This window comes from Streptomyces sp. NRRL B-1140, from assembly GCF_001280065.1.
Lineage (GTDB): Bacteria > Actinomycetota > Actinomycetes > Streptomycetales > Streptomycetaceae > Streptomyces.
Map to the genome: position 1 here is coordinate 1 of NZ_LGEA01000104.1, position 55,919 is coordinate 55,919.

The following is a 55,919-nucleotide window of genomic DNA, read 5'->3' on the forward strand; positions in this document are numbered from 1 at the left end:
GACCATCGTCGCCCCCCTGCACACCCCGCCCGGTGGCTCCCCGGTGCCGCCCCCGGCCCCGGCGCCCGCGCCCTACGGTCAGCCCGGCCAGCAGCCGCCGCCATACGGCCAGGTTCCCGGCCAGACGGCTTCGCCGCCGCCCGGTTACGGTCAGCCCCAGGCCCCTCATGCGCCACAGGCGCCCCACGCCCCGGGCCCGCCCCCCGGCTACGGCCAGCCCACGCCGCCCCCGGGCTACGGCCAGCAGCAGCCGCCGGTCGGGCAGGCACCCTACGGAGCCCCGCAGGGTGCCCCGCAAGGCGCTCCCCAGGGCCCCGGTGTGTCCGCCGCGCTCCAGCAGTTCAAGGAGACCCCCACCGGGCAGCGCTGGACGCAGCAGAACAAGAAGCTCGTCCGCGTCGACCTCGGCATCGGCGGACAGCCCGTACTGGCCCGGCAGGGCAGCATGGTGCTCTACCAGGGCAAGGTCGACTTCAGCTACAAGGGCGCCGGCTTCGCCGGCCGGATCGTGGGCAACGCGACCGGCCAGGAGATGCAGCTGATGCGCTGTACCGGCCAGGGGCAGGTGTTCCTCGCCGAGAACTCGACCATGCTGCACCCCCTGGAGCTGCAGGGCGACGCCGTCTGCGTCTCCGCCGAGAACGTCCTCGCCTTCGACGAGAGCCTCACCTACGAGGTCCGCCGCATCGAGGGCCACGGCATCCCCGGTGGCGCGCTGTTCACCATGCAGTTCCAGGGCACCGGCACCATCGTCGTGAAGACGCACGGCACGCCCGTGGTGCTGCCGGTCACCCCCACCACGTTCGCCGACTGCAACGCCGTGGTCGCCTGGTCGGCCGCCGCCCAGGTCGTCGTCTCCAGCCAGGTGCGGATGCGCCGCAACGCCTACCCCGGTGACACGGGGGAGAGCGTCAACCTCCAGTTCCGGGGAGCGCCCGGCAACTTCATCGTCGTCCAGCCGTACGAGGTCTGAGGGAGCCCGTCATGACACAGCAACTCGCGGGCCACGCCCCCGCACCCGTCACCGCCCGCATGGAGAACCACGGCAACCACATGCTGAAGGTGGCCATGCAGACCGGGAACGACCTCTTCGCGCGCGTGGGGTCGATGGTCGCCTACGAGGGGTTCGTGCAGTACGAGCCCAACCCGCCGGCCGTACGCCAGATCGCCAAGGACTGGCTCACCGGTGAGGGCGCGCCCCTGATGAAGTGCTCCGGCGACGGTCTGCTCTACCTCGCCGACTACGGGGCGAACGTCGTCGTCATCAATCTCAACGGCGACGGAATCTCGGTCAACGCCACCAATCTGCTGGCCTTCGACGCCCACCTCACCTGGGGCGTGGAGCGGGTCAAGGGCCTGGCGAAGTTCGCCGGACAGGGCCTGTGGAACACCAAGATCTCCGGGCAGGGCTGGGTCGCGCTGACCTCCCGGGGCAAGCCCATCGTCGTCGACTGCGGAGGCGGCGAGGACGAGACCTACGTCGACCCCGACGCGCTCGTCGCCTGGTCCCCGAACCTCAAGGTGAAGGGCAAGCGCAGCTTCCGCGCGCAGTCGCTGATCGGCCGCGGCAGCGGCGAGGCCTACCAGATGGCCTTCTCCGGTCAGGGCATCGTCGTCGTCCAGCCCAGCGAGGACAGTACCGACCGCCTCCGGGTCCGGGGCTGAGGGGGAGCCACACGTCATGCAGAGCCCGATCTTCGCCTACAACGAGCAGCAGACCCAGGAGCGCTGGAGCCTGCAGAACAAGCAGATGCTGCGCGTCACCCTGGAAGGCCACGACGACGTCCTGGCCCGCAAGGGCACCATGGTCGCCTATCAGGGGCTCGTCGAGTTCGACGCCGAGTTCCAGACCAACCAGCAGTCACGTGCCCGTGCGCAGACCGGTGAGGGTCTCGACCTGATGCGCTGTCACGGGCAGGGCACGGTCTACCTCGCCAACCTCAAGCAGCACGTGCACGTCATGGACGTGGACCAGGACGGCCTCACCGTCGACAGCAGCTACGTGCTGGCGATGGATTCCTCCCTGCACCACGAGGTCATCGCCGTGGACAGCCTGTACGGCATCTCCGGCTCCGGGAAGTACCAGCTCAACATCTCGGGCCGGGGCAAGGTCGCCCTGATGACCTCCGGGATGCCGCTGCTGATGCAGGTGACGCCCGACAAGTACGTCAACTGCGACGCCGACGCGATCGTCGCCTGGTCGACGAGCCTGCGGGTGCAGATGCAGGCCCAGACGCACTCCTCCGGGGTGTGGCGGCGCCGCGGCAGCACCGGTGAGGGCTGGGAGCTGAGCTTCATGGGCACCGGCTACGCGCTGGTCCAGCCCAGCGAGCTGCTGCCGCCGCAGGGCGCGCAGATCGGCTCGGGCCTCGCCGCGCAGTACGGCATGGGCCAGCAGGGGGCGCGGGGGCAGAACCAGGGCAACGTCTGGAGCTGAGCGCTCCGCGGGTTCGGCCGCGGGGTTCAGGGGGCGGGCGGTTTCGCCCCGGCCTCGGGTCGGCTGTGGCTGGTCGCGCAGTTCCCCGCGCCCCTGAACGGGGCCCGACCTCAGGAGCGAATGTAAGGGGCGGCCCGCATGGTGGCCGCCCCTTACACCGTTCAGGTCGCGAGCCTCGCGCGTGTCGCCTCCAGAAGGCGGACCACCGACTCGTCCGCCACGTCCGGCACCTCGTCGTAGCCGAACCAGCGCACGTCGAGCGACTCGTCGCTGATCGCGTGCGTGGCGTCCGGCGGGGCCACCACCGCGTACTGGACGTCGAAGTGCCAGTGGCACGGCGGCGGGATCGGATGCCGGTCCAGGCGCACAGGCCCGCCGGGCAGCAGGGAGAGGCCCGGGACGCCGGACTCCTCCGTCGCCTCCCGCAGGGCCGCGGCCGCGAGGGACGCGTCGCCCGGCTCGCAGTGGCCGCCCATCTGCAGCCACATCCGCAGCTTCTTGTGCAGGGTCAGCAGCACCCGGCCGCCCTCGGGGTCGATCACCAGGGAACTCGCCGTGATGTGGCCCGCGTGGCAGGCCTTCCACAGACCGTCGGGGTGCTCCGACAGATGGTCCAGATAGGCCTGCCGCAGCTCCGGCTGGTCCTCGTACCCCTTCAGTACGAGGACCACGTCGTCGTACAGGCTCACCCGGCGTCGTCGCCCCTGTTCTCGTCCTCGCCGTCGTCCTTCTTCCCGAGGTCGGGCTTGTCCGCCGCCTCGCCGAGCATCTTGTCCAGCTCGGAGAAGTCGATCTGCTCGCGGTGCACGAAGCCGTCCGGGTCGTCCAGGTCGGTCGCCGTCGGGAGCATGTCCGGGTGGTGCCACAGGGCGTCCCGGCCGTCGACCCCGCGCGCGTCGGTGAGCGACGCCCACAGACGGGAGGCGTCCCGCAGTCGGCGCGGGCGCAGCTCCAGGCCGATCAGCGTGGCGAACGTCTGCTCGGCCGGGCCGCCCGAGGCGCGACGGCGGCGCAGCGTCTCGCGCAGGGCGTCGGCGGACGCCAGACGGGGCTTCGCCGCGGCGTGGACCACCGCGTCGACCCAGCCCTCCACGAGCGCCAGAGCCGTCTCCAGACGGGCCAGGGCGGCCTTCTGCTCGGGCGTGTCCTCGGGCTGGAACATGCCCTGCTGCAGGGCCTCCTGCAACTGCTCCGGGTTCTGCGGGTCGAACTGGCCGACCACGTCCTCCAGCTTGGCCGTGTCGACCTTGATCCCGCGGGCGTAGCCGTCGACCGCGCCGAACAGATGCGAGCGCAGCCACGGCACATGTGCGAAGAGGCGCTGGTGGGCGGCCTCGCGCAGGGCGAGATACAGCCGCACCTCCTCCTGGGGGACGCTCAGGTCCTTGCCGAACGTCTCGATGTTCACCGGCAGCAGCGCGGCCTTGCCGGCCGGGCCGAGCGGCAGGCCGATGTCGGACGAGCCGACGACCTCACCGGCGAGCACGCCGACGGCCTGCCCGATCTGCGTGCCGAACATGGCGCCGCCCATCGAGCGCATCATGCCGATCAGCGGGCCGGCCATGGCCTGCATCTCCTCCGGCAGGACGTCGCCCATGGCGGTGCCGACGCGCTCGGCGACCGGGTCGACCAGCTCCTTCCAGGCGGGCAGGGTGGCCTCGACCCACTCCGCGCGGCTCCAGGCCACCGCGGAGGCGGCGCCGGAGGGCAGGGACGTGGCGTCGTCGAGCCACAGGTCGGCCAGGCGGACGGCCTCCTCGACGGACTTGCGCTCGGCGGGGCCGACGCTGGCGTCCTTGGTGCCGTCGGGACTGCCCTGGGAGACCGTCTGGCGGGCGATCTGCTTGGCCATGTCCCAGTTCACCGGGCCGCCCTCGTAGGAGAGCATCTGGCCCAGCTGCTGGAACGCGGCGCCCAGGTCGGTGGGGTTCAGCGACCCGAACATGGCTGCGAACGGATTGTCCGCACCGGGGCCGCCAGGGCCGCCGGGGCCTTGCCCGAAGCCACCGGCTCCGGGCAGGCCGCCGAAACCGAACGGGTTGGCCGGTCCCTGACCACCACCGCTCTGCTGGTCCTTCTTCTTGCCCTCGTCGCCGTCGTCCGGCTCCTCCGGCGGAAGGCCGAATCCGAATGGGGTGTCACTCACGGGATTCCTCGGCTGGTAGGGCCGCCGGTTCTTTCCGGCGGCACGGCTGCCCGACATCACCACCCAGCGTAGACACCCGGGGCGGATCGGGCCTCGGTGCTTCGCCGGCCGGCGGCCTGCGGCAGGATGGATGCCACCTGGTACGCACGCGTCGGACGCGCTCGTACTGAAGACAACCGCTGGAGACGCCCGGTGAGTTCCCCAGATCCGCAGGTTCGCGCAGCGCGAAACCAGTCAACCAGTTCCGCGAGTCCCGCCGCGCGCGGACCCGTCGTCGCGGTCACCGGTGCCGCGTACGGCGTCGGAGCCCTGCTCACGGAGCAGCTGGCCGCATCCGGCGAGGTCAAGCAGGTCGTCGCCATCGACGAGCGGCGCGGCGAGTGCGCGGCGGCCCAGTGGCACATCCTGGACGTGCGGGACCCCGCCATCGCGGACAAGCTGCGCGGGAGCGACGTGGTGGTGCACCTGGCGCTGGATCTCGACCTGGAAACCGACGCGGCCGCCCGAACGGCCTACAACGTACGGGGGACGCAGACCGTCCTGACGGCCGCCGCGGCCGCCGGAGTGCACCGGGTCGTGCTGTGCACCTCGGCGATGGTCTACGGGGCACTGCCCGACAACGAGCTGCCGCTGTCCGAGGACGCCGAGCTGCGCGCCACAGCCGAGGCGACGGGCGTCGGCGACCTGCTGGAGATCGAACGGCTGGCGCGCCGCGCACCCAGGGCGCACCCCGGGCTCAACGTCACCGTGGTACGGCCGGCCGTACTGGTGGGAGGCACCGACACCGCACTGACCAGGTACTTCGAGTCGCCCCGGCTCCTCGTCGTGGCCGGGTCGCGGCCCGCGTGGCAGTTCTGTCACGTCGAGGACCTGTGCAGCGCGCTGGAGTACGCCGTTCTGGAGAAGGTCGACGGGGAACTGACCGTCGGCTGTGACGGCTGGCTGGAGCAGGAGGAGGTCGAGGAGCTCAGCGGGATCCGGCGGATGGAGCTGCCGTCGGCGGTCGCGCTGGGCGCGGCCGCGCGACTGCACCGCATCGGGCTCACGCCCTCCCCGGCCGGGGACCTGGCGTACACGATGTACCCCTGGGTGGTGAGCGGCAGCCGGCTGCACGACGCCGGGTGGCGGCCGCGGTACACCAACGAGGAGGTGCTGGCGGAACTCCTGGAGGAGGTCTCCGGCCGGCACACGGTCGCCGGACGGCGGCTGGGCCGCAAGGACGCGACGGCCGCGGGTGCCGCCGGTGCGACGGTGGCGCTGCTCGGTGCGGCGGCGGTGGTGCGGCGGGCGCGGAAGGCCCGGCGGCGGATCTAGGGACGCCTGCGCGTGGAGTGCCGCGGAAGGCCGCCCTGTAGGAGGCTCCAAACGGGTACGCGCGCGTGCCGGTCGATGGCTCTATTCCGTGCTGTCGGTCGGGTGCGGCACGATGGGAACATGGCAACCACGAACGATCACCCCGGTGAGCAGGCCGCGCAGGACCCGATCAAGCTGATCGGGATCCGGGACTCGGCTCTCTCCCTGGACGAGGTGTTCCGGGCCGTCGGGGACGACGCGGCCGGGGGCACCGCGCTCTTCGTGGGCACCGTGCGGAACCACGACGGGGGCGCCGGCGTCGACGAGCTGGGGTACTCCTGCCACCCCAGCGCCGAGGCCGAGATGCGGCGCGTCGCGGAGAAGGTCACCGCCGAGTTCCCGGTGCGGGCCCTGGCGGCCGTGCACCGCGTGGGCGACCTGCGGGTCGGGGACCTCGCCGTGGTCGTCGCCGTCTCCTGCCCGCATCGCGGAGAGGCTTTCGAGGCCTGCCGGAAGCTGATCGACGATCTCAAGCACGAAGTGCCCATCTGGAAGCACCAGAAGTTCTCCGACGGCACCGAGGAGTGGGTGGGGGCCTGCTGAGCCCGGCAGCCCGCCGCTCCCGGAAGCCGCCTTCCGGTTGCGTAACCGCACCCCTGGCGTGAGCGTTGTCACTGCGGATCGTTAATCTGCTGATCAGTCAGTTGCGGATGCTTTAAGGGGTTGGAGGTCGGCATGGCGGCACTCGCCTGGTTGCTGATTCCGCTTGTGGCTGCGATCGGCGCGGGGCTTTGGGGCAGTTGGGCCCACCGGACACGGAAGGTCCGCAACGACGGCCCGGAGCTCACCGGCTACATCCGCTTCCGCGAAGCCATGGAGAAGCCCCGCCCCGGTGCCTGAGGGGCGAGGAACCAGCAGGTCACAAGCGTTGCAGCGGTCAGGGCCGCCCCGGACGGGCGGCCCTGACGGTGCGCTGACAGGACCGTCCCGTACTGTCGACTCATGCCACGCCGCACCGCGACGATGCTCGCCTCCACCCTGATGCTGATCGCGCTCCTGTGCGCGGGAGTGTTCATCCCCGTGCCCTACTCGGAGATGTCCCCGGGGCCGACGGTGAACACGCTGGGCGATCACGACGGCGAGCCGGTGCTGCAGATTGCGGGCCGGAAGACCTACCCGACCAGTGGCCACCTGAACATGACGACGGTCCGGGTCACGAGCGCCGACTACCGGATGAACCTGGTCGAAGCCGTCTACGGCTGGCTGGCGCACGACAACAAGGTCGTGCCGCACGAGACGCTCTACCCGGACGGCAAGACCGAGGAGCAGTCCACCCAGGAGAACGCCGAGGAGTTCAGCCAGTCCCAGGAGAGCGCCAAGGTCGCCGCCCTGAAGCAGCTGGACGTTCCGGTGAAGTCCTGGGTGATCGTCTCCACGGTCGTCAAGGGGTCCCCCGCCGAGGGCAGGCTGCACGCGGGGGATGTGATCAAGGCCGTCGACGGTACGGCGGGAGCCGGCCGACGTCGCGAAGCTCGTCACGAAGCACAAGCCGGGTCAGGAGGTCCGCTTCACGATCGTGCCGGCCAAGGAGCAGGCCGCCGCGGAGAAGGAGAAGCGGACGCCGACCCGGACGCAGGACATCACCATGACCACCACGACGTCCGACGACACCGGTGAGAAGCGCGCCATCGTGGGGATCTCGGCCGGGACCGACCACACCTTCCCGTTCACCATCGACATCAAGCTCGCGGACGTCGGCGGACCGAGCGCCGGGCTGATGTTCGCGCTCGGCATCTACGACAAGCTCACCCCGGGCAGCCTGACCGGGGGCACGTTCGTGGCCGGCACCGGCACGATCGACGACACCGGCAAGGTCGGGCCGATCGGCGGCATCGAGATGAAGACCGTGGGCGCGCGGGCCAAGGGCGCGAAGTACTTCCTCACGCCCGCCGACAACTGCGCGGCCGCGGCCAAGGACACCCCCGACGGTCTCACCCTGATCAAGGTGGGCACCATCAAGGACGCCCTGGGAGCCCTGAAGGACATCCGCAGCGGCGACACGGCGGACCTGCCGAAGTGCGGTAAGTAGCCGGGGGACCGCGGGGCCCGGAAGGCCGGGCCCCGCGGTCCGCTCCTCGGCGGTCCCTACTCCTCGAACGTCGCCGCCAGCGCCTCCGCCAGTCCCGGGACCAGGTCGGAACCGGTCAGGACCTCGGTCGGGGAGTCCTTCTCGCGCAGCCGCAGGGCCGACTCACGCGTGCCGTCGCGCAGGACCGCGACCGTCATGCGGACCTCCTGGCGGTCCGGGTGTTCCGCCACCCACTTCGTGAGGGCGGCCTCGCTCAGACCCTGCGGAACCTGTGCCTCCGCGGACGGCGGCAGCATCAGGCGCTCCACGGCCAGGGCGCAGCCGGCCACCGCGTCGGGCCAGGCGATGGTGGCGAGGAACTCGTCGAGCGGCTTACCCGTTGGCACTTCGTCCTGCTCGATCGGGGTGAGGCCGGAGTTCTCCGACTCGTCCCCCAGACCGAGCCGGTCCGCGAGCGAGGGCTGTTCGGCCCGCAGCCGTGCGGTGTCGACGAGGGCGAAAAGGCGGGCTGACTGGTCCCAGCCGAGGCCGGAGACGTACTCGTCGATCTCGAGAACGGCCCGGGTGAGCGGGTTCGCAGCCATGGGAGTGTTGGACATGGTCACAATCCTGCCTCGTTCCCGGCCGGAATCGGGAACCGAGTAAACGGTGAGTAAGTTGCATAGGTGGGGGCCCCACGATCACGGGGGCCACGTACGGTCCGTGAAGACGCGGGCCTGACGAATCAACAGCGAACTTCGAGGTGCGCACCTTGGCTTTCCAGATGCCGGACCGCGGCGGAGGCCCGACAGGGCCGCGGATCAGAGTGGGCCGCCCGTCCCGGCGTGTCCGGACCCTGCTCATGACGCTGGGCGTCCTTGCCGTTCTCGGCATGGCGTTCACCATGTTCGCGGGCTTCTGGACGGACTGGCTCTGGTACCGCTCGGTGAACTACTCCTCGGTCTTCACCACCACCCTGTGGACCAAGATCGGGCTCTTCTTCGTCTTCGGCCTGCTCATGGCCCTCGCCGTCGGCTTCAACATCTGGCTGGCGCACCGGCTGCGGCCGCCGCTGAGCGCGATGTCGATGGAGCAGCAGAACCTCGACCGCTACCGGATGGGCATCGCGCCCTACAAGAAGTGGCTGCTGTTCGGGATCACCGCCCTCGTGGGCCTGATCGCCGGCGCCTCCGCATCCGGGCAGTGGCGGACGTGGCTGATGTGGGTCAACGGCGTGCCTTTCGGGCAGAAGGACCCCCAGTTCAAGCTGGACGTCTCCTTCTACGCCTTCGACCTGCCGTGGTACCGGTTCCTGCTCGGCTTCGGCTTCGCCGCGGCGATCCTTTCCGTGATCGCCGCAGCGCTCACGCACTACCTGTACGGCGGGCTGCGCGTCACCAGCCCCGGCGCCCGCGCCACGGCCGCGGCCACCGGGCACCTGTCGGTGCTCATCGGCGTCTTCGTCGCCCTCAAGGCCGTCGCCTACTGGCTCGACCGGTACGGACTCGCGGTCAAGTCCAGCGACTTCAGGGCGACCGACAACTGGACGGGCCTCAGGTACGTCGACGCCAACGCCTACCTGCCGGCCAAGACGATCCTGTTCTGCATCGCCGTCATCTGCGCGCTGCTGTTCTTCGCCACCATCTGGCGGCGCACATGGCAGCTGCCCGTGATCGGCTTCGGCCTGATGGTGCTGTCCGCGATCCTCATCGGCGGCCTGTACCCGGCGATCGTGCAGAAGTTCCAGGTCCAGCCGAACGAGCAGGCCAAGGAAGCGCCGTACGTCGAGAAGAACCTCGAGGCGACGCGCAAGGCCTACGGCATCGACGGCACCAAGGTCACCGACTACTCGGGCACGAGCAAGACCGAGGACAAGACCACCCTGCGCGACGACGTCCCGTCCACGGCGAGTATCCGGATCATGGACCCGAACATCGTCTCGCCGACGTTCCAGCAGCTCCAGCAGATCAGGAACTACTACGCGTTCCCGACCAACCTGGACGTCGACCGCTACGCCAAGGACGGCAAGGACCAGGACACGGTCATCGGCCTGCGTGAGCTGAACCTCGCGGGCATCCCGAAGAAGAACTGGATCAACAACCACTTCCGTTACACGCACGGCTACGGAGTGGTCGCCGCCGAGGGCACCAGCGCCGACGCCCAGGGCCGTCCGAACTTCACTGAGTCCGACCTGCCCTCCGAGGGCGACCTCGGCACATACGAGCAGCGGGTCTACTACGGCGAGAAGACCACCACGTACTCGATCGTCGGCGGTCCCCAGAAGGAGATCGACTACTCCGACGACAACGGCGAGAAGACCACCAGCTACAAGGGCGACAGCGGGGTCAACCTCTCCAACCCGGTCAACCGGGCCGCCTACGCGGTGGCGTTCGGAGAGCCGCAGATCCTGTACTCCGGGGCCATCGGCGACGGTTCGCGGATCCTGTACAACCGCACGCCCAAGGAGCGCGTCGAGGCGGTCGCCCCTTGGCTGACCATCGACGGCGACGCCTATCCGGCGGTCGTGGACGGCCGGATCCAGTGGATCGTCGACGCGTACACGACGACGAACGGCTACCCGTACTCCTCGCGTACGACCCTCGGCGACACCACGGCGGACTCGCTGACCGCCACCAACGACAACCGCGCGGTGGTGGCCCAGCAGAACCAGGTCAACTACATCCGCAACTCGGTGAAGGCGACCGTCGACGCGTACACCGGCAAGGTCAAGCTCTACCAGTGGGACACCAAGGACCCGGTCCTGAAGACCTGGATGAAGGCCTTCCCCGACACGGTGGAGCCGAAGACCGACATCTCCAAGTCACTGATGGACCACCTGCGCTACCCGCAGGACCTGTTCAAGGTCCAGCGGGAGCTGCTCACGCGCTACCACGTGAAGGACGCCACGACGTTCCTCAGCGGCAGCGAGGTGTGGCAGGTGCCGGACGACCCGACGAACCGGTCGGGCAGCGCGGTGCCGCCGTACTACCTGAGCATGAAGATGCCCGACCAGAAGGAACAGGCGTTCTCGCTGACGACCACCTTCACGCCCAACGGCCGGGACAACCTCAGCGCGTTCATGGCGGTCGACGCCGAGGCGGACACCAGTGACTACGGCAAGATCAGAATCCTGAAACTGCCGACCAACACCACGGTCAACGGACCCAAACAGGTCCAGAGCCAGTTCAACTCGCAAGAGGACATCGCCGAGTCGATCAGGCTCCTGAGAGGCGGCGACTCCGAAGTCGAGTACGGCAACCTGCTGACGGTGCCGCTCGACGGAGGACTGCTCTACGTGGAGCCGGTCTATGTACGCGGTGGTGGACTCAAGTACCCCCTGCTGCGCAAGGTGCTGGTCACCTACGGCGGCCAGACCGCCTTCGAGAACACCCTCGACGAGGCCCTCAACAAGGTCTTCGGAGCGGACGGCCCGACCACAGAGCCACCGGACGAGGGCGGCGACACGACCCAGCCACCGCCGAAGTCCGACAACCCGACGGTGCAACAGGCCCTGCAGGACGCCCAGAAGGCGTTCGACGAGGGCCAGGAGGCCCTGAAGAAGAACGACTGGGAGGCGTACGGCAAGGCGCAGAAGGACCTTGAGGACGCCCTGCAGCGGGCCGAGGACGCGCAGTCCGAGGCGAGCCGGTCCGGCGGTTCCGGGGGCGGCGAGAGCAAGCCCGGCGGCAAGCCGAGTAGCAGCCCGAGCGGCAGTCCGAGTCCGAAGCCGAGCAGCTAGCGCCCTGGCCTGGTCAAAGGCCCATCCCGCGCCGTGATACGGTTGTGAACACAACGGCGCGGGGTGGAGCAGCTCGGTAGCTCGCTGGGCTCATAACCCAGAGGTCGCAGGTTCAAATCCTGTCCCCGCTACTGAAGTCGCGATGTCCGAGTGACGGAGCGGCACCGAAGGCCCGGATTCCACAAAGGAATCCGGGCCTTCGTGATGTGTGAACGCATGTGCTGGCGTCGTCTGCGGCCGCGCCGCCGAGGGGAGTTGGCCGATCTGTGTTTGACTTGTCTCTCTGTGGGCATGTCGACAAAACGCTGAAGTGACCTCACTGGCTGCGGTATACCAGGTGTACCCAGGTTGCAGGTGGTGCGACGATGGACGTTATGGGGGACAAGGCAACTCTGTTCGAGACAGGGCGTTTTGTGCAGCCTTCCAGCCGGGAGGACACCGAGACCCCGGACGAGACCGGGGAGATCGCCGACGAGGCGGCCGAGGAGCTGCGCCAGCGGCTCGCAGCCGAGGCCGGCGACGTCGAGGCGATGAGTGTCCTCGGGGCCATGCTGTTGCGCCGTGGTGACCTCGACGGCGCCGAGCCTCATCTGCGTGCCGCCACCGCCGCGGGCGACCGGGCGGCCGCCAACAACCTGGGAGTCCTCCTGCACCAGCGGGGGTACGCCGACGAGGCCGCCGGGTGGTGGCGGATCGCCGCCGTCGCCGGATCCACGCCGGCCGCGCACGCCCTCGGCCGGCACCACCGCGAGCGCGGTGACGAGCCCGCCGCCGAGTACTGGCTGCGCCAGTCCGCCGAACAGGGCCACACGCTGGGCGCGTACGCGCTCGCCGATCTGCTGGAGCACCGCGGTGACGCCGGGGCCGAGCAGTGGATGCGGGTCGCGGCCGAGCGCGGGCACCGGGAGGCGGCGTACCGGCTGGCACGGGCGCTGGACCGCAAGGCGGCGCCGGAAGCCGACGGCGACGACGGTGTCCGGGCGTCCGAGGAGGCCGAGCAGTGGTACCGGCAGGCCGCCGCGCGCGGCCACCGGCGGGCCGCGCTGCACCTCGGGACGATCCTGGAGAGGCGGGGCGAGCTCAAGGAGGCCGGACGCTGGTACCTGACCTCCGCGAAAGACGGCGAGGCACGCGCCGCCTGTGCGCTCGGCTTCCTGCTGCGCGACGCGGGCGACACCGAGAACGCCGCCGTGTGGTGGCTGCGGGCCGCCCAGGACGGCGACGGCAACGCGGCGAACGCGCTGGGGGCGCTGCACGCCGAGCGGGGCGAGACCCAGACCGCCGAGCGGTGGTACCGGGCCGCGATGGACGCGGGCGACGTGAACGGCGCGTACAACCTCGGTCTGCTCTGCGCCGAGCAGGGGCGCACCCCGCAGGCCGAGCAGTGGTACCGGCGTGCGGCCTACGCCGGGCACCGGGAGGCGGCGAACGCGCTGGCGATCCTGCTGCTGCGGGGCGGCGACGAGACGGGTGCGGAGCCGTGGTTCTCCAAGGCCGCCGAGGCCGGGAGCGTCGACGCCGCCTTCAATCTGGGCATCCTGCACGCCGGCCGCGGCGAGGAGCAGGCCGCGTTGCGCTGGTACGAGCGCGCCGCCGCCGCCGGTCACACCGAGGCGGCGCTCCAGGTCGGCATGGCGAGGCTGCGGGACGGCGACGAGCAGGAGGCCGAGCGGCACCTGCGGTGTGCGGCCGGGGGCGGGAGCTCCGAGGCCGCGTACCGGCTGGCGACGGTGCTCGACGCCCGGCGGCCGCCGGAGCCCGCGCACGAGCTCGGGGAGCCGGTGCACCGGCGGAGCGAATGCGAGGAGTGGTATGAGCGGGCGGCCTCTCAGGGGCACCGGCGGGCGCAGGTGCGCGTCGGCATGCTCGCGGCGGCCCGGGGTGATGTCGTCGAGGCGGCTCGGTGGTACCGGGAGGCGGCCGAGGCCGGATCCCGCAACGGCGCGTTCAATCTGGGGCTGCTGCTGGCCAGGGAGGGGAGCGAGCCCGAGGCGGCGGTGTGGTGGACGCGGGCCGCTGACGCCGGGCACGGGCGGGCGGCGTTGCGGCTGGCCTTGGTCTACGCGCGTCGGGGTGAGCTGGCGGAAGGCCAGCGCTGGGCCGACCGGGCCGTGTCCCTGGGGCCGGCCTCCGTCGCCGAGAGGGCGGAGCGGCTGCGGGATGCGCTGCGGCAGGAGCTGTCCGCGTGAGACGGCCTTGCCCGGGCCGGGTGCGGGCAAGGCCCGGGCAATGGATTTGCGTCCGTCCTCTCCGGTGACGTAACGTTGCATTCACCGACGCGGGGTGGAGCAGCTCGGTAGCTCGCTGGGCTCATAACCCAGAGGTCGCAGGTTCAAATCCTGTCCCCGCTACTGAAGGCCGAGGGCCGGAATCGGAATCCGAAAGGATTCCGGCCCTCGGTGCATGTGGCGCCCGTGGTGTGCGCCCGTGCGGTACGGCAGCAGAGAGCCCCGGCACCCATCGATGCCGGGGCTCTGAAGGTCCGTGCGGGGGGAGGCTAGGCGGCGGCGCAGTTCGGACAGACGCCGCGGTACGTCACCTCGACGTCCGAGACCGTGAAGCCGAAGCGTTCGGTGTCGGGGAGGTCCGCCAGCGGGTTGCCGGTGGGGTGGACGTCGCGGATCGCGCCGCACTGGGCGCAGACCAGGTGGTGGTGCGGCTGGTGGGCATTGGGGTCGTACCGCTTGGCACGCTGGTCCGTGGAGACCTCGAGCACCTCGCCGAGGGTCACCAGTTCGCCCAGCGTGTTGTAGACGGTCGCCCGCGAGATCTCGGGCAGTTTGGCGACGGCCCGTGCATGGACCTCGTCGGCCGTCAGATGGACGTGTTCGCCGTCGAGGACCTCAGCCACGACACGCCGCTGCGCGGTCATCCGCCATCCGCGTCCGCGCAGCCGTTCCAGAAGGTCACTCATAGCCACCAGCCTAACAGCAAAGGAGACCAGGTCCCGAACAGGTGTGAGTTTAGATCTGTACCCGTCTTAGACATTATCTATTGCGGGACGAGAGGGACTGTGGTCGGCGTAAGCGGCTGGAGGTCGCCGCCCGGGCGCTGCGCGGCTGAAGTCCGGCGCTGGATCGCTTGCGGTGGCGGACGGGCCGGGCCCTCTCGCGCGGGGCCCGGCCCGTCCGCTTCGTCATACCGGAACCCGCTGCCGTGCCGGTGCCCAGCAGCGGATGATGTCGCGGACCGAGACGATCCCGGCGGGTTCGCCCCCGTCCAGCACGATGAGGTGCCGGAAGCCGCCGTGTGCCATGGCGGCCGCCGCCTCCTCCAGGGTCCAGGCCGGGGCGGCGAAAACGACGTTGTTGGTGGTGTGGGCGTGGGCGCGCTCCGTGTCCGGGTCCTGGCCGAGACCCACGGAGTTGAGGATGTCGCGTTCGGTGAGGATGCCGATGCCGCCGGCGTCGGGGTCGTGGACCACCGCCGCCCCCACCTTGCGCGCGGACATCAGTGATGCGGCCTGGCGAAGGGTGTGGTTCGGGCCGATCGTGAGGACGACGGTGCTCATGGCGTCACGGACGAGCATGGATGGAGCCACCTCCTGGGAGTCTCCCCACCGTTCGTTCAGAATTTCACAAATTCACAAGTGGGGGGACCCTCAGGGTGGCAGGTAAAGGGAGGGTCAACAAGGGGGCGCTCGGTAACAACGGGGGGCTCAGTAGCGCTGGTTGAGGTACCCCAGCAGTTCGTCGTGCAGCAGGCCGTTCGACGCGGCCGCATTGCCGCTGTGAGGGCCCGGGCGGGCGTCGAGGCCGGTGAAGGTGCCGCCGGCCTCCGTGACGACGATGGCCGTGGCGGCCATGTCCCAGAGGGACAGCTCCGGCTCGGCGCACATGTCGACGGCGCCTTCGGCCACCATCATGTACGGCCAGAAGTCGCCGTACGCGCGCGTGCGCCACACCTCGCGCGTCAGGTCCAGGAAGCCGTCCAGGCGGCCTTGTTCCTCCCAGCCGCTGAGCGAGGAGTACGCCAAGGACGCGTCGGAGAGCTTGGAGACGCGGGAGACCTGCAGCCGGGAGGCCTTGGTGAGGCTGCGGCCGGAGAACGCGCCGTGGCCCTTCGCGGCCCACCAGCGGCGGCCGAGGGCGGGAGCGGAGACGACGCCGACAACAGGCTGGAAGCCGCCCTCGCCCGCCTCCATCAGCGAGATGAGCGTGGCCCACACCGGCACGCCGCGTACGTAGTTCTTCGTGCCGTCGATCGGGTCGATCACCCAGCGGCGCGGGCCGGTGCCCTCGACGCCGTACTCCTCGCCGAGGATCGCGTCTCGGGGGCGAGCGCGCTGGAGCTGGCCGCGAATGAGCTCCTCTGCGGCCTTGTCCGCCTCACTCACCGGGGTCATGTCCGGTTTGGTCTCGACCTTGAGGTCGAGGGCCTTGAAGCGGTCCATCGTCGCGGCGTCGGCGGCGTCGGCGAGGACGTGGGCGAGACGCAGGTCGTCGAGGTAGTCGGGCATGCAACGAACCTATCTGCCGAGGTGGGGGTGGGGCTACAGGGGGTTTGTGACGGTGGGGGAGGGGTTTGGGCGAGGCCGGATGCGAGGCGCGCGGTCAGCGATGCGGACCCGGCTCCTCGGTGCCGCCCGGAGAGCCGGCCCGGGCTGGGTGACGTGGACCGGACGTCGTCGTCGACGAGGCGCCGGGCGAGTCCGGACGCGGTGAGGCCGCCCGAGCCGGTCAGGCAGGGCATCACCCGCACCTCGGTGCGATCTGTCGGCGTTCTTCGTGGTGCCGGTCATCCGCACCGCAGCGCTCATCGGCAGTCCATTGCAACGATCTGGGGATCGTGTTGCGTTCGTCCCTAGGGCTGTCGCGGCGATTACCTTCATATGAGCTGGAACTATTGCCTTCACTTGCGGCGTTGCTGTTGCCAATTTTATGAATGCAACGTAGCTTTTCCTCCACTGGAAACGATGTCTCGCGCGAACCCGAGGAGAGCACGATGCAGAAGTTCGACACCCCCGCCACCGTCTCGGCCGTCCTCGACATCCCCGCCGGACGGATCCGCTTCATCGCCGCCGACCGAGCCGACACCACCGTCGAGGTCCTGCCCGCGGACGGGTCCAAGCGCCGCGATGTGAAGGCGGCCGAGCAGATCGTGACCAGCTACGGCGACGGCGTCCTGCGGATCACGGCCCCCGAGGCGAGGAGCCGCCTTCTCGGACACTCCGGATCCGTCGAGATCACCGTGCGGTTGCCCGTCGGCTCCCACGTCGAGGCGAAGGCCGACGCCGCCGAACTCCGCGGCGTCGGACGCCTGGGCGACGTGGTCTTCGAGGCGGCGCAGGGCTCGGTCGAGCTGGACGAGAGCCACAGCGCCCGCCTCACCCTTCTCGTCGGCGACCTCGCCGTCGGGCGCCTGGGCGGCCCGGCGCGGATGAGTACTCAGAAGGGCGATCTCCGCATCGCCGAGGCCGTAGGCGGCGCCGTCGCGCTGCGCACTCAGCAGGGAGACATCTCGGTCGGCGCCGCCCACGGTGTCTCCGCCGCACTGGACGCCGGCACCGGCTACGGGCGCATCCGCAACACCCTCAAGAACACCGACGGCGCCGCCGACCTGACCATCCACGCGACCACCGCCCACGGTGACATCACCGCCCGCAGCCTCTAGCAGCCCGCAGCGTCTCCGAAGAAGCGCCATCATCGCCCGCTTCGACGTTCGGGCTGACCGGTCCCACGCCGACGGCGGCGAACAACAACGCGATGCCGGGCTCGCCCTCGCCTGGTACCCGGGCCTCGTGCTGCTGGGCCACTTCTGGCGACCTCGAAGTCAACGCCCCGCGCACCAAGGCCGAAACGCGCCCCCGTGCACGCCCGCGAACTCTTGACAGTGGTTCCACGCCCGTCAAATCTGGGGCACAGCCGCTCGCCCCAAGGGGAGGCGAAGATGCCTGCAGCGCGGGAATCCCTGCTGGACGCCGCTTACACGGCGCTGGTGCGCCGGCCGTGGTCCGCCGTACGGATGGTGGACGTGGCCGCGGCGGCCGGAGTGTCCCGGCAGACGCTCTACAACGAGTTCGGCAGCAAGGACGGTCTCGCCCGGGCGCTCGTGCGGAGGGAGGCCGACGGATACCTCGCGGGGGTGGAACGCGCCCTCGCCGGGCACAGTGATCCGTGCGAACGGCTCACCGCCACCGCCGAGTGGACCGCCTCGGCGGCCCGGAACAACGTCCTCGTCCGCGCCATGCTCACCGGCTGCTGGAGCGAGCGGCTGCCCGCCCCGGCCCTGACGGCCGTACCGTCCGGCTCCGCCGTACCGGCCCAACGCCGCGCCGACGGACCGCTGCCCTCACCCGGCGACTTCGTCGCGCTCGTCCGCGACCGGGCCGTCACCGTCCTGGCCGGCCCCGCCACGCCCAAGTCCGACACCGCCGACCTGGCCCGCTCCTGCGAACTCGCCGTCCGGCTGGCCCTGTCGTGCGTGGCCGCACCGCCCGGCGAGGGTGGCGTCGCCCGCCTGGTGCGCAGCGCCCTTTCCGGGCAGGCCGGCTGACCGGGCGTCAGTGCGCGGAACCCGACAACTGCAGTCCGACCACACCGGCGATGACGAGACTGATCGACACGATCTTCAATACCGACACGAGGTCACCCAGGAACACCATGCCGTAGATGGCTGTCCCCGCCGCCCCGATGCCGGTCCACACCGCGTACGCGGGGCCCACGTCGAGTCTTCTGAGTGCGAGGGTCAGCAGTCCGAAGCTGCCGAGGGCGAAAACGCAGAACGCGACCGTCGGCCAGAGCCTGGTGAAGCCGTGCGACAGCTTCAGACACACCGCGAAGCCGGTCTCGAGCAACCCGGCCACGATGACCAGCAGCCACGCCATGAGTCGTCCTCCCGTATCCCACGTTCAGTGACCGCTTCATCCGTCTCAGCGCGCTCGTCAGGCCCTGGCCGGGCTCTCGTCCGGCTTGGGTGCGATTATGCACTTACCGCCCGCACGCCAGGACAAACAACGCGGAGGTCAGTCGCCTTCCTTGCGCTCACGCGTGGCCAGCAGCCGCCGCAGCGAGTACAGCCGCGCCGGATCCGCGTGCCCCTCGGCCACCCACGCGTCCAGCGCGCAGTCGGGCTCGTCGTGGCTGCACGCGCGCGGGCAGCCCTCGGTGCCCGGCTCCAGGTCGGGGAAGGCGTGGATGACCCGGGACGGATCCACGTGGTTGAGGCCGAAGGACCGTACGCCCGGGGTGTCCACGACCCAGCCGTCGCCGCCCGACAGCGGCAGCGCCAGCGCCGAGGTGGTGGTGTGCCGGCCGCGCCCCGTCACCGCGTTCACATGCCCGGTCGAGCGCCGCTGCTCCTCGGGCACCAGTGCGTTCACCAGGGTCGTCTTGCCGACACCGGAGTGGCCGACGAACGCGGTGATCTTGCCGTCGAGCTGCTCGCGCACCCGGGCGACGGCGACCCCGCTCTCCAGTTCCGCCCGGCTCGTCACGACGTAGGGGATGTCCAGGTCGCCGTACAGCTCCAGCAGCTTCTCGGGCGGCGCGAGGTCCGACTTGGTCAGTACCAGCAGCGGATCCAGGCCACCGTCGTAGGCCGCGACCAGGCAGCGGTCGATCAGCCGGGGGCGGGGCTCGGGGTCGGCGAGGGCGGTGACGACGGCCAGCTGGTCGGCGTTGGCGACGACCACCCGCTCGAACGGATCGTCGTCGTCCGCGGTGCGCCGCAGGACCGAGGTCCGTTCCTCGATGCGCACGATCCGCGCGAGGGTGTCCTTCTTGCCCGTCAGGTCGCCCACCAGGGCCACGCGGTCGCCGACCACCGCCGCCTTGCGGCCCAGCTCGCGGGCCTTCATCGCCATGACCACGCGGTCCTCGACGAGGCAGGTCAGGCGGCCCCGGTCGACGGTGAGGACGAGCCCCTCGGCGGCGTCCTCGTGCTTGGGGCGGATGTTCGTCCGGGGCCGGGTGTTGCGGCGGCCCGGCCGGGTGCGGATGTCGTCCTCGTCGGTGTGCTTGCCGTAGCGGCGCATGACGTGATCCCTGCGTCCTACGCCCCGAGCATCCCGGTCCACAGGTCGGGGAAGTCGGGCAGGGTCTTGGCCGTCGTCGCCACGTTCTCGATCTGCACGCCCTCCACCGCCAGTCCGAGGATCGCGCCGGCCGTGGCCATGCGGTGGTCGTCGTAGGTGTGGAAGATCCCGCCGTGCAGCCGTCGCGGGCGGATGTGCAGACCGTCGGCGGTCTCTGTGACGTCGCCGCCGAGTTCGTTGATCTCCTTGGTCAGCGCGGCCAGCCGGTCCGTCTCGTGCAGCCGCAGATGAGCCACTCCGCGCAGGGTGGAGGGGGAGTCCGCGAGGGCCGCGACCGCCGCGATGCCCGGCGTCAGTTCACCGACCTCGCCGAGGTCGACGTCGATGCCGTGGATCGAGCCGGAGCCGGTGAACACCAGCCCGTACTCGGTCAGTTCACAGGAGCCGCCCATCTCCGTGAAGATCTCGCGCAACCGGTCACCGGGCTGCGTGGTACGGGAGGGCCAGTCCGGGACGACGACCTTGCCGCCGGTCACCAGCGCCGCCGCCAGGAACGGCTGGGCGTTCGACAGGTCCGGCTCGATGACGAGGTCCCGGCCGAGCAGGGCACCCGGCGAGACCCGCCAGACGTTCGGCTCGCCGCCCGACTCGGGCGTGTCCACCTGGGCGCCGACCGCGCGCAGCATGTCGACCGTCATGCGGATGTGCGGCATGGAGGGCAGCGTGGCGCCGGTGTGGCGGACCTCCACGCCCTGGTTGAAGCGCGGGCCGGACAGCAGCAGGGCGCTCACGAACTGCGACGAGGAGGAGGCGTCGATGGCGACCGTGCCGCCGTCCAGGGCGCCGCTGCCGTGCACGGTCAACGGCAGGGCGCCGCGGCCGTCGTCGTCGATCCGGGCGCCGAGCTGACGCAGCGCGTCGATGACGCCGGTCAGGGGACGCTCGTAGGAACGGGGGTCGCCGTCGAAGCGCACGGGACCGTCGGCGAGCGCGGCCACCGGCGGCAGGAACCGCATGACCGTGCCGGCGTTGCCGACATCGACGGTGGCCGGGCCGCGCAGACCCGTGGGGAGCACCCGCCAGGCCTCGCCGGTGCCGTCGGGGCCCACGCCTTCCTCGATCTCGATGCCCATCGCCCGCAGCGCGCCGGCCATCAGCAGGGTGTCGCGGGAGCGCAGGGGGCGGCGCAGCCAGCCGGGCTCGGAGGCGAGGGAGGCGAGGACCAGGGCGCGGTTGGTGACCGACTTGGACCCGGGCACGTGGACCGTCGCGTCGACGGCTCCGCTCGCGTGCGGGGCGGGCCAGAGGGCGGTGTCTGCGGTGTTCGGGGCCATGGCCCCACTTTATAAGCAGGCCGTCCTTCGAGTGCGGTGCCGTGGGGCCGGTCGCGCCCGTCGGGGGAGCCGCACGTCGCGGCGGCAGCGCGGCCCCTGCGGGCCGGCCGTCACATCTCCAGCAGCCAGCGCCCTCCGCCGATCAGCGAGCACAGCGACACCGCGTGGAACAGGAAGAACCACAGCCCCGCCGGTACGTGCGTCAGCCGCGACAACTGGTCCGCGTCCGAGTCACCGGCTCCGCCCCGGGCCCGCTTCGCCTGGAGCTCGAAGGCCGGGCGGACTCCGCCGATCAGCAGGAACCACACCACCGCGTACGCGAACGCCGCCTGCACCTGGGGCCCGGCCAGCCAGGACACCAGCACGAACAGACCGCCGGTGACGAGCATCGTCAGGGCGCCGTAGGCGTTGCGGATCATCACCAGCATGGCCAGGAGCAGGGCCGTGGCCAGCCACAGCAGCAGCGTGATGCGGCCGCCGCCCAGCAGCGCCGCGCCGCCGAGGCCCAGCAGGGGCGGGGCGGTGTAGCCGGCGGCCGCGGTGAGGATCATGCCGATGCCGTGCGGCTTGCCGCGGCTGACGGTCAGGCCGCTGGTGTCCGAGTGCAGGCGTATGCCGGTGAGGGTGCGGCCGGTCAGCAGGGCCACGAGCCCGTGGCCGCCTTCGTGGGCGATGGTGATGGCGTTGCGGGAGATGCGCCACAGGCCGTGCGGGACCACCACGGCGAGCGCGGCGCCCAGGGTCGCGATCACCACCCACAGGTCGGGGTCGGGCTGCGTGCCGGACACCTCGTCCCAGAGGGAGGCGAGCGAGGCGGTTGCGGTGACGTCCATGTGTGGCGGAGGCTCCCTGCGGTCGGATGGAATCTGGCAGTGTGGCACGTATGTGCGGACGGTATTCAGCGAGTCGTAGGCCAGAGGATCTCGCAGGAATCTTCGAGATCGAGAAGTGGGAGCCCGAGGAGACCCTCGCGCCGGACTACAACGTGGCGCCCACCAAAGAGGTCTACGCCGTCCTGGACCGCCCTCTGAAGGACGCGGACGACCCGCGCCCGGTTCGGCAGCTGCGCACGCTGAAGTGGGGGCTCGTCCCGTCCTGGTCGAAGACCCCCGAGGGCGGCGCCCGGATGATCAACGCCCGCGCGGAGACCGTCCACGAGAAGCCGTCCTACCGCCGCGCCTTCACCTCCCGGCGCTGCATCCTGCCCGCCGACGGCTACTACGAGTGGGTCACCGGCACCCAGGAGCGCGAGCTGGAGGTCGAGGGCAAGAAGAAGCGGCCGCGCAAGCAGCCGTACTTCGTGACACCGGCGGACGGGTCGGTCTTCGCGATGGCCGGACTGTACGAGTTCTGGCGTGACAAGACCCTGCCGGACGACCATCCGCAGGCCTGGTGGGTGACGTGCTCGGTCATCACCACGGAGGCCGAGCGGAGCCCGCTCGCGGTGTCCCCGGCCGACGGGCCCCGGGCGCTCGCCGAGATCCACCCCCGGATGCCGCTGATGCTGACGCCCGACCGCTGGGACGCCTGGCTGGACCCGTCCCGCACGGACGCCGACGACCTGCGCGAGCTGCTCGCCCCGCCGCCCGGGGGCCTGATGCGGGCCTACCCGGTCGCCACGGCCGTCAGCAACGTCCGCAACAACGGGCCGGAGCTGCTGAAGGAGCTGGAAGGGCCCGAAGAGGGCACACTCTTCTGACGTGACGCATGTGACGAAGACGGCCCGCACGACCACCGAGACCGTCGAGACCGACGCCGGAACCGCCCGCATCACCTGGCACGAGGCGAAGAAGGCCCGGCTGGTCCTCGCCGTCAGCCACGGCGCGGGCGGTGGCATCGAAGCCCGCGACCTGATCGCCCTCGCCGAGGCCCTGCCCGCCCACGGTGTGACCGTCGCCCGGGTGGAGCAGCCCTGGCGGGTGGCCGGGAAGAAGCTGGCGCCCGCGCCGAAGACCCTGGACACCGGCTGGCGCGGCATCTGGCCCGCGCTGGAGAAGTCCCGGCTGCCGGTGATCTCCGGCGGGCGCAGCGCGGGGGCCCGGGTCGCCTGCCGGACCGCGACCGAGCTGGGCGCCCACGCCGTGCTCGCGCTCGGCTTCCCGCTGCACCCGCCGGGCAAGCCGGAGAAGTCCCGGGCCGAGGAGCTGCTGGGCTCTGGAGTGCCCACGCTGGTCGTGCAGGGCGGGAACGACCCCTTCGGGAAGCCGGAGGAGTTCCCCGACGGGGCGTACGAGCTCGTGGAGGTCCCGTACGGGGATCACGGCTTCGCCGTGCCGAAGCGTGCGGATCTCTCGCAGGAAGAGGCCGTGGCGGTCATCACGGACGCGGTCGTGGAGTGGACCGGGTCACTCGGGTAAAGCTTCGGGAATGCCGGGGCGGCGGTCGCTGTTGTGCGGGATGTACGTGCTGGAGACCAGCGCCGACGTCGTAGGAGAGGGAGTCCGCCGCATGGGTTCGACCATCTGCCCGACCCGCAGCAGCCGCGCCGACCTGGACTGGACGGTGCTGCACGCGGCCAAGACCGCCTCTATTGGGGCGGCGGGCGGACCGGATCGTCGTCTATCCTCCGATTCGGGTGGGACCGGTCCCGGTCTCACGAGAACACTCGAGGAGGTGGGTCCGGTCACTGGGACCGACGCAGGGACCGAAAACGGCCGGTCGGAGCAGCCCGAGAGCCAGGGCGGCACGGGCGCGGAGACGGCCGCGGAGCGCAGCGCGCGCTTCGAGCGGGACGCGCTCGAGTTCCTCGACCAGATGTACTCGGCCGCGCTGCGCATGACGCGCAACCCGGCCGACGCCGAGGATCTGGTGCAGGAGACGTATGCCAAGGCGTACGCGTCCTTCCACCAGTTCCGCGAGGGCACCAACCTCAAGGCGTGGCTGTACCGGATCCTCACCAACACCTTCATCAACTCCTACCGCAAGAAGCAGCGCGAACCTCAGCGCTCCGCGGCCGAGGAGATCGAGGACTGGCAGCTCGCCCGCGCCGAGTCGCACATGTCGACGGGTCTGCGCTCCGCGGAGTCGCAGGCGCTCGACCACCTGCCCGACTCGGACGTGAAGGAGGCGCTCCAGGCGATCCCCGAGGAGTTCCGCATCGCCGTGTACCTGGCGGACGTCGAGGGGTTTGCCTACAAGGAGATCGCCGACATCATGGGGACACCCATCGGAACGGTGATGTCCCGGCTGCACCGGGGCCGCCGTCAGCTGCGCGGCATGCTGGAGGACTACGCCCGTGACCGCGGGATGGTGCCGGCCGGTGCCGGAGAGTCGAACGAAGCGAAAGGCTCGGGGTCATGAGCTGCGGAGAGCCGCACGAGACGGATTGCAGCGAAATCCTCGATCATCTCTACGAGTTCCTCGACCGTGAGATGCCGGACTCGGACTGCGTGAAGTTCGAGCACCACTTCGAGGAGTGCTCGCCCTGCCTCGAGAAGTACGGGCTCGAGCAGGCCGTGAAGAAGCTCGTCAAGCGCTGCTGCGGGCACGACGACGTGCCGGGCGACCTGCGGGACAAGGTCATGGGGCGGATCGAGCTGATCCGCTCCGGCCAGGCCGTCCCGGACCAGGACGTCACGGCCTCCCCCGCCACGCCGCGGGAGTCCTGACACTCCTGCATCTTTCAACTACCCCACCTCTGCGCGGGTAGTCCCCCTCGAACACGTCACTCGAACGTGCTAATCCCTGGGTGATCGACCCGTGGACCCCCCTGCCGCCGCCCTAGGCTCGCGCCCTGACGGACCTGGTGGCCGGGGGAGGGGCTCATGGAAGCGGTACCGGCACGGGCACGTGTCTACATCGCCTGTGTCACCTTGGCCGCGCTGTTCTGCCTGCTGCCGCAGCCGGGCGCCCGCACCACCTGGTGGGCGGTCGCCCTGCTCGCCGTGCTGTACGCCGGATGCGAGCGCATCGCCCGGTCCCGGTTCGTGGGGATCTCCCACCCTGCCGGGACGTTCTACCCGGTGCTGCTCGCCGGTGCCTTCCTGCTCCCGCCGCCCGCCGCGGCGCTGGTGGCCGTGCCCGGCGCGCTGCTCTCACCGGTCGGCCGGCGGCCCGTGGTACTGCGACGGGTCTGGCGGGCCGCCCAGCTCGTCCTCGGGGTGGGGGCCGCGGCCGGGACGCACCGGCTGCTCGGCGGGCCGGACGCGGTCGCCGCGGGCGACGTCCCGTACGCCCTCGGGCCCGCCGGGGCGGCCGTGCTCGCGTTCTCCCTGGTGCTCGCGCTGCTCGACGGCGGGATCCTGGCCGTTGCGGAACGGGTGCCGGTGCGGCGGGCCTGGCGCGGACTGGTGGCGCGCTCGCTCGCGCCGATCGCCGTGCACGGCCTCGCCGGGCTGATGATGGCCGTCCTGTGGCGCAGTCCGTACGGGCCCGTGGCCGCCCTGCTCGTGCTGCTGCCCATGTGCGTCTCGTGGTGGGCGTTCGCCCAGTACCACCGGGAACACGCCGCCCACCAGGCGACCATCCGGGCGCTGGTGCAGGCCGTCGACATCAAGGACGGGTACACCCGCGGGCACAGCGAGCGGGTCGGGCAGGCCTCCATGATGATCGCGCGGGAGCTGGGCATGGCAGACGAGCGCGTCGAGGTGCTCCGCTTCGCCGGGATCCTGCACGACGTGGGCAAACTGGGCGTGCCCACCCGGCTGCTCCGTAAGGACGGGCCGCTGACGCCCGAAGAGCGGCGGGTGATCGAGCTGCACCCCGAGTACGGACACGAGATGGTGCGCGGCATCGGATTCCTCGGCGAGGCCCGCGCCGCCGTGCTGCACCACCACGAGCGGCTGGACGGCAGCGGTTACCCCTACGGCCTGGTGGGCCGTCAGATCCCCGAGTCGGCGCGGGTCGTGGCGGTCGCGGACGCCTTCGACGCCATGACCTCCACCCGCAGCTACAGCAGGGCCCGGCCCGTCGACGTGGCCCTGGCGGAGCTGGAGCGGTGCGCGGGCAGCCAGTTCGACCCGGTGATGGTCGCCGCTCTCGTGGAAGCCGTCGGGCGGACGGGGTGGCACCCCGCGGTGACCGCAGACGACGAAGAGACCCGACCACTCCGGGTGCCCCCGCCCGGCGCACCCCTGTCCAGCCGACCGGGGGCACACCGATGAGCGCCTGCAGGACACCCCCGCTCCTCACCCTCGTCCACGCCTGCGCCGCCCTCCTCGCCGCCGGCTCCCTCTGCGTCACCCTCTACGACGGTCTCGAGGAACGCCGGGTCGCCCTCGCCTTCGGCGTCCTCGTCACCGTGGGCGAGCTCACCCGCCGCAACGGCGCCCGGGTCCGGGAACCGGCACCGCTCGGAGCCGCCGCGGCCCTGTCCTACGCCCTGCTCGGCGAGGCCGGCGGACGGGCCACCCACCACGGCCCCACCCAGGTCGTCGCCGTGGTGCTCGCCGCCTCGCTGCTCGGCAGCGTCCCGCACGTCGCACGCGGACAGGGGCCCACCCTCGACCACCTGGCGCGCCGCGTGCTCACCGTCGGCTTCGTCGCCCTGTGTTTCCAGCCCCCGTACAACCGGGGCATGTTCGACGACTGGGGCGGCCCCGCCTACGCCCTGCTGCTGCTCGCGCTGCTCTGCCTGACCGCGCTGTGCGACGCGGTGCTCGCCGCCGCCGTCGCCCACACCCGCACCGGCTGGCCGTTCGGGCCGGTGCTGCGCGACGAGCTGCGGGCCGCGTGCGGCATCGGGTCCGCCGTCATCGCCACCGGGGCGGTGATGGCGCTGGCGGTCGCCGTCGTGGGGCTGTGGGCGCTGCCCGTCTTCTCCGTGCCGCTGCTCCTCGCCCAGATGTCGTTCCGTCGCTACGCCGCGGTCCGGGCGACCTACCGGCAGACCATCGCCTCCCTCGCCCGGGCCACCGAGGTCGCCGGATACACGCCCTGCGGTCACGCCCGGCGGGTCGCCGCGGTCAGCAAGGCGGTGGGGCGTGACCTGGGGCTGACCGAGCCCGAGCTGGCCGTGCTGGAGTACGCCGCGCTCATGCACGACATCGGGCAGCTGAGCCTCGTCGACCCGGTGCCGGCCGGCGCCACCGCCGCACTGCCGGCCGCGGAGCAGCGGCGGATCGCCCTGCTCGGCGGGGCCGTCGTACGGCAGACGGGAGTCGACGAGGCGGTGGCCGTGGTCGTGGAGCGGCAGGCCGACCCCTACGCCGAGCAGCCGCTCGCCGCGCGAATCGTCCGGGCCGTGAACGCGTACGAGGAGAAGTCCCGGGAAGGAGGGCCGGGCGGGCCGCTGAAGGCGCTGGAGGAACTCCGGCTCGCCACCGCCGGGACGTACGCCCCGGAGGTGGTGGAATCACTGGCTCGCGTACTGGCAAGGAGCAGTCTGACCCTGCCCGTGGCTGGGTAACCCATGGGTAATGAGCGCCCTCGAGGCCGCACGTGGTTGGATGCGAAGGAGAAGGTGTCCGGGGGCTCGAAACACAGCTACGGCCAGCCCACCGCACGGAACTGGCAGGCGGGAATCGTGAGGATCTTCGGCAAGGGACGGCACCGGCCCTCCGCCTCCTGGCGGCAGGCCACGGACCGGGCGTTCACCCTCATCGGCGACGGCCGGTACGAGGACGCAGGCGCACTGCTGACACGTGCCGCCGATCTGGAGCCCTGGCTTTCCGAGTCCTGGTTCAACCTCGCGCTGCTGCACAAGTTCCGGCACGACTGGGAGCAGGCGCGGGCGGCGGGCCTCAGGGCCGTGGCACTGCTCGACCGGGACACCGGCGCGCCCGACTGGTGGAACGTCGGCATCGCCGCGACCGCGCTGCAGGACTGGCCGCTGGCCCGGCGCGCCTGGCAGGCCTACGGGCTGCGGGTGCCGGGGGCGGCCAACGACTCCGGTGAACCCCTCGGCATGGACCTCGGCAGTGCGGCCGTACGGCTGTCGCCGGAGGGGGAGGCCGAGGTCGTGTGGGGGCGGCGGCTGGATCCCGCGCGGATCGAGGTGCTGTCCATTCCGCTGCCGTCGTCGGGGCGGCGCTGGGGCGAGGTCGTCCTGCACGACGGCGTGCCGCACGGGGAGCGGACGACTGCCGCCGGGCACACGTACCCGGTGTTCGACGAGATCGAGCTGTGGGCGCCCTCGCCGGTGCCGACCTGGGTGGTGCTGCTGGAGGCGGCGACCGAGTCGGACCGGGACGCGCTGGAGCAGCTCGCGGCGGACGCCGGGTTCGCCGCGGAGGACTGGTCCTCTTCCGTGCGGCTGCTGTGCCGGATGTGCTCCGAGTCCCGTATGCCCTCGGACGAGGGTGACGGTGAGCACCTCGACCCGCACGATCACAGTGAGCCGGGGCATCCCGGGCCGCTGGGGCACCGGACGGACGGGCAGTTGTGGGTGCCGGAGCGGGAGTGCGGACTGGCTGCGCCGGCTTCGCTGGTTCGGGGGCTTCTGGACGGGTGGGTCGCCGACAGCCCGGATTCTCGTGACTGGCGGGATTTGGAAGAGGTCTGTTAGGCCGTCGTGCGGGTGCGGGCCCGTCGTGGTCGTTCGCGCAGTTCCCCGCGCCCCTGAGGGGGCGCCCTCCCCGTACCCTGTATCTGCATCCCGGCTCGGATTTGTTCAGGAAGGCGTACGTAACGTCATGGCTCAGCAGGACACCGATCAGCAGCGTGCGGGCGTGCTCCCCGTCGATGACGAGGGGTACGTGATCGACACGGAGGACTGCGAGGAGCGCGAGGCGGCCTGGCGGGAGCGCGGTACCTCGCGGCCGATCACGGTGGTCGGGAACCCGGTGCTGCACAAGGAGTGCAAGGACGTCACCGACTTCGGCGAGGAGTTCCAGCAGCTCGTCGCGGACATGTTCGCCAGCCAGCGCACCGCCGAGGGCGTGGGCCTCGCCGCCAACCAGATCGGCGTCGACGCGAAGGTCTTCGTCTACGACTGCCCCGACGACGAGGGCGTCCGGCACACCGGTGTCGTCTGCAACCCCAAGCTCGTCGAACTGCCCGCCGACAAGCGCCGCCTGGACGACAGCAACGAGGGCTGTCTGTCGGTGCCCACCGCGTACGCCCCGCTCGCCCGGCCCGACTACGCCGAGGTGACCGGGCAGGACGAGAAGGGCAACCCGATCCGCGTGCGCGGCACCGGATACTTCGCTCGGTGTTTGCAGCACGAGACGGACCACCTGTACGGCTACCTGTACATCGACCGGCTCTCCAAGCGCGAGCGCAAGGATGCCCTGCGCCAGATGGCCGAGAACGAGCCTCGCTACCCCGTGGTGGCCAACGACTGAGACCTCGGCCTCACCAGCCGCACGGCGTCTGCTCGGGTTTCCCACCCCGAACAGGCGCCGTTCCTCTGTGCTGTTCGCCTGGCCGTCGCATGCTCGACCGCTGCTGCTCTCCCGTGGACCGCGGGAAGCCACACAACGGGAGGTTCCCGGCGATGTGGGGTGGTGAATGAAGCAAATACGTTCCCAGACCGGTCAGTTGTAGTGCTGAATGGGATGAGCGGGGTATGCAACGGCGCACGCCCGGCACGAAGGGAGGGGCGCCCGCGCCAACTGGCGGCTGAGAGGGGTTAGTTCGTGCATGCTTTGTCACACGGCACCACATCGACACCGGCCACGATCGCAGTTCCACCATCGCTCTCTCTCCCGGTGATCGAGGCGGAGTTTCCCCGGCGACTCCACCCGTATTGGCCGAAGTGCCAGGAGAAGACCCGGGCCTGGCTGCTCGAAAAGCGGCTCATGCCGGCGGACAAGGTGGAGGAATATGCCGACGGCCTTTGCTACACCGACCTCATGGCGGGGTACTACATCGGTTCCCCCGACGAGGTCATGCAGGCGATCGCCGATTACAGCGCGTGGTTCTTCGTCTGGGACGACCGTCACGACCGCGACATCGTGCACGGGCGCCCCGCGGCTTGGCGGCTGCTGCGGGACCGGCTGCACTCGGCCCTCTACTCCCCCCGGGAGCATCTGCACCACGAGGATCCACTGGTCGCCGGGTTCGCGGACAGCGTGCTGCGGCTGTACGCCTTCCTGCCCCAGACGTGGAACCTCCGGTTCGCCCGGCACTTCCACGCGGTGATCGACGCGTACGACCGGGAGTTCCACAATCGCACGCAGGGAATCGTTCCGACGGTCGAGGAATACCTTCGGCTGCGTCGGCTCACCTTCGCGCACTGGATATGGACGGACCTGCTGGAGCCGGCCGCCGGTTGCGAACTGCCCGACCGCGTGCGGAAACACCCGGCGTTCCGTAGGGCTGCGTTACTGAGTCAAGAATTCGCCGCATGGTACAACGATCTGTGCTCGCTGCCGAAAGAGATAGCGGGCGACGAGGTGCACAATCTCGGAATCAGCCTCATCATCCATGAGGGGCTGACCCTGGAACAGGCGGTCGTGGAAGTCCGGCGCCGTGTCGAGAAATGCATCGCCGATTTTCTCGATGTCGAGCAGGAAGCCTTACGGTTCGCCGACGAGCTCGCGGACGGCACCGTGCGGGGGAAGGAACTGAGCGCCGCCGTGCGGGCCTGTCTGGGCAATATGCGGAACTGGTTCAGCTCCGTCTACTGGTTCCACCACGAGTCCGGCCGGTACATGGTCGACAGCTGGGACGACCGGTCCACGCCCCCGTACGTCAACAACGAAGCGGCAGGTGAGTCATGACCGTCGAGTCTGTACAGCCCGAAACCCCGCCGGCCGTGCAGCTGCGGGAACCGCCCCGGGCGGGCGGTGGTGTCCCGGCCCTCGGGCACGGCTGGAAGCTGGCGCGCGACCCGCTGGCGTTCATGTCACGGCTGCGCGACGACGGCGACGTCGTACGGCTCAAGCTCGGGCCCAAGACGGTGTACGCGGTCACCACTCCGGCCCTGACCGGCGCCCTGGCGCTGAGCAACGACTTCATCATCGCCGGGCCGCTGTGGGAGTCCCTGGAGGGCCTGCTCGGCAAGGAGGGTGTGGCCACGGCGAACGGCCCGCGGCACCGGCGTCAGCGGCGCACCATCCAGCCCGCCTTCCGGCTCGACGCCATCCCCGCCTACGGCCCGATCATGGAGGAGGAGGCCCACGCGCTCATCGAGCGCTGGAAGCCCGGCGAGACGATCGACTGCACCTCCGAGTCCTTTCGGGTGGCCGTGCGGGTCGCGGCCCGCTGCCTGCTGCGCGGCGAGTACATGGACGAGCGGGCCGAGCGGCTGTGCGTCGCCCTCGCCACCGTCTTCCGGGGGATGTACCGGCGGATGGTGGTCCCGCTGGGTCCGCTCTACAACCTGCCGCTCCCGGCCAACCGGGAATTCAACCGGGCATTGGCCGATTTGCATCTCCTCGTGGACGAGATCGTCGCCGAGCGCCGGGCATCCGGTCAAAAGCCGGACGATTTGCTGACGGCATTGCTGGAGGCGAAGGACGACAATGGCGAGCCGATCGGGGAACAGGAGATCCACGATCAGGTCGTCGCGATCCTCACCCCCGGCAGTGAAACCATCGCCTCCACGATCATGTGGCTGTTGCATATGCTCGCGGAGCATCCCGAACACGCCGACCGGGTGCGCGACGAAGTCGAAGCCGTCACCGGTGGGAAGCCGGTGGCATTCGCAGACGTCCGAGGACTCAGGCACACCAACAATGTCGTGGTCGAGTGCATACGTTTGAGGCCGGCCGTCTGGATTCTGACGCGCCGGGCGGTGCGGGACACGGAACTCGGTGGATACCGTATTCCGTCCGGGGCGGACATCATCTACAGCCCCTTCGCGATCCAGCGCGACCCGAGGTCGTTCGAGCGAAACCTGGAGTTCGATCCGGACCGCTGGCTTCCGGACCGGGTCAAGGGCATCCCGAAGCACGCCATGAGCCCCTTCAGCGTGGGCAACCGCAAGTGCCCGAGCGACCACTTCTCCATGGCCATGCTGACGCTGATCACGGCGGCGCTGGCCACCAGGTATCGCTTCGAGCAGGTGGCGGGGTCCAAGGGCGATCCGCGGGTGGGTATCACGCTCCGGCCGCACGACCTGCGGGTACGGCCGGTCGCGCGGTGACCGAGGCCGTCTTTCAGGCTGCTTCGGGGCCTCTGAAGGTGCGCCGGTAGGCGTTCGGGGTGGTCCCGATCGTCCGGACGAAGTGGTGGCGCAGTGTGGCCGCGTTGCCGAACCCCGTTCGGCCGGCTATCGCGTCCATGGTCTCGTCCGTCGCCTCCAGCAGCCGCTGGGCCAGCAGCACACGCTGGCGCAGGATCCAGCGGTAGGGAGTCGTGCCCGTCTCCTGCTGGAAGCGGCGGGCGAAGGTCCGCGGGGACATGAGGGCGCGGGCGGCCAGCTGCTCGACGGTGACCTCCTCGTCGAGGTGCCGCTCCATCCACGCCAGCACCTCACCGATCGTGTCGGCGTCGGGGAGCGGCAGCGGGCGCTCGATGTACTGGGCCTGGCCGCCGTCGCGGTGCGGCGGCACCACCATCCGCCGGGCGATCTTGTTGGCGACCTCGGTGCCCTGCTCCTTGCGCACCAGGTGGAGACAGGCGTCGATCCCGGCGGCCGTGCCGGCGGAGGTGATCACGGGGTCCTCGTCGACGTAGAGCACGTCCTGCTCGACCACCACGCGTGGGTACTGCCGGGCGAGGTCCTGGGCGTGCTTCCAGTGCGTGGCACAGCGGCGCCCGTCCAGGAGCCCCGCCGCGGCCAGCACGAAGACGCCGGAGCAGACGCTCAGCACCCGGGCGCCGCGGTCGACCGCGCGGCGCAGGGCGTCCAGCAGTTCCGGCGGGAAGTCCCGGTGCGCGTAGCTCTGCCCGGCCGGCACGGCGATCAGGTCGGCCGTCTCCAGCCGCTCCAGGCCGTGCTCGGCCTGGAGCGAGAAGCCCGAGTTCATCCGCAGCACCGGGCCCTCGGCCGAGGCGACGGCGAAGTCGTACACCGGCAGGCCCTCGTCGCTCCGGTCGGTGCCGAAGACCTCGCACACCACACCCAGTTCGAAGGGGTTCACGCCGTCGAGGAGAGCGACGGCCACGTTCTGCAGCATGCGTCCAGTGTGCCTCGCCCGTGGCAGTAATTCGAGGGTCCACGGCAGTACTGCCACTGACGGTAAGGAGCAATCAGCGCGACAGTGGTGTCCATGAACAGCAACCAGGTAGAAGCACTGATCGGACTGACCGCCACCTTCGGGATCCTGGTCCTCCTGATTCTCCCGTCCGTGATCGGCCTGGTGCGCGAGAGGCGCATCGACCGTCAGATCCGGGAGGCTCAGGAGGCCCGCGAGGAGGTGCCGGCTCAGAAGTCCTCGTCCAGGTCGACGGTGCCCTCCACCGCGACCTGGTACGCCGAGGGCCGCCGCTCGAAGAAGTTGGTCAGCTCCTGAACCCCCTGGAGCTCCATGAAGGAGAAGGGGTTCTCGGAGCCGTACACCGGAGCGAAGCCGAGGCGGGTCAGCCGCTGGTCCGCCACGCACTCCAGGTACTGCCGCATCGACTCGGTGTTCATGCCCGGCAGGCCGTCACCGCACAGGTCGCGCGCGAACTGCAGCTCGGCCTCGACGGCCTCCCGGAGCATGTCTGTCACCTCCTGCTGGAGCCGGTCGTCGAAGAGCTCCGGCTCCTCCTTGCGGACGGTGTCGACCACGTCGAAGGCGAAGGACATGTGCATCGTCTCATCGCGGAACACCCAGTTGGTGCCGGTGGCCAGACCGTGCAGCAGGCCCCGGCTGCGGAACCAGTAGACGTAGGCGAAGGCGCCGTAGAAGAACAGGCCCTCGATGCACGCGGCGAAGCAGATCAGGTTGAGCAGGAACCGGCGGCGGTCCGCCTGGGACTCCAGCCGGTCCAGCTTGTCCACCGAGTCGATCCACTTGAAGCAGAAGGAGGCCTTCTCGCGGATGGACGGGATGTTCTCCACGGCCGCGAAGGCCGCCGCGCGGTCCTCGGGGTCGGGCAGGTAGGTGTCGAGAAGCGTCAGATAGAACTGGACGTGCACGGCCTCCTCGAAGAGCTGACGGCTCAGATACAGCCGCGCCTCGGGGGAGTTGATGTGCTTGTACAGCGTCAGCACCAGGTTGTTCGCGACGATCGAGTCGCCCGTCGCGAAGAAGGCCACCAGCCGGCCGATCAGGTGCTGCTCCGCGGGGGAGAGCTTGGCGAGGTCGGCGACGTCGGAGTGGAGGTCGACCTCCTCCACGGTCCAGGTGTTCTTGATGGCGTCCCGGTAGCGCTCGTAGAAGTCGGGGTAGCGCATGGGGCGCAGGGTGAGCTCGAAGCCGGGGTCGAGAAGGTTCTGGGTGCTCATTACTGGCAGGCCTCGCAGGACTCGGGGTTTTCCAGGGAGCAGGCGACCGCTTCGGGGTCGGGGGTGGCCTGCACGGGGACGGTGGCCTGTGCGGCGCGGGCGATGCGGGTCGCAGGGCGCGAGCGCAGGTAGTACGTCGTCTTCAGCCCGGACTTCCAGGCGTAGGCGTACATCGAGGAGAGCTTGCCGATGGTCGGCGTCTCCAGGAAGAGGTTCAGGGACTGGGACTGGTCCAGGTACGGGGTCCTGGCCGCCGCCATGTCGATCAGACCGCGCTGCGGGATCTCCCACGCCGTGCGGTAGAGGGCGCGGACGTCCTCGGGGATCCAGGCGAAGTCCTGCACCGAGCCGTTGGCCTCGCGCAGGGCCTCACGACTGCGGGCGTCCCACACGCCGAGCCGCTTCAGCTCGTCCACCAGGTAGGAGTTGACCTGGAGGAACTCGCCCGACAGCGTCTCGCGCTTGAACAGGTTGGACACCTGCGGCTCGATGCACTCGTACACGCCCGCGATCGACGCGATCGTCGCCGTGGGCGCGATGGCGAGGAGCAGCGAGTTGCGCAGGCCGGTCGTGGTGACGCGCTCGCGCAGGGCCGCCCAGCGCTCCGGCCAGGTCGGCTCGGTGCCGTAGTGGTCGGGGTGCAGCACGCCCCGGGCCGTACGGGTCTTCTCCCAGGCCGGGAGCGGGCCGTTGCGCTCGGCGAGGCCGGCGGAGGCCTCGTAGGCGGCGAGCATGATGCGCTCGGCGATGCGGGTGGACAGGGCCTTGGCCTCGGGCGAGTCGAAGGGCAGGCGCAGCTTGAAGAAGACGTCCTGAAGGCCCATCGCGCCGAGGCCGACCGGACGCCAGCGGGCGTTGGAGCGGCCCGCCTGCTCGGTCGGGTAGAAGTTGATGTCCACGACCCGGTCGAGGAACGTGACGGCCGTGCGGACGGTCTCGTCCAGCCGCTCCCAGTCGATGTCCCCGCCGGTCACGAACGCGCCGAGGTTCACCGAGCCGAGGTTGCAGACCGCCGTCTCCCCGTCGTCGGTGACCTCGAGGATCTCCGTGCACAGGTTGGACGAGTGCACGACGTGGCCCGGCTCGGCCGTCTGGTTGGCGGTGCGGTTGGCGGCGTCCTTGAAGGTCATCCAGCCGTTGCCGGTCTGCGCCAGGGTGCGCATCATGCGGCCGTACAGCTCGCGGGCGGGCAGGGTCTTCTTCGCGAGGCCCTTCGCCTCGGCCGCCCGGTAGGCGGTGTCGAACTCCTCGCCCCACAGGTCGACCAGCTCGGGCACGTCCGAGGGGGAGAACAGCGACCAGTCGGCGTCCGCGTTCACGCGCCGCATGAACTCGTCCGGCACCCAGTGCGCGAGGTTCAGGTTGTGCGTACGGCGGGCGTCCTCACCGGTGTTGTCGCGCAGCTCCAGGAACTCCTCGATGTCGGAGTGCCAGGTCTCCAGGTAGACCGCCGCCGCGCCCTTGCGCCGGCCGCCCTGGTTCACGGCGGCGACCGAGGCGTCCAGGGTCTTCAGGAACGGGACGATGCCGTTGGAGTGGCCGTTGGTGCCGCGGATCAGCGAACCGCGGGCGCGGATGCGGGAGTACGCGAGTCCGATGCCGCCGGCGTGCTTCGACAGCCGGGCCACCTGGTGGTACCGGTCGTAGATGGAGTCCAGCTCGTCCTTGGGGGAGTCGAGGAGGTAGCAGGACGACATCTGGGGGTGCCGGGTGCCGGAGTTGAACAGGGTGGGGGAGGAGGGGAGGTAGTCGAGGCGGCTCATGAGCCCGTAGAGCGCCGCGACCTCGTCCAGCGCGCGCGTGGTGTCGTCCTCGGCGAGGCCGCTGGCCACCCGCAGCATGAAGTGCTGGGGCGTCTCGACGACCTTGCGGGTGTGCGGGTGGCGCAGCAGGTAGCGGCTGTGCAGCGTGCGCAGGCCGAAGTAGCCGAAGCGGTCGTCGGCCGCCCGGTCGATCAGCGCGTCGAGACGGGCGGCGTGGACGCGCACGAACTCGGCGGTCCGGTCGGCGATGAGGCCCTCGCGGTGGCCGACCGCGACGGACTCGGTGAAGGACGTGACGCCCTGCGAGGCGGCCTCTTCACGGATGCCGATGGTCAGCAGCCGGGCGGCCAGCCGGGAGTAGGCGGGGTCCTCGGAGATCAGACCGGCCGCGGCCTCCGTCGCCAGCTCCCGCAACTCCCGCTCGTCCGCCCGCGCGGAGCGGCCGCGCAGCGCGGCCGCGGCGACCCGGCCGGGATCGGCGTCGGGGAGGTCGGCGGTCAGCTCGGTCAGGGTCCGCAGCAGCGCGGCACCGGGGGCGTCGTGCTCTTCTTCGGCGGCTGAGACCGGTTCGGCTGGCGCGATGGTCACGTGGGGCTCTCCCTCGCTCGGCACGGGGACCTCGTCGAGGGCAGGGGGCAGCACACGAGCGCACGCGGCGTCGCGTCCACCGGCCCATTCCACGAGGCCCGGACGTCAGGGCACACCGGCCGGGTGGCCGGGCGCGCTGTCGGCAGGTCCTCGGACTGACTCCCATGCGCATATGGGCATGGGTACACCGTTGCGGGACAGTTCCGGATTCGCACCGGATTCCCCTGCGGCGGCAGCGAGCATGAGCATACATCTTGTGCCGGGCTCGGTTGGCACCCCCAGATGTTGTGTCGCGGTGGTGTCGGAGCGTCATCTCTACGTGACAGCGGGCCGCCGTGACACATGGTCACGACGGCCCGCTGCGGGGTGTTCGTGGTGGGCCGGAACCCTGGGATCAGTGCGCGGAGCCGGCCGTCGCGGGCGGGAGTTCCACCTGGACGCCGGGGTCGCCCGCGTCCGCCGTGTAGTCCTCCGGCTTGGTCTCGTCGACGCCGTCGGGGGCCTTCAGGGCCTTCAGGACGAAGGTCAGGACCACCGTCACCACCACGTTCAGGACGAACGCCGTGAGGCCGATGTAGCCGATCTCGCCGATGCCCGGGATCTCCTTCGCGGAGCCACCGAAGTGCTTCTGGGTCGGGGAGGCGACGCCGTACGCCGCGACCGTGCCGTAGATCATGCCGACCGCCCAGCCCGCGAGCAGCGCCCAGCGGTGGAACCAGCGGGTGAACAGGCCGCCGACCAGGGCGGGGAAGGTCTGCAGGATCCAGATGCCGCCCAGCAGCTGGAAGTTGATGGCGACCGTCTTGTCCATGGTGAGGACGAAGGCCAGGGCGCCGACCTTCACGAGCAGGGAGACCAGCTTGGACACCTTGGTCTCCTGCGCCGGAGTGGCGTCCGGCTTGATGAAGTCCTTGTAGATGTTGCGGGTGAACAGGTTCGCGGCCGCGATGGACATGATGGCGGCGGGCACCAGCGCGCCGATGCCGATCGCCGCGAACGCCACGCCCGCGAACCAGTCCGGGAACATCGTCTCGAACAGCTGCGGGATCGCCAGCTGCCCGTTCTGCACCTTGATCCCGGCCGCGATCGCCATGAACCCGAGCAGTGCCAGCAGGCCCAGCATCAGCGAGTACAGCGGCAGGATCGTGGTGTTGCGGCGGATCACCTCACGGCTCTTCGAGGACAGCGTCGCCGTGATGGAGTGCGGGTACATGAAGAGCGCGAGGGCGGAGCCCAGCGCCAGCGTGGCGTACGTCCACTGGCCGGGCTCGGCCGGTGTCAGCGCACCGCGCGGCGCGCCCGTCGCCGGGTTGGTCTGGCCGTACGCCTCGCCGGCCTTGGCGAAGATCTCGTCGAAGCCGCCCAGCTTGATCGGGATGTAGATGATCGCCACCGCGATGACGATGTAGATCAGCGTGTCCTTCACGAACGCGATGAGCGCGGGAGCCCGCAGGCCCGACGAGTACGTGTACGCCGCCAGCACGCCGAAGGCGATCAGCAGCGGCAGGTCCTTGATGAACCAGTTGGTGTTCTCGCCGCCGCCGACGCCCATCACGTCCAGTACGGCCTGGATGCCGACCAGTTGGAGCGCGATGTACGGCATCGTCGCCAGGATGCCGGTCACGGCGACCGCCAGCGACAGGCCCTTCGAGCCGAAACGGCCGCGCACGAAGTCGGACGTGGTGACGTAGCCGTGCTTGTGGGAGACCGACCACAGGCGGGGCAGGAAGGTGAAGATCAGCGGGTACACCAGGATCGTGTAGGGCACCGCGAAGAAGCCGGCCGCGCCCGCCGCGTAGATCGCCGCCGGCACGGCGACGAAGGTGTACGCCGTGTACAGGTCGCCGCCGAGCAGGAACCAGGTGATCCAGGTGCCGAACGAGCGGCCGCCCAGGCCCCATTCGTCCAGGCTGTGCTCGTTCTCGGCCTTGCGCCAGCGCGCGGCCAGGAAGCCCATGACCGTGACGGCCAGGAAGAAGAAGATGAAGACGCCGAGCGCGACGCCGTTCACGCCGTCCTTCACTGCGACGCACCGCCCTTCGCGGCCGAGCGGGCGCGCTGGTCACGCTGCCACAGCTTGTAGGCGATCATCGTCAGAGCGGTGGAGATCAGCACCCAGGCCATCTGGTACCAGTAGAAGAACGGGATCCCGATGAAGGCCGGGTCGGTCTTGGCGTACGAGCCGACCCACAGCATGGCCACGAAGGGCGCTATGAGGCAGACCGCGATGACGACGCGCACGGGCGTCACCACCGGCCCTCTGCTGGCTTGTGGGGCTTGCGACATCAGGCGGCTCCGTCCCCTTGGTGATCACTTGCGGCGCAGGCAATCTAGGTCAGGGTGAGGCGGGAACGGAACCCCTCGTCCGCAATGCGGTACCCAACCGAAACCAGGCGTCAGCAGCGACGGAAGCCCAGCGACGCGGTCACTCGGCAGGCCGCTTCAGGCGGGCCACGAACTTGTACCGGTCCCCGCGGTAGACCGAGCGCACCCACTCCACCGGCCGGCCGTCCCGGTCCAGCGAGTGCCGGGAGAGCATCAGCATCGGCAGCCCGACGTCGGTGCCCAGCAGACCGGCCTCGCGCGGGGTCGCCAGCGATGTCTCGATGGTCTCCTCGGCCTCCGCGAGCCGGACGTCGTAGACCTCGGCCAGCGCGGTGTAGAGGGACGTGTACTTCACCAGTGAGCGCCGCAGCGCCGGGAAGCGCTTCGCGCTCAGGTGGGTGGTCTCGATCGCCATCGGCTCGCCGTTGGCCATGCGCAGCCGCTCGATGCGCAGCACGCGGCCGCCGGGCGTGATGTCGAGCAGCCCGGCCAGGCGGTCGTCGGCGGTGATGTAGCCGATGTCCAGCAGCTGCGAGGTGGGTTCGAGACCCTGGGCGCGCATGTCCTCGGTGTACGAGGTCAGTTGCAGTGCCTGCGAGACCTTCGGCTTGGCGACGAAGGTGCCCTTGCCCTGGATGCGCTCCAGCCGGCCCTCGACGACCAGTTCCTGCAGCGCCTGGCGCACGGTCGTGCGCGAGGTGTCGAACTCGGCCGCCAGCGTGCGCTCGGGCGGAACCGGCGTGCCCGGCGCCTGGGTTTCCGTCATGTCGAGCAGGTGCTTCTTCAGGCGGTAGTACTTGGGCACACGCGCGGTACGGACGGGCACCCCGTTCTCGTTCTCCGCACTGCTGACGTCGGTGCTCATGCTCCGCCTTCCCGGCCCGGTCTGCCGACTCGATCCCACTTGTATACCGTCGGCGCCTCTTTTGGTCTAGTCCACCATTCCCTGTGGTCTACCCGCAGTATGCCGTGTTCCGCTCGGGTTTTCGCTGGCTTCTTACTTAAAGGTTCCTGCATATGTAGGTCGCATAACAGCTGGTCAGAGCCGTATCGAGGCCCTTGACAGGCCTTCTGGTCCGGTCCAAGCTCCTCGTACTGGTCTACACCATTGGTCCAGGCCCGGCCCCACGTTCACTGCGGGGAGCCAGGGGGGTTGTGGGATCCCTGAGGAGGGTGGCGTGAAGCGCAAGCTGACAGCCGCGATCGGTATCGCGGGCATGATGGTCTCCATCGCGGCATGCGGGGGCGAGGGTGACGGGGGCTCGGACAAGGGCGCGGACGCCAAGGAGCTGACCGTCTGGCTCACCGTCGACGCCCAGAACAACTGGCCCGCACTGGTGAAGGCCGCCGACGCCGCGGTGCAGAAGAAGCACCCCGGCCTCAAGATCAACCACGAGTACTACGGCTGGCCCGACAAGAACGCCAAGCTCGACGCCGTCCTCGCCACGGACAAGGCTCCGGACGTGGTCGAGATGGGCAACACCGAGATGCTCGGCTACATGGTCAAGGGCGCCTTCGCCCCCCTCGACCAGGCGAAATTCGACAACTCCGACGCCTGGCTGGACGGCCTCAAGGCCTCCGTCACCTACGACGGCAAGACCTACGGCGTCCCGTACTACGCCGGCGGCCGCGTCGCCAACTGGCGCAAGGACGTGGCGGCGTCCGTCGGCGTGAAGTCGACGCCGAAGACCTACAAGGAGCTGACCGCCGCCCTGGACAAGATCCAGAAGAAGCAGGGCGACAAGTTCAGCGCCTGGTACCAGCCCACCCGCGACTGGTACGCGGCCATGTCCTTCGTCTACGACGCCGGCGGCGCCATCGCCACCGAGTCGGGCGGCCGGTGGAAGGCCTCCCTCTCCTCGCCCGAGTCCCTCAAAGGCCTGAAGGAGTTCAAGAACGTCGTCGACTCCTATATGCACGGCGACAAGACCAAGGACGAGTCCGACCGTTACATCGTCTACGGCCAGGGCAAGTCCGCCATGATCTTCGCCGCCGCCTGGGAGGGCGCCACCGCCGAGGACCCGAAGAACGACAAGACCGGCAAGCTCAAGGGCAACCTCGAGAACTTCGTGATGCCCGGCCCGTCCGGCAAGAACATGCCCGTCTTCCTGGGCGGCTCCGACCTCGCCGTACCGGTGAAGTCCGACGCGCAGGCCCTGGCCGCCGAGTGGATCAACGCGTTCACCGGCTCCTCCGGTCAGAAGGGCCTGATGGCCAAGGGCAACCTGCCCAACAACAAGACCGACCTCGCGACGCTCAAGAACGACCCGAAGACGGCCGTCCCCGCCACCGCGGCCGAGTCCAGCTGGTTCGTGCCGATGGCGCCCGGCTGGGGCCAGGTCGAGAAGGCCCAGGTCCTGCAGACCATGCTGCAGAACATCGGCACCGGCAAGAAGTCCGTCGAGGCCGCCGCCAAGGAGGCGGACGCCGCGATCGACAAGGTCATCAACAACAAGTGACCTGAGCGCAGGGCCCCGTCGCCTCCCCGCAGTCCTCGACGGGGCCCTGCATCCCGTACGACTGCATCCCGTACGACCTGAGGGATCGTCAAGGAGCGCGCGATGAGTGCCGCAGAGACCACCACCACCGTTAAGGTGCCGCCACCGCGGCAGGCACCACCGCCGCCCCCGAAGGACCGGCGGCCCCGCGGGCAGCGCACGTCGGGCGGGGCCTCGGTCCCCTGGCTGCTGCTCGCGCCCTGCCTGCTGATCCTCGCCCTGGTCATGGGCTATCCGCTGGCCCGCCTGGTCACCCTGTCCTTCCAGAAGTTCGGGCAGTCCCAGCTGTGGGGCTTCCAGCCGGCCGAGACGGTCGGGTTCGACAACTTCGCCGAGGTACTGGGCGACGGCGAGTTCTGGGCCGTCGTCGTGCGCACGATCGTCTTCGCGGCCGGCGCCGTCGTCTGCACCATGGTGATCGGCATGGCGCTCGCCCTGCTGCTCCAGCGGGTCTCCGGCTGGCTCAAGATGCTCATCAACATCGTGCTGGTCGCGAGCTGGGGCATGCCGGTGATCGTGGCGACCACCGTCTTCAAATGGCTCTTCGACTCGGACTACGGCGTCTTCAACGCGCTGCTCAGCAAGCTGCCCGGCGTCGACATGGTCGGGCACAACTGGTTCGCGAGCGGCCCCGAGGGCCTGGCCGTGATCATGCTGCTGGTGATCTGGGGAGCCGTTCCGTTCGTGGTCATCACCCTCAGCGCCGGTCTCACCCAGGTCCCGAAGGAGCTGGAGGAGGCCGCCCGGCTGGACGGCGCCGGCTCCTGGGGCGTGTTCCGGTTCGTCACCCTGCCCGTCCTCAAGCCGATCATCGTGATGCTCACGACCCTGTCGGTCATCTGGGACATGGGCGTCTTCCCCCAGGTGTTCGTCATGCGGGGCGGCCACCCCGAGCCGGAGTTCCAGGTCCTCAACACCTACTCCTACGACCGGGCGTTCGTGGTCAACGACTACGGCCAGGGCTCGGCCATCGCGCTGATCACCGTCCTGCTGCTGCTCGGCGTGGTCGCCGTCTACATGCGGCAGATGCTGAAGATCGGAGAGGTCGAATGAGCACGCTCGCCGCAGCCCGCCGCCGCAGGAACCCGCGGCTCGGCTGGAACCTCCTCGGTCTCCTGGTCTTCCTCGTCGCGGGGTTCCCGCTCTACTGGATGCTCAACACCGCGTTCAAACCCGCCAAGGACGCCATCGACCCCGATCCCAGCCTGCTGCCGACCGGCTTCACCCTGGACAACTTCAACCGGGCGCTGGACATCGCCGACTTCTGGGGGCCGGTGGGCCGCAGCCTGGTCGTGTCGCTGGCCGTGGTCGTCATCGGCATGGCGGTCGGGCTGCTGGCCGCGCTCGCCATCTCCCGCTTCGCCTTCCGCGGCCGCAAGATCGTGATCGTGGGCATCCTCGCGGTCCAGATGGTGCCGTTGGTCGCCATGATCATCCCGGTGTTCCTGCTGCTCAACGACCTGGGCCAGTACGACCGGCTGACCGGCCTCATCATCACGTACCTGACTTTCGTCCTCCCGTTCACGGTGTGGACGCTGCGCGGCTTCATAGTCAACATCCCGAAGGAACTGGAGGAGGCGGCCATGGTCGACGGCTGCTCGCGCACCGGCGCCTTCCTCCGGGTCGTCTTCCCGCTCCTGGCCCCCGGCATGGTCGCCACCTCGGTCTACGGTTTCATCCAGGCCTGGAACGAGTACCTGTACGCCTTGATGCTCCTGAGCCAGAAGAACCAGACCGCGACCGTCTGGCTCGGCAACTTCACCACCAAACACGGCACCGAATACGCCCCGATGATGGCCGGCGCCACGATGATGGCCGTGCCGATCGTCGCCCTCTTCCTCCTCGTCCAGCGCAAGATGGCCGCGGGCCTGACCGCCGGCGCAGTGAAGGGATGACCTCACCCGATGACGACACTCGCCGACGGCACCGACACGCTCACCCGCGACGCCCTGACCGTCCTCCAGCCCGGCTTCACCGGCACCACCGCCCCCGACTGGCTGCTGCGCCGGCTCGGCGAGGGCCTGGCCTCCGTCGGACTGTTCGGCCGCAACATCGCCTCGCCGGACCAACTGGCCGCCCTGACCGCCCAGCTGCGGGCCGAGCGTGACGACGTCCTCGTCGCGATCGACGAGGAGGGCGGTGACGTGACCCGCCTGGAGGTGCGCAGCGGATCCTCCTTCCCGGGCAACCACGCCCTCGGCGCGGTCGACGACGTCGAGCTCACCCACCAGGTCGCCCACGAGCTGGGCCGGCGCCTCGCCGCCTGCGGCGTCAACCTCAACTGGGCCCCCTCCGCCGACGTCAACTCCGACCCGCGCAACCCGGTCATCGGTGTCCGCTCCTTCGGCGCCGACACCGAACTCGCCGCCCGGCACACCGCCGCCTACGTCACCGGCCTGCAGTCCGCCGGGGTCGCCGCCTGCACCAAGCACTTCCCGGGCCACGGCGACACGGCCGTCGACTCCCACCACGCCCTGCCCCGCATCGACGTCCGCGCCGAGGTGCTCGCCGGGCGCGAACTGACCCCCTTCCGTGCCGCCATCGCCGCCGGAACCCGGGCCGTCATGAGCGCCCACATCCTGGTCCCGGCGCTGGACCCCGACCGCCCGGCCACCCTCTCCCGCCGCATCCTCACCGGCCTGCTCCGCGAGGAGCTCGGCTACGACGGCCTCATCGTCACCGACGGCATGGAGATGCAGGCCATCGCCGGCACCTACGGCATCGCACGCGGCAGCGTCCTCGCCGTCGCCGCGGGCGCCGACGCGATCTGCGTGGGCGGCGGCCTCGCCGACGACGCGACCGTGCTGCGCCTCCGGGACGCCCTCGTCGGGGCCGTGCGGGCGGGTGAGCTCGCGGAGGAACGCCTCGCCGAGGCCGCCGGCCGGGTACGCGCACTGGCCCGCTGGGCGGGCGCGTCGGGCCGCCCGGCCGCGAGCACCCCCGGCACCGAGATCGGTCTGCACGCCGCCCGCCGCGCCCTCACCGTGACCGCCGCACCCGGTCTCGGCAGCCCCGACACCTTCAAGCCCCTCACGGAACCGCCCTACGTCGCCGCCCTCACCCCTGTGGCCAACATCGCGGTGGGCGACGAGACCCCCTGGGGCATCGCCGCGGAGCTCGTGCACCTCCTGCCGGGCACGGTGACGGGCAGTTTCCCGGCCGGGGACGGGCCGGAGAGCGCGGCCGGTGAGAGTGCCGGACGGGCGGCCCTGGAGGCGGCCGGCCCGCGCCGCATCGTCGCGGTCGTCCGCGACGAACACCGTCACCCCTGGATGGCTACGGCCCTCGACACCCTGCTCGCGGCCCGCCCCGACACCGTCGTCGTCGAGATGGGCGTCCCCCAGGCTGCCCCGCGTGGCGCCCTGCACATCGCCACCCACGGCGCGGCCCGCGTCTGCGGCCGGGCGGCTGCCGAAGTGATCGCCGGGATCACAGGCCTGTGAGGGAGGGGGGACCGGCCGTAGGGGCGCGGAGGTGAACCGGCCCGAAGGGCGCGGAGGTGAACCGGCCGTGCCGGTCCGGTCCGCGGCGGTACGGATGGCTACGCGGATGGGGACCCCCGCGACAGCGATGGGTTCCGGCCGGGCTTCGGCTTTCTCCTCGGAGCTGCCGCCGCGGTGTCGCGCACGACGCCGCGGCGGCACGAGACTCCCGGCTGCGGCCGGGACCGACCCCGCGGGTCACTGCATCCGGACCCCTGCCGGTCCGGCTGGTTCAGATCCCCTGCCAGTCCGGCTTGTTGGCGTAGGTGTGACGGAAGTAGCCGGCCAGCTTCAGCTTCGACGCGGCGGCCTCGTCGACGACGACGGTCGCGTGCGGGTGGAGCTGGAGCGCGGACGCGGGGCACACCGCGGCGATCGGCCCTTCCACCGTCGCCGCCACCGCGTCCGCCTTGCCCTCGCCGGTGGCGAGCAGCACCAGATGCCGCGCCTCCAGGATGGTGCCGATGCCCTGCGTGATCACGTGGTGCGGCACTTGGGTGATGTCGCCGTCGAAGAAGCGCGCGTTGTCGATCCGGGTCTGCTCGGTCAGCGTCTTGATCCGTGTCCGCGATGCCAGTGACGAGCACGGCTCGTTGAAACCTATGTGTCCGTCGGTCCCGATGCCGAGCAGCTGAAGGTCCACACCTCCCGCGTCCGACAGCGTCTTGTCATAGGCCTCGCACGCCCCCTGCATGTCCGCCGCCGTGCCGTCCGGGCCGGTGAACTGCTCCATCCCGATCCCGAGCGGCTCCAGCACCTCACGCCGCAGCACCGACCGGTACGACTCCGGGTGATCGGCGGGCAGCCCCACGTACTCGTCGAGCTGTGCGATCCGCGCCCGCCCCACGTCCACCGCGCCGGAGCGCACCTTCGCCGCCAGCGCCTCGTAGACCGGCAGAGGCGTCGAGCCCGTGGCCACGCCGAGCAGGGCGTCGGGCTTGCGCCGGAGCAGCTGTGCCATGGCCTCGGCGATGAGCTCGCCGCCCGCCTTGGTGTCCGGAACGATGACAACTTCCACGCTGGGCCTGCCGATCTGAAAGGACTGCTCAACTGGGACCTGACCCGGGAGGGGGTCGTGTGGTTTAGACCAATCTAACAGAGCGGTCCTGCCGCTCCCAGGGTGCGTACCGGCGCTCCCGCGCGGGTGGCGCCGCTGCGCCGACCAGGTCACCAGCGGGTGAACAACGCGGGTGCACAAGGAGCGGACATGCTGCGGACATGCGATCAAGCATCCCGGGCGGGCGGTGTCCGGCCCGGGGGAGTGGAATGGGGTCTGCACCCGCCCCGCCCCCGGAAGGAAACCCGCCATGACAGCCGCACCGGACCCCCTCAGCGAACTCCCGGGCCGGACCATGGCCCGCGAGATGGCGGAGCAGCCCGCCGTGCTGCGCCGGATCCTGTCCGAGGGCGCCCCCGTCATCCAGGACGTGGCCCGGCAGATCGCCGCCCGCACGCCCCGCTTCGTCCTACTGACCGCCCGCGGCACTTCCGACAACGCCGCCCTGTACGCCAAGTACCTCCTGGAGATCCGGCTCGGCCTGCCCTGCGGACTCACCTCGATGTCCACCACCACGGCCTACGGCGCCCGGCCCGACCTCACGGACGTTCTGGTGGTCACCGTCAGCCAGTCCGGCGGCTCCCCCGACCTGGTCGCCTCGACCCGGGCCGCCCGTGAGGCGGGCGCCGTCACGCTGGCCGTCACCAACAACCCGGACTCACCGCTCGCCGGTGTCTCCGAGTACCACATCGACATCATGGCCGGGCCCGAGAAGGCCCTCCCTGCGACCAAGACGTACACGGCCTCCCTTCTCGCGCTCTACCTCTTCGTCGAGGGTCTGCGGGGCGGCGACGGCGCGCCTGCGCGGGTGCTGCCGGAGCTCGCCGGGCAACTGCTCGCCCGCCAGGGGGAGGTGCGCGCGCTCGCCGCCCGCTACCGCTTCGCCGAGCGCATGGTGATCACTTCTCGCGGTTACGGCTACCCCACAGCCAAGGAGGCCGCCCTCAAGCTGATGGAGACCAGCTACATCCCCGCCCTCTCCTATTCCGGCGCGGACCTGCTGCACGGACCGCTCGCCATGGTCGACAACGTCTCCCCGGTCATCGCTGTGGTCACCGACGGCAAGGGCGGCGAAGCCCTCCAGCCCGTCCTGGACCGGCTGCGCGGCCGCGGCGCCGATCTCGTCGTCATCGGCCCCCGGCACCAGGTGGAGCAGGCCTCGGCAGGCTTCGTGCTGCCCACGGACGGCGTGGCGGAGGAGGTCCAGCCCGTGCTGGAGATCATCCCCCTTCAGCTCCTGGCCTACGAGGTCACCATCGCCCGGGGTCAGGACCCGGACGCGCCCCGGGCGCTGGCGAAGGTGACGGAGACCCGCTGAGGGCGGGGGAAGGCCGGGGCCCGCCCGCGTCCCTCCCTCGCGCGGTCAGGTGAGCGAACCCCCCGTCACGTCCACCCAACTCCCCGTTGTCCACCGCCCGCCGTCCGACACCAGGAACGCCACCACGTCGGCCACCTCTGCGGGCCGGCCCACCCCACCCAGCGCCGAATACGCCGCGGCCTTCGCCCAGCCGTCGGGACTGCCGTGCAGCAGGGGCGCCGTGTTGTCCGTGTCTATGATCCCCGGGGCCACCGAGTTCACCGTGATGCCCCGGTGCCCCAGCACCTTGGACAGGTCCCGTGACAGGACGTCCAGAGCGCCCTTCGTCATCGCGTACGCCACGTTGTCGGGCATTGCCGCCGTCCGGGCCAGCCCCGACGAGATGTTGACGACCCGGCCGCCGTCCCGCAGGCGCGCCATGGCGTGCTTGAGGATGAAGAACGGTGCCTTCACGTTCACCGCGAAGACCTCGTCGTACTCCCGCTCCTCCAGTTGATCGATGGGCCGCGTGGTGCCGATCGCCGCGTTGTTCACCAGGATGTCGAGCCCGTCGGCGTGCCGGTCGAACTCTTCCCACAGTGCTTCGGCGTCCCCGGGTGTCCCCAGTTCCACGCCCAGCGCGAACGCCGAGCCTCCGGCCCCCTCGATTGCCGCGACCGTTTCCTTGGCCGCCGTCTCGTTCCTGCCGTAGTGCACCGCGACGCGGGCGCCGTCGCGCCCCAGCCGTTCGGCGATGCCTCGCCCGATGCCCCTGCTCGCCCCCGTGACGAGTGCCGTCCTGCCCGTGAGCACGCCCATGGCGGCGCCCCCTCTCATTTTTCTAGCGGTCGCTACAGAAATGACCGTACAGCAGGCCGGCTCCATTTCTCTAGTGCCCGCTATAAAATGCACCCCATGGTGAACGAGGACGGAACCGCGAAGGTGTCGAAGACGCCCGACGCCACGAGTGCGACGGCCGCCGGTCCCGCCAAGGCCAAGGCCAGGCCCCGCGGCCGCCCCCGCTCCTTCGATCGGGAAACCGCACTCGAGAAGGCTCTCCTGGCCTTCTGGGAGCACGGCTATGAAGCGACGTCCGTCTCCGACCTCACCCGCGTCATGGACATCGGAGCCCCCAGCCTCTACTCCGCCTTCGGCGACAAGCGGTCCCTCTTCGAAGAGGTCGTCCAGGTGTACGGCACGCGATACGGCTCCTTCACCGAGCGCGCCCTCACCGAGGAGCCCACCGCCCGGGCCGCCGTGGAGCGCACCCTGCGCGAGGCCGCCACCACCTACACCGAACCCGGCCACCCGCACGGCTGCCTCGTCGTCCACGCCGCCGCGAACTGCTCGAACCCGGAGGTGGAGCAGTCGCTGCGGGACCGCCGCAACGCCAACATCGCCGCGTTCGAAAGCCGTATCAGGGCCGATGTCGCCGCCGGCGTGCTGCCGCCGGCCACCGACGCCGCCGCACTGGCCCGTCACACCGGGGCGATGATCCAGGGCATGTCACAACAGGCGCGCGATGGGGCGAGCAGGGAGGAACTAGAGGCGGTCGCGGAAATTGCCCTGTCCATCTGGCCCCGCACAGGAACCCACACGGGTTAGGCTGCCTGCTGGACTCCGCTGCGTCCGACGCGTCGCGGAAATGACAACAACGAACAACCTCCCACGCATGGACACCCTCAAGTGGTCTAGTCCACAATGCGTAACGAGAGCGCGAGTGCAACGCGCACCAGCCTCCGTCTTCCCCGCACAGGAAGGCGGACCGAGGAACCGAGGCTCTCTGCCCTGACTGCCCCGGCTCCTCATCCTTCGGCCGACCGGGACCGCACACCCCACGGCCGATGCTGCTCCGGGCTGCGGTGCCGGGAGGGTTGAGGGTCCCTCTCAGGCGCCGCGGCCCGCGGGTGTTTCAGGGCCGTGAGAACCCCCGGGTACGCTCGCACACGTGCCCTCCATGAACGAACTCGTACGCCAGCACACCGCCCTCGACGACACCGATCTCGAGTGGCTGCACCTGCTGGTGTCGGAGTGGCAGCTGCTCTCCGACCTGTCCTTCGCCGACCTGGTCCTGTGGGTCCCCACCAGCGACGGCACGCGGTACGTCTCGGTCGCCCAGATGCGGCCCAACACCGGTCCGACCTCGTACCAGGACGACATGGTGGGCCACCTCGTCCCCCGCGGGCGCCGCCCGATGCTGGACGCCGCCCTCGACGAGGGCCGCATCGTGCGCGAGGGCGACCCCGAGTGGCGTGAGGAGGTGCCCGTCCGGGTCGAGTCGATCCCCGTACGGCGGGAGGGGCGCGTCCTCGGAGTCATCGCGCGCAACACCAACCTCCTTACCGTGCGCACCCCGAGCCGCCTGGAGCTCACCTACCTGCAGAGCGCCTCCGACCTGGCTCAGATGATCGCGGCCGGGTCCTTCCCGTTCGCCAACCAGCAACTCGACATGGACGCCTCGCCCCGCGTGGGCGACGGACTGATCCGGCTCGACGCCGACGCCATCGTCCAGTACGCCTCCCCGAACGCCCTGTCCGCCTACCACCGGCTCGGCCTCGCCTCCGACCTCGTCGGCCAGCACCTGGGCAGGACCACCGCCGAACTCGCCCCGACCCGGGGTCCGGTGGACGAGGCACTCGCCAAGGTCGCCAGCGGCTGGGCGCCGCGCGAGTTCGAGATCGAGGCCAGTGACGGCGTCATCCAGTTCCGCGCGATCCCGCTCAAGCCGAAGGGCACCCGCATCGGTTCCCTCGTCCTGCTTCGGGACGTCACCGAACTGCGACGACGCGAACGCGAATTGATCACCAAGGACGCGACGATCCGGGAGATCCACCACCGCGTCAAGAACAACCTTCAGACGGTGGCGGCCCTGCTGCGCCTCCAGGCCCGGCGCATCGAGTCCGACCGCGGGCGCGAGGCCCTGGAAGAGGCGGTGCGGCGCGTCGGATCGATTGCGATCGTGCACGAGACGCTCTCCCAGAACCTGGACGAACGCGTGGAGTTCGACGACATCGCCGACCGCGTCCTGGCGATGGTCGCGGAGATCTCCCCGGGCAAGGTGGCGGGCCGGCGCACCGGCCGTTTCGGCATCCTCGACGCCGAGGTGGCCACGCCGCTGTCGATGGTGCTGACCGAGGTCTTGCAGAACGCGCTGGAGCACGGTTTCCGCGAGGGTGACACCGGCACGGTCGAGGTGTCGGCGGTTCGCGGTGGCACGACCAAGGAGGCCCGACTGCTGGTCACGGTCCAGGACGACGGGGTCGGCCTGCCGGAAGGCTTTGATCCGCACACCGCCGGCAATCTCGGCCTGCAGATCGTGCGGACCCTGGTGGAAGGCGAGTTGGGCGGCACCTTCGACATGGTCCCGGCGCCGGAGCGCGGCACCCGTGTGATCCTCGACATTCCGGTGCGGTCGCAGAAGTAGCGCGATCCGAGCACCCCGCGGCGGTCCCAGAAGGAGCAGAATCCGAGGCCCCGCGCCGGTCCCGGACAGCAATGAGCCCCGGGCCATCAAGTGGCCCGGGGCTAAAGCTCGTTGCTGCTTTACTAAGCGCATCGGGGGAACTGCGCGCTGCGGCTCGGGGGCGGGAGATGCGTACGCGCTGTCTACGGAGTAATGCCGTGAGGCACACGCGCCGCCAAGCTCAGGCTGTCAGCAGGGGTGGGTTGTCAGGCGGAGGCCTGACGGGCCCGGTTGCGGGCGGCGCGGCGCTTCATGGCGCGACGCTCGTCCTCGCTGAGACCACCCCAGACGCCGGAGTCCTGGCCGGACTCGAGCGCCCACTGCAGGCACTGCTCCATAACCGGGCAGCGACGGCAGACGGCCTTGGCTTCCTCGATCTGCAGCAGCGCAGGACCGGTGTTGCCGATGGGGAAGAAGAGCTCGGGGTCTTCCTCGCGGCAAACGGCGTTGTGACGCCAGTCCATGGCTGCTACCTCTCCTTGGTATTACGTGCAGGTGCTTGTGAATGTGAACGCTTTCACGAATCCCTCAACAAGTGAAGGGCCGACCGTCAGGGAACCCTGACGAAGGTCCTGTGAGTTGGAGAGGGGTTCTGGTGATCAGTGGAGGCCGGTCTTGCGGGCCGTCCCGATCGCCACGTAGAGACTCGCAAACCTCAGCGGCGGATACAACCCCTTCTGGAAAGTTTTTTTTGATTCTTCGGTGTCGACTAGGTCACAGCCGTACTTCCATGGGGTGGATCCTGGCCTAAACGTTCGAGTGAAAGGACTTTAGCCAGTTCTGCTCACACAATCACACGCAGTGCACGGCGTACGCCTGTGAACGTCACGCTGGTCCGCAGCCCCAGGTGGTCACCGTCCATCTGGAGGGGGAGCGGGACCTTCGAATGCAAGGTGAACTCTGTCAAGTCGTGCAGAGAGGTGGCGTGCTTGCCATGGGGTCCACGCTCGGGGGACGAAGTGAGCAACTGGGTGCCATACCGGGCAACCGCCGCGGTGGAGAGACGGCTGAGACCGAAGAGATCGAGGCCGGTATCGAACGAGGCTTTAGGCGCCGCGTAGATCGGGCGATTCCCCAGAAACGTCCAGGGGGAGGTGTTCGAGACTATGGACAGCACCAGATCGGTGACCGGATCCTCGCCGGCCCGTTCCAGTGTGATCGTCCCGTTCCGGCGGTTCGGCTCGCCCAGAAGCTGGCGCATCACCTGGCGCACGTAGAGAGCGTGTGTGGATTTCCGGCCCCGCTCGCGATGCTGCTCCACACGGCCCACCACACCGGCGTCGAAGCCGAGCCCCGCGTTGAAGGTGAACCAGCGGGCCGGCACCGACTCGTCCTCCGTGCCCGGCGTGCCCGAGGTCAGGCCCAGGCCGACGGTTCGCTCGCTGCCGTCGCGCAGGGCGTCCAGCAGGGCGCCGGTCGCTTCCACGGCGTCGTTGGGCAGGCCCAGGGCGCGGGCGAAGACATTGGTGGAGCCGCCTGGGACCACGGCCAGGCCGGGCAGATGGCCCGGCGCGGGGCCGGCGTGCAGGAGGCCGTTGACCACCTCGTTGACCGTGCCGTCGCCGCCGAGGGCCACCACCAGATCGATGTCGTCGCTGTCCGCCGCCTGCCGGCCGAGGTCGCGGGCGTGCCCCCGGTACTCGGTGGTGACCGCCTCCAGCTTCATCTCGCTGGCGAGCGCGTGGATCAGTACGTCGCGTGTGCGCGCACTTGTGGTGGTTGCCGCCGGATTGACCACGAGGAGTGCACGCATGACTGGCAGCGTACCTACTGGGGGGTACCGGGCCCATACCGAGGTAGGGATCCGGTAAGAGAGCGGAGGTGAACGGCACCTCGGGGGGCGTGTACGACGGGGGCTACTCTTCAGGGGTGAGCAGTGAGCAGATCCCCACCACCGAGGAAACCACCGGCCTCCGCCCCCGGCGTGTGACGTACGCCGCGCTGCTGGCCGCGCTGGAAGGCCTCGCTCTGGTCGTCGGCGGGGTCTGGATCCTCGTCCTCGGCCTCACGGGGCATCCCGACGACCGGCAGCAGGCCGTGACCGGTGGCATCACGCTGGTCGTGCTCGCACTGCTGCCGCTGTTCGCGGCCCGCGGACTGCTCGCCCTGCGCAGCTGGAGCCGCGGCCCGGCCGTGATCACGCAGCTGATGGCGCTCCCCGTGGCCTACAACCTGCTGCAGGCCGACAGCATGGCCATCCCGGGCGGGATCGCCCTCGCGGCCGTGGCCGTCGCGTCGCTGGTGCTGCTGGTGAACCCCGAGACGACCCGGGCCCTCGGGATCCGCGGGCCCGGCAGCACCGGCAACCAGGAGAAGTAGCCGTCACTCCTCGACGAGGAGCTTCTCCCGCAGCTGCGCCAGCGTGCGCGCCAGCAGCCGGGAGACGTGCATCTGCGAGATGCCGACCTCCTGGGCGATCTGCGACTGCGTCATGTTGCCGAAGAACCGCAGCAGCAGGATCCGCTTCTCGCGTGGTGGGAGATCCTCCAGCAGCGGCTTGAGGGACTCCCGGTACTCCACGCCCTCCAGCGCCTCGTCCTCGGCGCCGAGGGTGTCCGCGACCGCCGGGGACTCGTCGTCGGTGTCGGGGACGTCCAGGGACAGCGTGGAGTACGCGTTGGCGGACTCCAGACCCTCCAGGACCTCCTCCTCGGAAATCGCCAGCTTCTCGGCGAGCTCGTGAACCGTGGGGGAGCGGCCGTGCAGCTGCGAGAGCTCGGCCGTGGCCGTGGTCAGCGCCAGACGCAGCTCCTGCAGCCGACGCGGGACGCGGACCGCCCAGCCCTTGTCGCGGAAGTGCCGCTTGATCTCGCCGACGACCGTCGGAGTCGCATACGTCGAGAACTCCACGCCGCGGTCCGGGTCGAAACGGTCGACCGACTTGATCAGTCCGATCGTGGCGACCTGGGTGAGGTCGTCCAGCGGCTCCCCCCGGTTGCGGAAGCGGCGCGCGAGGTGCTCCACGAGCGGCAGATGCATCCGGACCAGCTGATTGCGCAGCTCCGCGTACTCGGGACTGCCGCTGCTCAGGGTGCGCAGCTTGAGGAACATCTCGCGCGCCCCACTGCGGTCAGGCGAGCCGTGCTGCGCGCCCTGTGCGTGATGCGCGCGCGGCGTCTGATCCTCGGAGTGTCGCTCGTGCTCGCTCATCGTCTCGCCCGTCGCCCTTCCCCGAGCCCTCGCCTCCTCCGCCACCCTCGACTTCGCGGGAGTGGGGGGACCCCCCTGGGCCGGGGGTACGGCGATCCCCTCGCCCGCGGACGCGCTCCGTACGGCACCGTCCCGGTCCAGCCGCCCGCCGCCCGGAAGGACGGCCCCCGCGGAGTCGTCCTCGGGATGCGGGCGGGCCTGCTCGGGGATGCCGTCGATGCCGTCCGCCATGCGCCGGGCGCCGGCCGGGCCGCTCGTGCCCGTGCTCTCGGCCGGCAGCTCTCGTGTGCCGCGCTCTTCGTCCCGCACCGGCCCGTCCTCGCTCCTCACGCCGGCCCGGGTCCCGCGCCGCGCTGTTTGTAGAGGCTGATCGAAACGGTTTTGTCCTTGTCCACGGCGGAAGAGACCTTGCCCGCCAGAGCGGACAGGACGGTCCAGGCGAAGGTGTCCCGCGAAGGGGCATGACCATCCGTGGTCGGCGCCGAGACGGTGACCTCGAGTGAGTCGTCGACGAGGCGGAAGACACAACTGAGCACCGAGCCGGGCACGGCCTGCTGAAGCAGGATCGCGCAGGCCTCGTCCACCGCGATGCGCAGGTCCTCGATCTCGTCGAGGGTGAAGTCCAAACGGGCCGCGAGACCGGCCGTGGCCGTACGCAGCACCGACAGGTAGGCCCCCGCGGCCGGCAGCCGGACTTCCACGAAGTCCTGGGTCGCGGGCTCGCCTGCGATCTGGGACACCCTCACCTCCATGGTGGTACAAGCGTTTCAGGGCCGAGGGTCGCCCCTCGGGATAACGCGATACGTGGTTCAGCGGTGACGCTACCGCGCTCTCGACGGTCCTGTCCCCGGGACCCCAACCCCTTGTCGTCACTCACAGTAAACCTGTGGATACGCTCCGTGTCTAGGGGTTGGGCGGGCCCAAATGGGAAGAGCGCGCGCCGGGTTGACGTACCCAGACGTCAGACGGTCGAACCGTCCGCCGCCGGGGCCCTGTCGCGTCACACCAGGACGTGGTCGACGAAGCACCAGCGCCAGGTCTCTCCGGGCTCGTGGGTCCGCATCACCGGGTGACCGGACTCCTTGTGGTGCTCCGCCGCGTGCCGTCCCGGTGAGGAGTCGCAGCAGCCGACGTGACCGCAGCTGAGGCACAGCCGCAGTTGCACCGGATCCATGCCCTCCGCCAGGCACTCCGGACACGTCTCGCTGAGCGGGCCGGGTTCGGGATGCGGCAGCGCGTCGGCATGCGTGCACTGTTTCATGATTGCCAGGTTACGACGGTCGGGCGGAAGACCGCGTCGAAAAATGAGGGCGGGCGAGAACGATGGACGTGATGCCACTGCTGCTGCTCGTGGCGGGCAGCGCCGCGATCGCCGCGGCCGCGCGGCGGACCCCGGTGCCTGCGCCGCTGCTGCTGGTGGCCGTGGCGCTGGCGGTCAGCTACGTACCGGGGGTACCCGAGTACACGCTCGACCCGCATGTCGTCCTGCCGCTCATCCTGCCCCCGCTGCTGCACACCGCCGCGACCGACAGCTCCTACCTCGACCTGCGGGCGCAGCTGCGGCCGGTCGCGATGCTGTCCGTCGGGTACGTGCTGTTCGCGACCTTCGTCGTCGGCTGGGCCCTGTACGTGATCGTGCCGGGGATGCCGCTCACCGCGGCCCTGGTCTTCGGCGCGGTGGTGGCGCCCCCGGATGCCGTCGCGGCCACGGCGGTCGCCCGCCGCGTGGGGCTGCCGTCACGGATCACCACGATCCTCCAGGGCGAGTCCCTGCTGAACGACGCCACCGCGATCACCGCCTACCGGGTGGCCCTGGCCGCCGCCGTCGGCGAGGGCGCGACCTGGGTCGGGGGCATCGGCGAGTTCCTGCTCGCGGCGGTCGGCGGTGTCGTGGTGGGCCTGCTGCTGATGGCGCCGATCCACTGGCTGCGCACGCACTTGAAGGAAGCGCTGCTGCAGAACACGCTGTCGCTGCTGATCCCCTTCGTCGCGTACGCCGTCGCCGAGCAGCTCCACGCCTCCGGCGTCCTCGCGGTCGTGGTCGTCGCGCTCTACCTGGGACACCGCGCGTGGGAGGTGGATTTCGCGACCCGCCTGCAGGAG

Annotated in this window: 53 protein-coding genes, 2 tRNA genes, 1 pseudogene and 1 riboswitch (1 of these 57 running past the window's edge); of the genes and pseudogenes, 33 read left to right on the forward strand and 23 right to left on the reverse strand. The window is 70.3% G+C overall.

Features of this window, described 5'->3' with window-relative positions; all coding sequences use genetic code 11:
- From ADK65_RS23590 to ADK65_RS23600, 3 genes are all read left to right on the forward strand, one after another.
- Positions 1-973 (forward strand): AIM24 family protein (locus ADK65_RS23590; protein ID WP_199825687.1); only part of this gene is annotated, 973 nt, incomplete at its 5' end.
- Between the two features lie 11 nt (positions 974-984).
- The gene (locus ADK65_RS23595; RefSeq protein ID WP_053672370.1) at positions 985-1,665 is read left to right on the forward strand and encodes an AIM24 family protein; all 681 of its coding nucleotides are present in this window, start codon (positions 985-987) and stop codon (positions 1,663-1,665) included.
- 16 nt (positions 1,666-1,681) lie between these two features.
- Complete coding sequence (locus tag ADK65_RS23600; protein ID WP_053672371.1) at positions 1,682-2,437, forward strand: AIM24 family protein; 756 nt, start codon at positions 1,682-1,684, stop codon at positions 2,435-2,437.
- 161 nt (positions 2,438-2,598) lie between these two features.
- Here the strand turns inward: ADK65_RS23600 and ADK65_RS23605 are convergent, their stop codons facing one another.
- A complete protein-coding gene (locus ADK65_RS23605) occupies positions 2,599-3,126 on the reverse strand; it encodes an NUDIX hydrolase (protein WP_053672372.1) in 528 nt (175 codons plus the stop codon).
- The gene (locus ADK65_RS23610) at positions 3,123-4,583 is read right to left on the reverse strand and encodes a zinc-dependent metalloprotease (protein WP_053672373.1); all 1,461 of its coding nucleotides are present in this window, start codon (positions 4,581-4,583) and stop codon (positions 3,123-3,125) included. Before ADK65_RS23610 ends, ADK65_RS23605 begins: the two co-directional genes overlap by 4 nt.
- A gap of 192 nt (positions 4,584-4,775) precedes the next feature.
- Here ADK65_RS23610 and ADK65_RS23615 point away from each other — a divergent pair, with 192 nt between their 5' ends.
- The 4 genes and pseudogenes from ADK65_RS23615 to ADK65_RS23625 all read left to right on the forward strand — a co-directional run bounded on the left by ADK65_RS23615 (position 4,776) and on the right by ADK65_RS23625 (position 7,965).
- Positions 4,776-5,897, forward strand: a complete 1,122-nt coding sequence (locus tag ADK65_RS23615) for an SDR family oxidoreductase (protein ID WP_053672374.1) — start codon at positions 4,776-4,778, stop codon at positions 5,895-5,897.
- Between the two features lie 120 nt (positions 5,898-6,017).
- Entirely contained in the window at positions 6,018-6,479 is a 462-nt protein-coding gene (locus tag ADK65_RS23620; protein WP_053672375.1) for a molybdenum cofactor biosynthesis protein MoaE, read from the forward strand.
- A 132-nt stretch (positions 6,480-6,611) separates the two neighbouring features.
- Positions 6,612-6,776 carry a hypothetical protein gene (locus ADK65_RS38935; RefSeq protein WP_199825688.1) on the forward strand — a complete coding sequence of 55 codons (165 nt, stop codon included), beginning with the start codon at positions 6,612-6,614 and terminating at the stop codon, positions 6,774-6,776.
- 102 nt (positions 6,777-6,878) lie between these two features.
- Positions 6,879-7,965: pseudogene (locus ADK65_RS23625) on the forward strand (PDZ domain-containing protein).
- A 56-nt stretch (positions 7,966-8,021) separates the two neighbouring features.
- On the opposite strand, the gene ADK65_RS23630 reads toward ADK65_RS23625, so the two are convergent.
- Positions 8,022-8,564: a PPA1309 family protein gene (locus ADK65_RS23630; protein ID WP_053672376.1), complete on the reverse strand. Its 543-nt coding sequence runs from the start codon at positions 8,562-8,564 to the stop codon at positions 8,022-8,024.
- A 164-nt stretch (positions 8,565-8,728) separates the two neighbouring features.
- Here ADK65_RS23630 and ADK65_RS23635 point away from each other — a divergent pair, with 164 nt between their 5' ends.
- The 4 genes from ADK65_RS23635 to ADK65_RS23650 all read left to right on the forward strand — a co-directional run bounded on the left by ADK65_RS23635 (position 8,729) and on the right by ADK65_RS23650 (position 14,034).
- Positions 8,729-11,683, forward strand: coding sequence for a UPF0182 family protein (locus ADK65_RS23635; protein WP_053672377.1), 2,955 nt, complete (start codon positions 8,729-8,731; stop codon positions 11,681-11,683).
- Positions 11,684-11,740: 57 nt separating this feature from the next.
- A tRNA-Met gene (locus tag ADK65_RS23640) sits at positions 11,741-11,814 on the forward strand.
- A 234-nt stretch (positions 11,815-12,048) separates the two neighbouring features.
- Positions 12,049-13,872, forward strand: a complete 1,824-nt coding sequence (locus ADK65_RS23645) for a tetratricopeptide repeat protein (protein WP_199825689.1) — start codon at positions 12,049-12,051, stop codon at positions 13,870-13,872.
- Between the two features lie 88 nt (positions 13,873-13,960).
- Positions 13,961-14,034, forward strand: a tRNA-Met gene (locus tag ADK65_RS23650).
- Positions 14,035-14,180: 146 nt separating this feature from the next.
- On the opposite strand, the gene ADK65_RS23655 is transcribed toward ADK65_RS23650, so the two are convergent.
- The 3 genes from ADK65_RS23655 to hisN form a co-directional block, all read right to left on the reverse strand.
- On the reverse strand, positions 14,181-14,597 hold the full coding sequence (locus ADK65_RS23655; RefSeq protein ID WP_062928973.1) for a Fur family transcriptional regulator: 417 nt from the start codon (positions 14,595-14,597) through the stop codon (positions 14,181-14,183).
- 222 nt (positions 14,598-14,819) lie between these two features.
- On the reverse strand, positions 14,820-15,212 hold the full coding sequence (locus tag ADK65_RS23660) for a cyclic nucleotide-binding/CBS domain-containing protein (RefSeq protein WP_053672379.1): 393 nt from the start codon (positions 15,210-15,212) through the stop codon (positions 14,820-14,822).
- A 129-nt stretch (positions 15,213-15,341) separates the two neighbouring features.
- The gene (gene hisN / locus ADK65_RS23665) at positions 15,342-16,142 is read right to left on the reverse strand and encodes a histidinol-phosphatase (protein ID WP_053672380.1); all 801 of its coding nucleotides are present in this window, start codon (positions 16,140-16,142) and stop codon (positions 15,342-15,344) included.
- 485 nt (positions 16,143-16,627) lie between these two features.
- Between hisN and ADK65_RS23670 the strand changes: the two genes are divergently transcribed.
- Complete coding sequence (locus ADK65_RS23670) at positions 16,628-17,296, forward strand: DUF4097 family beta strand repeat-containing protein (protein WP_053672381.1); 669 nt, start codon at positions 16,628-16,630, stop codon at positions 17,294-17,296.
- 276 nt (positions 17,297-17,572) lie between these two features.
- Positions 17,573-18,178 (forward strand): TetR/AcrR family transcriptional regulator, encoded by a 606-nt coding sequence (locus ADK65_RS23675; protein ID WP_053672382.1) that lies wholly within the window; start codon positions 17,573-17,575, stop codon positions 18,176-18,178.
- A 7-nt stretch (positions 18,179-18,185) separates the two neighbouring features.
- On the opposite strand, the gene ADK65_RS23680 is transcribed toward ADK65_RS23675, so the two are convergent.
- From ADK65_RS23680 to ADK65_RS23695, 4 genes are all read right to left on the reverse strand, one after another.
- Positions 18,186-18,509: a DMT family transporter gene (locus ADK65_RS23680; RefSeq protein ID WP_053672383.1), complete on the reverse strand. Its 324-nt coding sequence runs from the start codon at positions 18,507-18,509 to the stop codon at positions 18,186-18,188.
- A 138-nt stretch (positions 18,510-18,647) separates the two neighbouring features.
- Positions 18,648-19,658: a ribosome small subunit-dependent GTPase A gene (gene rsgA / locus ADK65_RS23685; protein WP_053672384.1), complete on the reverse strand. Its 1,011-nt coding sequence runs from the start codon at positions 19,656-19,658 to the stop codon at positions 18,648-18,650.
- 17 nt (positions 19,659-19,675) lie between these two features.
- Positions 19,676-20,992 carry a 3-phosphoshikimate 1-carboxyvinyltransferase gene (aroA, locus tag ADK65_RS23690; RefSeq protein WP_053672385.1) on the reverse strand — a complete coding sequence of 439 codons (1,317 nt, stop codon included), beginning with the start codon at positions 20,990-20,992 and terminating at the stop codon, positions 19,676-19,678.
- Between the two features lie 110 nt (positions 20,993-21,102).
- Complete coding sequence (locus ADK65_RS23695) at positions 21,103-21,825, reverse strand: M50 family metallopeptidase (protein WP_053672386.1); 723 nt, start codon at positions 21,823-21,825, stop codon at positions 21,103-21,105.
- A 50-nt stretch (positions 21,826-21,875) separates the two neighbouring features.
- Here ADK65_RS23695 and ADK65_RS23700 point away from each other — a divergent pair, with 50 nt between their 5' ends.
- From ADK65_RS23700 to ADK65_RS23745, 10 genes are all read left to right on the forward strand, one after another.
- Positions 21,876-22,691: an SOS response-associated peptidase gene (locus ADK65_RS23700; protein WP_053672387.1), complete on the forward strand. Its 816-nt coding sequence runs from the start codon at positions 21,876-21,878 to the stop codon at positions 22,689-22,691.
- Between the two features lies 1 nt (position 22,692).
- On the forward strand, positions 22,693-23,349 hold the full coding sequence (locus tag ADK65_RS23705) for an alpha/beta family hydrolase (RefSeq protein ID WP_053672388.1): 657 nt from the start codon (positions 22,693-22,695) through the stop codon (positions 23,347-23,349).
- Positions 23,350-23,605: 256 nt separating this feature from the next.
- Complete coding sequence (gene sigR / locus ADK65_RS23710) at positions 23,606-24,292, forward strand: RNA polymerase sigma factor SigR (RefSeq protein ID WP_053672389.1); 687 nt, start codon at positions 23,606-23,608, stop codon at positions 24,290-24,292.
- The gene (rsrA, locus tag ADK65_RS23715) at positions 24,289-24,600 is read left to right on the forward strand and encodes a mycothiol system anti-sigma-R factor (RefSeq protein WP_053672390.1); all 312 of its coding nucleotides are present in this window, start codon (positions 24,289-24,291) and stop codon (positions 24,598-24,600) included. Before sigR ends, rsrA begins: the two co-directional genes overlap by 4 nt.
- A gap of 156 nt (positions 24,601-24,756) precedes the next feature.
- Positions 24,757-26,094: an HD-GYP domain-containing protein gene (locus ADK65_RS23720; protein WP_053672391.1), complete on the forward strand. Its 1,338-nt coding sequence runs from the start codon at positions 24,757-24,759 to the stop codon at positions 26,092-26,094.
- Positions 26,091-27,338, forward strand: coding sequence for an HD domain-containing protein (locus tag ADK65_RS23725; protein WP_199825690.1), 1,248 nt, complete (start codon positions 26,091-26,093; stop codon positions 27,336-27,338). Before ADK65_RS23720 ends, ADK65_RS23725 begins: the two co-directional genes overlap by 4 nt.
- A gap of 117 nt (positions 27,339-27,455) precedes the next feature.
- Positions 27,456-28,436 (forward strand): tetratricopeptide repeat protein, encoded by a 981-nt coding sequence (locus ADK65_RS23730; RefSeq protein WP_053672437.1) that lies wholly within the window; start codon positions 27,456-27,458, stop codon positions 28,434-28,436.
- A gap of 127 nt (positions 28,437-28,563) precedes the next feature.
- Positions 28,564-29,214, forward strand: a complete 651-nt coding sequence (gene def, locus ADK65_RS23735) for a peptide deformylase (protein ID WP_053672393.1) — start codon at positions 28,564-28,566, stop codon at positions 29,212-29,214.
- A gap of 294 nt (positions 29,215-29,508) precedes the next feature.
- The gene (cyc1, locus tag ADK65_RS23740; RefSeq protein WP_107092366.1) at positions 29,509-30,594 is read left to right on the forward strand and encodes an epi-isozizaene synthase; all 1,086 of its coding nucleotides are present in this window, start codon (positions 29,509-29,511) and stop codon (positions 30,592-30,594) included.
- A complete protein-coding gene (locus tag ADK65_RS23745) occupies positions 30,591-31,961 on the forward strand; it encodes a cytochrome P450 (RefSeq protein WP_053672395.1) in 1,371 nt (456 codons plus the stop codon). The genes cyc1 and ADK65_RS23745 overlap by 4 nt, the downstream gene beginning before the upstream one ends.
- Positions 31,962-31,974: 13 nt before the next feature.
- Here the strand turns inward: ADK65_RS23745 and ADK65_RS23750 are convergent, their stop codons facing one another.
- Complete coding sequence (locus ADK65_RS23750) at positions 31,975-32,937, reverse strand: GlxA family transcriptional regulator (RefSeq protein WP_053672396.1); 963 nt, start codon at positions 32,935-32,937, stop codon at positions 31,975-31,977.
- Positions 32,938-33,030: 93 nt separating this feature from the next.
- Here ADK65_RS23750 and ADK65_RS38940 point away from each other — a divergent pair, with 93 nt between their 5' ends.
- Positions 33,031-33,273 (forward strand): hypothetical protein, encoded by a 243-nt coding sequence (locus ADK65_RS38940; RefSeq protein WP_199825691.1) that lies wholly within the window; start codon positions 33,031-33,033, stop codon positions 33,271-33,273.
- Here ADK65_RS38940 and ADK65_RS23760 read toward each other — a convergent pair.
- The 5 genes from ADK65_RS23760 to ADK65_RS23780 all read right to left on the reverse strand — a co-directional run bounded on the left by ADK65_RS23760 (position 33,186) and on the right by ADK65_RS23780 (position 39,734).
- On the reverse strand, positions 33,186-34,193 hold the full coding sequence (locus ADK65_RS23760; protein WP_053672398.1) for a ribonucleotide-diphosphate reductase subunit beta: 1,008 nt from the start codon (positions 34,191-34,193) through the stop codon (positions 33,186-33,188). The genes ADK65_RS38940 and ADK65_RS23760 overlap by 88 nt on opposite strands.
- On the reverse strand, positions 34,193-36,544 hold the full coding sequence (locus tag ADK65_RS23765; protein WP_053672399.1) for a ribonucleoside-diphosphate reductase subunit alpha: 2,352 nt from the start codon (positions 36,542-36,544) through the stop codon (positions 34,193-34,195). Before ADK65_RS23765 ends, ADK65_RS23760 begins: the two co-directional genes overlap by 1 nt.
- 123 nt (positions 36,545-36,667) lie before the next feature.
- Positions 36,668-36,800: riboswitch (cobalamin riboswitch) on the reverse strand.
- 138 nt (positions 36,801-36,938) lie between these two features.
- Entirely contained in the window at positions 36,939-38,567 is a 1,629-nt protein-coding gene (gene mctP, locus ADK65_RS23770; RefSeq protein WP_053672400.1) for a monocarboxylate uptake permease MctP, read from the reverse strand.
- Positions 38,564-38,830, reverse strand: a complete 267-nt coding sequence (locus tag ADK65_RS23775; protein ID WP_199825692.1) for a DUF3311 domain-containing protein — start codon at positions 38,828-38,830, stop codon at positions 38,564-38,566. Before ADK65_RS23775 ends, mctP begins: the two co-directional genes overlap by 4 nt.
- Before the next feature lie 139 nt (positions 38,831-38,969).
- Positions 38,970-39,734 (reverse strand): GntR family transcriptional regulator, encoded by a 765-nt coding sequence (locus ADK65_RS23780; protein WP_053672402.1) that lies wholly within the window; start codon positions 39,732-39,734, stop codon positions 38,970-38,972.
- Between the two features lie 313 nt (positions 39,735-40,047).
- Here ADK65_RS23780 and ADK65_RS23785 point away from each other — a divergent pair, with 313 nt between their 5' ends.
- The 4 genes from ADK65_RS23785 to ADK65_RS23800 all read left to right on the forward strand — a co-directional run bounded on the left by ADK65_RS23785 (position 40,048) and on the right by ADK65_RS23800 (position 44,810).
- Entirely contained in the window at positions 40,048-41,328 is a 1,281-nt protein-coding gene (locus ADK65_RS23785; RefSeq protein WP_053672403.1) for an extracellular solute-binding protein, read from the forward strand.
- A gap of 102 nt (positions 41,329-41,430) precedes the next feature.
- Positions 41,431-42,420, forward strand: coding sequence for a carbohydrate ABC transporter permease (locus ADK65_RS23790; RefSeq protein ID WP_053672404.1), 990 nt, complete (start codon positions 41,431-41,433; stop codon positions 42,418-42,420).
- Complete coding sequence (locus ADK65_RS23795) at positions 42,417-43,262, forward strand: carbohydrate ABC transporter permease (protein WP_053672405.1); 846 nt, start codon at positions 42,417-42,419, stop codon at positions 43,260-43,262. Before ADK65_RS23790 ends, ADK65_RS23795 begins: the two co-directional genes overlap by 4 nt.
- Positions 43,263-43,271: 9 nt before the next feature.
- On the forward strand, positions 43,272-44,810 hold the full coding sequence (locus tag ADK65_RS23800; protein WP_053672406.1) for a glycoside hydrolase family 3 protein: 1,539 nt from the start codon (positions 43,272-43,274) through the stop codon (positions 44,808-44,810).
- Between the two features lie 271 nt (positions 44,811-45,081).
- On the opposite strand, the gene nagB is transcribed toward ADK65_RS23800, so the two are convergent.
- Positions 45,082-45,867, reverse strand: coding sequence for a glucosamine-6-phosphate deaminase (gene nagB / locus ADK65_RS23805; RefSeq protein ID WP_053672407.1), 786 nt, complete (start codon positions 45,865-45,867; stop codon positions 45,082-45,084).
- Positions 45,868-46,156: 289 nt separating this feature from the next.
- Between nagB and ADK65_RS23810 the strand changes: the two genes are divergently transcribed.
- Positions 46,157-47,224, forward strand: a complete 1,068-nt coding sequence (locus tag ADK65_RS23810) for an SIS domain-containing protein (protein WP_053672408.1) — start codon at positions 46,157-46,159, stop codon at positions 47,222-47,224.
- Between the two features lie 45 nt (positions 47,225-47,269).
- Here ADK65_RS23810 and ADK65_RS23815 read toward each other — a convergent pair whose 3' ends face one another.
- Complete coding sequence (locus ADK65_RS23815) at positions 47,270-48,022, reverse strand: SDR family oxidoreductase (RefSeq protein WP_053672409.1); 753 nt, start codon at positions 48,020-48,022, stop codon at positions 47,270-47,272.
- A gap of 96 nt (positions 48,023-48,118) precedes the next feature.
- Here ADK65_RS23815 and ADK65_RS23820 point away from each other — a divergent pair, with 96 nt between their 5' ends.
- Together ADK65_RS23820 and ADK65_RS23825 are read left to right on the forward strand one after the other, a co-directional pair.
- Positions 48,119-48,808, forward strand: coding sequence for a TetR/AcrR family transcriptional regulator (locus ADK65_RS23820; RefSeq protein ID WP_053672410.1), 690 nt, complete (start codon positions 48,119-48,121; stop codon positions 48,806-48,808).
- Between the two features lie 352 nt (positions 48,809-49,160).
- Positions 49,161-50,627: a sensor histidine kinase gene (locus tag ADK65_RS23825; RefSeq protein ID WP_053672411.1), complete on the forward strand. Its 1,467-nt coding sequence runs from the start codon at positions 49,161-49,163 to the stop codon at positions 50,625-50,627.
- Positions 50,628-50,872: 245 nt separating this feature from the next.
- On the opposite strand, the gene ADK65_RS23830 is transcribed toward ADK65_RS23825, so the two are convergent.
- Positions 50,873-51,130 (reverse strand): WhiB family transcriptional regulator, encoded by a 258-nt coding sequence (locus ADK65_RS23830; protein ID WP_016639615.1) that lies wholly within the window; start codon positions 51,128-51,130, stop codon positions 50,873-50,875.
- 320 nt (positions 51,131-51,450) lie between these two features.
- Positions 51,451-52,419, reverse strand: coding sequence for a diacylglycerol/lipid kinase family protein (locus ADK65_RS23835; protein WP_053672412.1), 969 nt, complete (start codon positions 52,417-52,419; stop codon positions 51,451-51,453).
- Positions 52,420-52,535: 116 nt separating this feature from the next.
- Between ADK65_RS23835 and ADK65_RS23840 the strand changes: the two genes are divergently transcribed.
- On the forward strand, positions 52,536-52,985 hold the full coding sequence (locus tag ADK65_RS23840) for a hypothetical protein (RefSeq protein WP_053672438.1): 450 nt from the start codon (positions 52,536-52,538) through the stop codon (positions 52,983-52,985).
- A 3-nt stretch (positions 52,986-52,988) separates the two neighbouring features.
- Here the strand turns inward: ADK65_RS23840 and ADK65_RS23845 are convergent, their stop codons facing one another.
- The 3 genes from ADK65_RS23845 to ADK65_RS23855 form a co-directional block, all read right to left on the reverse strand.
- Complete coding sequence (locus ADK65_RS23845; protein WP_078956104.1) at positions 52,989-54,125, reverse strand: RNA polymerase sigma factor SigF; 1,137 nt, start codon at positions 54,123-54,125, stop codon at positions 52,989-52,991.
- 17 nt (positions 54,126-54,142) lie between these two features.
- Complete coding sequence (locus ADK65_RS23850; RefSeq protein WP_003992877.1) at positions 54,143-54,556, reverse strand: hypothetical protein; 414 nt, start codon at positions 54,554-54,556, stop codon at positions 54,143-54,145.
- Positions 54,557-54,816: 260 nt separating this feature from the next.
- Positions 54,817-55,077: a UBP-type zinc finger domain-containing protein gene (locus ADK65_RS23855; protein ID WP_053672413.1), complete on the reverse strand. Its 261-nt coding sequence runs from the start codon at positions 55,075-55,077 to the stop codon at positions 54,817-54,819.
- Positions 55,078-55,139: 62 nt separating this feature from the next.
- Between ADK65_RS23855 and ADK65_RS23860 the strand changes: the two genes are divergently transcribed.
- Positions 55,140-55,919 carry the 5' end (the start) of a Na+/H+ antiporter gene (locus tag ADK65_RS23860; RefSeq protein ID WP_053672414.1) on the forward strand. Its footprint extends 819 nt past the window's final position, so 780 of the gene's 1,599 nt are visible here — the first part of the coding sequence; the start codon lies at positions 55,140-55,142; its stop codon lies off the right edge, out of view.

Coding starts and splice junctions, on each gene's coding strand:
- ADK65_RS23670 (WP_053672381.1), top strand. CDS start 16,628: ATGCAGAAGTTCGACACCCCCGCCACCGTCTCGGCCGTCCTCGACATC.
- ADK65_RS23675 (WP_053672382.1), top strand. CDS start 17,573: ATGCCTGCAGCGCGGGAATCCCTGCTGGACGCCGCTTACACGGCGCTG.
- rsrA (WP_053672390.1), top strand. CDS start 24,289: ATGAGCTGCGGAGAGCCGCACGAGACGGATTGCAGCGAAATCCTCGAT.
- ADK65_RS23775 (WP_199825692.1), bottom strand. CDS start 38,830: ATGTCGCAAGCCCCACAAGCCAGCAGAGGGCCGGTGGTGACGCCCGTG.
- ADK65_RS23760 (WP_053672398.1), bottom strand. CDS start 34,193: ATGAGCACCCAGAACCTTCTCGACCCCGGCTTCGAGCTCACCCTGCGC.
- ADK65_RS23750 (WP_053672396.1), bottom strand. CDS start 32,937: ATGCTGCAGAACGTGGCCGTCGCTCTCCTCGACGGCGTGAACCCCTTC.
- ADK65_RS23835 (WP_053672412.1), bottom strand. CDS start 52,419: ATGCGTGCACTCCTCGTGGTCAATCCGGCGGCAACCACCACAAGTGCG.
- ADK65_RS23595 (WP_053672370.1), top strand. CDS start 985: ATGACACAGCAACTCGCGGGCCACGCCCCCGCACCCGTCACCGCCCGC.
- ADK65_RS23695 (WP_053672386.1), bottom strand. CDS start 21,825: ATGGACGTCACCGCAACCGCCTCGCTCGCCTCCCTCTGGGACGAGGTG.
- ADK65_RS23825 (WP_053672411.1), top strand. CDS start 49,161: ATGAACGAACTCGTACGCCAGCACACCGCCCTCGACGACACCGATCTC.
- ADK65_RS23700 (WP_053672387.1), top strand. CDS start 21,876: ATGTGCGGACGGTATTCAGCGAGTCGTAGGCCAGAGGATCTCGCAGGA.
- ADK65_RS23725 (WP_199825690.1), top strand. CDS start 26,091: ATGAGCGCCTGCAGGACACCCCCGCTCCTCACCCTCGTCCACGCCTGC.
- ADK65_RS23745 (WP_053672395.1), top strand. CDS start 30,591: ATGACCGTCGAGTCTGTACAGCCCGAAACCCCGCCGGCCGTGCAGCTG.
- ADK65_RS23780 (WP_053672402.1), bottom strand. CDS start 39,734: ATGAGCACCGACGTCAGCAGTGCGGAGAACGAGAACGGGGTGCCCGTC.
- ADK65_RS23720 (WP_053672391.1), top strand. CDS start 24,757: ATGGAAGCGGTACCGGCACGGGCACGTGTCTACATCGCCTGTGTCACC.
- ADK65_RS23660 (WP_053672379.1), bottom strand. CDS start 15,212: ATGCTCGTCCGTGACGCCATGAGCACCGTCGTCCTCACGATCGGCCCG.
- ADK65_RS23680 (WP_053672383.1), bottom strand. CDS start 18,509: ATGGCGTGGCTGCTGGTCATCGTGGCCGGGTTGCTCGAGACCGGCTTC.
- rsgA (WP_053672384.1), bottom strand. CDS start 19,658: ATGCGCCGCTACGGCAAGCACACCGACGAGGACGACATCCGCACCCGG.
- ADK65_RS23620 (WP_053672375.1), top strand. CDS start 6,018: ATGGCAACCACGAACGATCACCCCGGTGAGCAGGCCGCGCAGGACCCG.
- ADK65_RS23795 (WP_053672405.1), top strand. CDS start 42,417: ATGAGCACGCTCGCCGCAGCCCGCCGCCGCAGGAACCCGCGGCTCGGC.
- hisN (WP_053672380.1), bottom strand. CDS start 16,142: ATGCCCGACTACCTCGACGACCTGCGTCTCGCCCACGTCCTCGCCGAC.
- ADK65_RS23800 (WP_053672406.1), top strand. CDS start 43,272: ATGACGACACTCGCCGACGGCACCGACACGCTCACCCGCGACGCCCTG.
- ADK65_RS23790 (WP_053672404.1), top strand. CDS start 41,431: ATGAGTGCCGCAGAGACCACCACCACCGTTAAGGTGCCGCCACCGCGG.
- ADK65_RS23810 (WP_053672408.1), top strand. CDS start 46,157: ATGACAGCCGCACCGGACCCCCTCAGCGAACTCCCGGGCCGGACCATG.
- ADK65_RS23655 (WP_062928973.1), bottom strand. CDS start 14,597: ATGAGTGACCTTCTGGAACGGCTGCGCGGACGCGGATGGCGGATGACC.
- ADK65_RS23820 (WP_053672410.1), top strand. CDS start 48,119: ATGGTGAACGAGGACGGAACCGCGAAGGTGTCGAAGACGCCCGACGCC.
- def (WP_053672393.1), top strand. CDS start 28,564: ATGGCTCAGCAGGACACCGATCAGCAGCGTGCGGGCGTGCTCCCCGTC.
- ADK65_RS23815 (WP_053672409.1), bottom strand. CDS start 48,022: ATGGGCGTGCTCACGGGCAGGACGGCACTCGTCACGGGGGCGAGCAGG.
- ADK65_RS23635 (WP_053672377.1), top strand. CDS start 8,729: ATGCCGGACCGCGGCGGAGGCCCGACAGGGCCGCGGATCAGAGTGGGC.
- ADK65_RS23600 (WP_053672371.1), top strand. CDS start 1,682: ATGCAGAGCCCGATCTTCGCCTACAACGAGCAGCAGACCCAGGAGCGC.
- ADK65_RS23855 (WP_053672413.1), bottom strand. CDS start 55,077: ATGAAACAGTGCACGCATGCCGACGCGCTGCCGCATCCCGAACCCGGC.
- ADK65_RS23830 (WP_016639615.1), bottom strand. CDS start 51,130: ATGGACTGGCGTCACAACGCCGTTTGCCGCGAGGAAGACCCCGAGCTC.
- ADK65_RS38935 (WP_199825688.1), top strand. CDS start 6,612: ATGGCGGCACTCGCCTGGTTGCTGATTCCGCTTGTGGCTGCGATCGGC.
- ADK65_RS23630 (WP_053672376.1), bottom strand. CDS start 8,564: ATGTCCAACACTCCCATGGCTGCGAACCCGCTCACCCGGGCCGTTCTC.
- ADK65_RS38940 (WP_199825691.1), top strand. CDS start 33,031: ATGAACAGCAACCAGGTAGAAGCACTGATCGGACTGACCGCCACCTTC.
- ADK65_RS23645 (WP_199825689.1), top strand. CDS start 12,049: ATGGACGTTATGGGGGACAAGGCAACTCTGTTCGAGACAGGGCGTTTT.
- aroA (WP_053672385.1), bottom strand. CDS start 20,992: ATGGCCCCGAACACCGCAGACACCGCCCTCTGGCCCGCCCCGCACGCG.